The sequence below is a fragment of the Haladaptatus sp. R4 genome, assembly GCF_001625445.1.
In the GTDB taxonomy this organism is placed as follows: domain Archaea; phylum Halobacteriota; class Halobacteria; order Halobacteriales; family Haladaptataceae; genus Haladaptatus.
Window position 1 is genome coordinate 1 of record NZ_LWHG01000007.1, and the last position, 56,836, is coordinate 56,836.

Below are 56,836 nucleotides of genomic sequence, written 5' to 3' on the forward strand. Positions count from 1 at the left end.
CGTCGCGTCCCTTCAAACCCTCATGGGTTCGTCTGAAACTAGTCATTGGGATACCCTGCTTCAATGAGGTTTCCTTCAAACCCTCATGGGTTCGTCTGAAACCGCCATAGTGAGAGGGTTCGTCCAGCCAGATCGCGTTCCTTCAAACCCTCATGGGTTCGTCTGAAACCCGCCGTATTTTGGACGGGTGAGAGCGTATTGACGCTGGTTTCACAAAGAAATTTCCATCGACCTCCAATTCCTTCTCAACCCCTTGGGGTCGATGGAAATTTAGAATCACAGCGGATCAACCCCCTCTCAAGTGAACCGACTACCTGGTTCCTCACTCGAACCATACGTAGTGAAGTTGAATGCGGCGGGATTTGTGGACTCAAAGATAACAACCGAATCATTTGGCTCTAACTTGTCCTCGATTTCGTTTTTCATAGCGGTAACCTGACCGTCCGTGAGCTTTCCAAAAAACACTGACTGCTGAAGGTGCTCTAGCCGCCTGCGCAACAATTTTCGGAAGATGTGTGTTCTCTCGGCAGGGACATCGTATACGACGATCACTTGCATCTCACCACCACCGGGCCGTTGCGTGGTACGGTTCATCAGTCAAGATATGCTTTTTCAAACTGTAGACATCAGTTTGCACTAGCGTTTTGAAACTCACTTTCCGGTTCAAACGGGGATGATCGATGGTCTCGTCGAGCATTTCTTCGAACTCCTCAAGGACGATCATTCGTCCATTCTCGTTTAGCAAACAGCCGTTGAGTTCGTCTTCGAAATCATTGATCGATAACTGTTGTCGATTCACCAGCCGGAAGAGCAGCCGATCCGCCAGGATTGGTTTGAATATATCTGCGATGTCAAGCGAGAGCGTGAATCGCCGCTCACCAGGCTCATGAACGAATCCGATCGTCGGATCGAGAGCCGTTTTCCGAATTGCGGAGACACAGGTAGTATAGACCATCCCATTCAGGAATGAAATTCCAGCATTCGCTTCATTTGTTGGAGGGTTGTATTCTCGTCGAGTCAGTGTAAATGGATCACGAAGAATTTGATCAAAGCACTCATAATACTTTTTCCGTGCGTTCCCCTCGACTGATCGGAGTTCGTTAATATCTGTGGTTGTCGAGACGGATTGTTTCAATTCTTCAAGTTTAGTGACGGTGTTCGAAAATTTCCCCCGTCGGCCATCGTAATACCGGATATTTCCTCGCATATTGTGAATGCTTGCTTCGATGATACTCTGTCCGATCCGGAGCCGGCGCGCCGGGTCATCGTATGCTCGAACTTGTTCGACCACTGTATTACCGGACACCTGACCGCGCTTTGGCAAATAGGTGCCTCGATAGTAGTCTTTCCAGCCGAACACGTGCAGCGGGACGTTGTGCTCATTTAGAAGTCCTAGTGCCCGGGTGTTAAAATCGAGTTGTCCGTGAAGATACAGCGAGTCTACGGATTCGATAGGGAGGTATTCGGTCTTTCCCTCTAGCGTATCGATTCGCAATGTCCCTTCATTTCGTGAAAGTTCACCGTCGGCGAAGATATGATGGTTTGGTTTGGGCATGATTACATCCAACAGAGATCCTGATACAGGCAGGAATCGCAGTATGGTTTCTTCTCTAATTCTGGGGGTTGATCCCGGCTTACCACATCCAGGATTCCGCCAACAGTCGATTCGACCTGATCTGTAGCTGAATTGTCTAGTGTGATTGACTCTCGCTTTCGTTCCGTGGGATATGCTAGGACTCCATCTCTCTCGACCCCATGAATCTCTCTCAGGTACCATAGATAGAACAGTAACTGCATCCGCGCCGGCTTCTCCAGTGTAGAAGAGACTTTGACCTCCATCACGTCACCCGAGTCTAGAACATCGAGTTGGATTCGGTTGTCAATCATGAATGACTTACGTGCGTTCTGATAACTGGTATCGTCGATGTGAGTTCCACGTTGGATGTTGGTTGTCTCTCGGTCTATGTCGATTCCTCGAGACATGAACCAAAGTTCTCGTTTACAAACGTGGTAATACTGCACCATGAGGCCAGTAATCCTGACCTTTGGTTCATTCGCTGGACGCCGTTCGTCTCTAACGTATTCTGCAACCGGTCTGTCTGTAGTCACAAGAACCGACACCTCACTTGAGGGGTTTGTTTATTGAATGTCATTCAATATGAGTTTCTTAGAGGACGTTCATTACTCTTCTCCTCACTCAGAGAGGGGCCCCAACTCACCGTGTAAACCGAGCCGAGACAGGATCTGTTATTGGTTTTAACCCCCCCGTGGCAAGATCATATTTGAGCTCGCTACCACCAGAATATCGGAAGACCTGAACACCATCACTATCGCGCTCTTGGTTATCGATTCGGGATAACCGCGGTGCGTCTTCGATAATCGATTTTGGCAGCGACACACGGATTCCAGAGGCATTTTGGAGACGGTCATAGCCAACTGAATCCCCATTCACAAGGAGATCAGAGATTCGCTCGATTTCAACCCTGTCGGCCTCTGTCAGTGCGACTAGGACATCCAGCGTTTGGATTCCGCCGATCAGGGATTGGCGCCCAAGCCAGCGGGCCTTCGCATTATCAACCGCTTCTCGGAGGTCACCATTCCACAGTGACTTTTCATCAAGTGCCCTGAAATAGGAGGCTACGGCGTCTCGAGACAGCGCCACATCGGCTGCATCGGTATGATTCGGTATCTCTGCGAGAACGTTCGAAATGATCCTAAGGTGTCCCGGAATCCCCGCGTCAGTCGCTCCTTTCTCATAGACGTAGTAGGCCGGCGGTTCCGTAGAGGGGTTCTGTGGGGTTTCTTCATCCGGAGCAGCCAGCATCCAGACAATTACTCGACCGCCATTTTCGCCCCATTCGTATGACCGATTGCACCGACCTGCTGCCTGAACAATACTGTCCAGCGGAGCGATATCACGGAAGACAGTTTCGAAACTGAGATCAACGCCCGCCTCGATGGCTTGGGTTGAAACGAGAACGAACGACTTTTCCCCTGTTGACAGGCGGTCGGCGAGTTCAATTAGAACTCGCCGATCAAAGGGACGATACCGCGAATTCAGTGTCAGGAGGTAAATCTCAGAGTTCGCTGATGACCGTCTTGCTCGTTTCGAGCTGACCGGATTGATCTCTGATGTGGAGTTCCCAGTAGATTGGGTGCTACGTGTTAGTACCTGGTCGACGATCTCCGTAGGAGTTAGAGCTGGATTGGTTGCATCTAAATTGTATTCTTCAAGGACCGCTTCGATTTTGCTCCCGAGATGAGTTACGTTGGGACGGTCTTCGAGGACTTCTGTGAGTTTTCTTGAGCTACTGATGGTGTTGCAAATAGCTAATGTCGATGCATTACCGTTGGTTGCTTTGAGAATGCGATCGACAGCTGTATCGTATCCGACGTGTGTTTCCTGGAGGCCAACTTGGCGGCTCAGAGCTGTTGGATCAATCGTGTATTGGACGCGCTCTGCTTCCGCAAAATAGGTCTCCTGGGATATTGGCGAGAGGACTGTTTCATATGATGGGCCTTTCTGGCAGAATTGGCAGTTGGCTCCATCATGATTCTGGCCAGCAGCCAATAGCGACTCTGTTTGAAGATTTCTGACTAGATTCGGTTGGGTCGCAGTCATCGCAATGATGTGGGCGTCGTATTCATCGGTCATGATATCCAGCAACCGCTCAATCCCGTCCCACCAGTCTTTCGGTAGTGCTTGGGGTTCGTCCAGAATGATGATGCTTGATTTGAGGGCCGATAGTTTCAGTCCTTGTCTGTTGGTTGGTCCAGCGAGGCTTTCGAATAATTGGACGAACGTCGTGAGTATCGTTCCATCACGCCATGCTTCTCCGAGTAATTCGGCGGTTTCATCGTCAGTATCCGTCGTGTCGGTTTCCTCGTACTCGTCGTGGCGGACAATCGTTTCACTGAGATAGTGATGTACCGTCAGAGCCGATTGTTTTGGGTCAGCGCCCCACAGGTCTGGATCCTCGAAGAGAGCCCGAGTCTGTTCGATGATACTCGTATACGGAAGGGCGTAGATGATCGGTCTCGGTGTCTCAGCGCTGTCGCAGTCCGAGAGCAAATCTCTTGCCTCGAAGGCTGCCGACAGTCCGGTGAACGTTTTTCCCAACCCTGTCGGAAGAGTGAGTGTCGCGATTCGTGAGTCCGGACTGACCAGCCACTCGTGCACCCCCTGAATGGTTTGTCTGCGAGCCCGTTCACGCTCGTCGTTCAGGCGCGCTTCGAGGGTGGGTTCGGGCGGCTCGTTTCGTATGTCTGCAATGTAGTTCTCGATCGCTTCCCGGTCAAGGGTGTTCAGATCGAATATCCAATTTTCGGGGATATCCATCGCGTGGCTCTTATCGGCTAGCGTGATGGCCGACCAATATCGAATGGTTCGATCGTAGAGCTTCTGGGGAAGAGATGCAGAAGTTGGTGTGTGGCCCTCCAACGTTTTTCGCGCGCTCACTTCCCGGAGTTCTGACGCTACTTCTCCGGACATTACCCACGAACGGAACGCGTTCCAGTCCGGCTCTGACAGTGGTGTCTGTGCGAGCAGCTCTGTTGCTGCCGTCGGCCACATCTCGTTGAGTCCATCCATTTGAGCCTGGATTACCCCGTCTTGTTCTTCGAACGCCCGGGCAAGTGGTTCAGCAGTGTACTGCGCAGCATTAGGAAGGGCTTGGTGATGACGAGCAACTGCTAAGGTCGCTGCGAGTCGGTCTCGGTCAGGGGCATTCAGCTCGCCTAGCACGTACCATGTAGCCAATGCGCCGAGGCGTGCGTGTGTTGTCTCCTCGCGGGGACAGTCAGGAGTTTCTTCAGGCCGTACGTAGGACTGAAACTGTGGAGTTGCCTTGCCGAAATCATGGAGGACAGCCGCTGCACGAAGATACGTGGCAACCGCCCCGTTTTCACCGAGCAGGCGAATCGCTCGATCTGCAACAACCTGGTTGTGAGCAGTGAGCCGCAGATCCCCACGCTCTGTCAACTGGTCTTCAGTGTACGTGTTTGTTTTTTCGTCTCGTATTGGGTGTGAAATGAGCGGTGGATGCATGGAAAGTTGATTAGAGGATGTAGTTAGCGAAACACGACGGTTCGTGAGCCGACGGAAACCGGCGCGGGATCTGCATCAGCTTTGATCCGAACTGAGTTCTCGGCCTGTTGAGTGTAGACATAGTCGTCGAATCTCGTTGTTCGACGGCCTCCGCCATCCTGTTCCATCACTGCTGGGGATCGCTCAATGCCGTAGGTAACTCCTCCTTGTGGAATCGCATCCGAGAGCGACCCAGGGACAATCGAATCGACATCAATCGTGGTGTCATTCTCGATCCTGCCTGGGGATTGCCCCGATCGAACATCTTCGATAGTCGCTAGATATTCGGACTTTCCAAGGCTGGGTGGATACACAGAGGTGCCTGACGTGAGGTGCTCTCGAAGGTCGGTGTAGAATGCTTCATCCTCCAGTGCGACGTCGATTCGGTAGGCCGGGTCAGCCAGAACTTCGTATGCATGGAGTTGTCGGTCCTTCGTTGTATCTTGGTACGTCAGGTTGTAGGTGCTATAGTAGTTCCCGACTTTCGTCGTGACGTCTTGTCCGGGGTCAGTGCCGACTCCGACCGTCGGAATGTTGATTGTTCGTAGATCAGACAACGGTGTGATCGCGATGGCGGCATTGTCGGCTCCGAAGACGTCATAATATGAGTCCCGGTCGGCGCCTACGATGGCTGCCAACATGCCAGCGATGGTCGTCCGCGGTGGTATTCGATAGGTTTGTTTGGTAACGCTTCTGCCGACGCGCTTGAAATGACCCCAGGAGGACCGAACGGTGAATGAGAGACAGCGATCTGGAACGCTGTCGGCGTCAATCTGTGGCGACATCTGCTGGCTCACGTTTGACTTGCAGCCGCCAAGTCCCGTTCTTCGAGCACGTCGATCCGGTGCACATCGTGGCCATCTGACTCGAGATAGTCGGCGAATGCATCGCCTTGCATCGTCTCGTTCTCGATTTCGACTGTTAGGCGATCATCGCCGACGATGTGAATCGTTTTGATCCGATCACTAGCGGCGTTCAATCCATCAACTAGATCCGATGCATCGACGATCACATCATTCACCGAACGGGGCGACTCAGCGCTCTCGTTGGCGAGGTCGAGCATCTCATGGAGGCCACCAATGTGATAATTCCCGTTCTCATATTCGACGCGGAGGTACAGGCGAGGTTCTTGACCCAACTTCGAGCGTGAAGTGGTTTGATTTTTCAGAGCGCGCCAGCAGAGTGTGTCGAGGCGTTCGATATCTTCCTGGCTCAGTTGGGTCGACTCAGCTCCGTTGTTGTCGACAAGACCCCAGAACGGAAAAATTCCGTATTTAATTCGCTTGTCATCCAAGTCGAATCCTCCTTGTCGGTTTTCCTCTCCCGTGGAAATAACACTCGTAAGTGAGTCGTATTCTTCATTTTCCTCGACTTCATTCAGTGATTTTGAGGGAAGGAACTGGACCGGGCCCTGATAATGATTTGGCAAGACATCGTTCAGCCCTGTTCGGAAGGCCTCGTCTTCCTCATCATCGCTGGATTCGAAGCTGAGCGTTGCCCCGAAGTAGCGGACATCGGTCGCAGCTTGGAGAAAGTCGGAGCCGAGATCTTCGATCTCTTCGATCTCTTCAGCATCGCCAACCAAGTCTAAGACGTCCTTGATCAGGGTAGTACGGGTTTTCGACTCGCCGTTGACCTTCTTGACGTAGATGTCATAGCCGTCATCCAGAAGCTGATCCCGAAGGTAGCGTTTGAGACGAACGTCAGTGATAATCCCCTGACCAGTATCCGGATCACGTCGGGGTCGGTTATCGCCAATGGGGTTGCCATTGGGATTGCAGTCCTGCGCGTCGTACACGAACAGCAGTTCGGAGCGGTTGAGTGTTGTCATTGGTATGTCGATGGACGGTTATTACTTGGCAGTACTTTCCGCAGTAGCAGTTTTGTCATTCTTTGCCTCGTCGCCTTCGTGCATTTGGAATGCGACTGGCATTGATCGTCGACCATGAGCGTGTCCCAGGACATAACAAAACTGGAGTTCGCGTTTGTCGATTTCCCAGTCAGTGGGCATCGTCTCGGTTTCATCTAACAGTCGGTCAACTGTTTCTGGGAAGAGCAGGTCACGATCGAACGACCGGTTTGAATCCTGTGCATAGACTTTGGCCTTCTCCAGTGCTGCAGTTAGTGCGTTCTCCAAGCCGTGCTTCGTGAGTTGATCGCCCTTCGTCCCGGCGTCGAGCGGGCGGCCAACTCCTCGAACGGAATCCTGGTGCCAGCTAATCTGTCCAACCAGAACGCCCGCCAGTGCTGCTGCCTTTCGTGTCTTATCGTCGAACAGCGGACGGTCGAGAAACGCGTCGAGACGGTGTTCACGGATCGCTGCAATGTTACTCGTGTCAATCATGGGTTCTGTGTTCGTCATAGTGTCAGTGTGTTCAATTGGGACGTCGATTCCTTTGAGCAACCCCGCTCGCGAGAGTGTTTCTAGGTGGACGAGCTGCTGGGCGACGATTTGCACTGGTGGACTGTCGCTGCCTTCCGAAGCGTTGTCATATCGCTGGAGATACTCCTCAAAGAGCGTTTTCACGTCTAGTGGCGTTCCGGAGAGAAGCCGATGGTCAACAACACGTCGAAAGTCGTCGCCCTCCTCGTCACGGTAGGCGAACACCGCGTCCGTAAATTCGTGATTCGTAATTCGAGCAAACGCCAGTCGACGTGCTCGCGTCGTATCCGTATCGAGGGTGAGTAGCGGCCAATTGTTGAACTGTTCGAAGCCACCGTTGGCTGGGCTCAGCGTCGGGCCGTCGATTGTCTTTCGGAGTGCCTCTGCCAGTTCGGTCGGCCAGTAGACTGTCGCAGCCGGTTCTTCAGCGATGATATTCTTATCATCGCTAATCGGCATGCTAATCGTGTAGAAGCGGAGTTCTTGCTTGGCTAACTCTCGAATGGCCGGATTTTCGTTCTCGGTGAGGTTGAACGTAACTTGCGCCATCGGTGGATCTGCCGATTCATCGATTTGGCGACCTCTGTCGACCGAATCGATGGCTCGATAGAGAGCATCGGCTTTTAGCCCCGTCATCTCACCAGCGAAGTACGGGAGGACGTACGTTTCCATCCCACCGTTTCGGTAGACGCATCGTTCGATCAGGTCCTGGCCTTTAGCGAACAGCATAGCTACGTCGTCACTGATCGGGTAATTCCGCCAAGATTCGGTCTTTCGAAGCCCTGGCTGGGAATCGGGATGCTTCACGGAAAAAATCCCGAGCGGACTTTCAGGTGTACCGACCACACGGCCTTCTCCTCCCGAAACCACGTCTGTGCCCTGCCCTTCGGAGGCTCCCTTGTCGATATTCTTGTTTGCGGCGTTTGCGGTAGCATACCGCTTCATCGCCTCTTTGAGAACGGTGATTTCCGCTGGATAGAACCACTCCTGATCAGTCGTATCAATCGATTCTAAGTTTTCGGCATTGAGTTTCATTCGGACTGTTACGACATAGGGAATGGATTCATCGGATGGCAGAAGATCAATAATTTTGGACTGTAAGGACGTTAGAGTCTCGGAGTCCTTTTCAAAGACCTCCGCGAGCATCTCAATGAGCCATCCATCTGGATGGCCAGCTTCACCAATAAGGCTCTGAATGCTATCTTGGCCGGTCCACGATCGGATTCGACCCAGGATCGTGTTACTGACTCCCTTGGCGTCGTTTCCGTTTTTCGAACCGATCTGGGTCAAACTATACTTCGCTCCCCGACCGGACGATTTGTGCGAGTAGCCAAGTTTTGGGATATCTTCCTTACGGAGGACATCTTGACTCAAGTCGGCTATTTCTGGTGCGTCCCCCGTCAGATCCAACGAAATCGTCACTAGACGACCGTCATCAACAAACGGCTGGAGTTTGCTGGGTGTCGTATAAAGACTGCCACCGCTTTCGGCGACGGCCAGGATGCCGTACAAGGCCATGACATCCTCCAGACTTGCCGGCGGGCGGGCGTGCCAGTATTCATCCAGCGCGTTCTGGAAGTCTTCAGGAATTGGTCTCTTGTTCATGTGGTGTTGGCTCGAGGTGGATTCTGTTCACGGAGGTTGAGGAACCCGAACCCGTGTTCTCGTCGCTGACCGATTCCTGAATCCAGTGCCAAGTTCAGGTGATATCGATGGGTGTCATCCCGAACTCGGTAGCCTAGCCGCCACTTCGACAGAATGACCGTTCGGTCGACAGCCGTGGCGGGCTGGAACTGAATGGAGTAGGTGACATCGTCCTTGATCGGCTCAATTCGGTTGAACAAGGGGTCGTCAACCTCGGTGGGGCCGTCGTAATACTCATCTCCGAACTGTTCGTGAGTCTGTTGGATCGACCGGCGGATTGTGGCCTGCAAAGGTTCCATCCCATGCTCTGGCCGCCAGAACAGTTTGGTCTCTGACTCTCCGGCGTCCATCTTTGAGGTGTCGAGACCGTGTTCCTTGGCTAACCGCCGATTAAGTGCACAAAACACGCCCGTCCCTGTGTCGATGCGACCGGTTGAGCCTGCTTCCCCTACTTGCGGAGCGTGAGCGGTAATGTCTGCGATTTTGAACCGCATTTGACCGACTTCGAACTTACGGTTCCGCCCGAAATGCGCGATCAGGTCATCTAAAATATCCCGACGAGGTGAGGCAATCCGAATGTACCGTTGGTCACCCTCTTCGATCATTCCCCAGGGGAAGATGTTCGAGAACGCGAATCCAATACCGTGGCTTGTGTCGTGAAGGTCAGTATATTCTTTGTTTCCCTCGAGGCCACGCCAGATTCGGCCACGGATCTTATGGTGGGCTGCGGGGTCGTAACCCGCGTCTGAGAGGGCTTTTAGTGTTAGTTCGATTCGCAATCGTTAGATCACCATTTTAATTCTGTCATTTGATCGCATAGGTGGGTGTTCTTGGGATGTCACTTGAATGTGTTGGTTATATAATTTTTAATTTTGGCACTTTATGGATAAATGGATATTTCAGCGGTGGGCGGATAAAAATACTTTGAGAGAAATTTTGAATCATCGGACAAAACACTCTTCGCAATCGTACCGCTGTCGTCGGGTTTCCCTTATATAGACAGTGCCAAATAGAACAAGATGTGAAAAAACAATGGGAGCGTCCTGACTGCTATTTTTATTCAGTTCAAGAAGGGATGACTACGGCTCGGATTACTCGTCCTTTCGGTAGAGTTCCAAGTACCCTTGGCTGTCGCGTTGGTCGGGACGATTATAGTACGGACCCTCCAGCTTGTTCGCGTCTTCGTCGTACTCTAAGGATGTCGTCCCATAGTGCATATTGAGATCCCCATTCGTGGCAGTCCCCTCATTCAGGTAGTTGTACGTGATTGTCGGCCACGCTTTCTCATTGACCGTGATGGTCGCTCCCTCGCTATGTGACTGTGACTCGGGGCCGTCAAGCGTCACCTCTACTTTATCCCACGTCTGCTCAATCGTCACCGAGGCTTCCATCTTCGTGAGATCGTCTTTCTGCTCTCCCTCATTGAGGATCAACTCATCTTTAATCTCGTCGGAATCTGCCGATGTGTACAGGTACCCTTCCCATTCCCCGCGAAGATCCGGGACTTTGACCCGCGCTATCTTTCGCACCCACGACCATCGCCAGAGAAACCTCGTGAACAGGGTGTAGATGATTGTTGCGGCACCCCCGAACGAGACGATACCGAGAACACCCAGCACTGCTTGTCCAAGCCAGAGTGCTCCCATCGCCAATGCACCCATGAGCATGTAGTGGTAGTATCGGCGTGGTTGGTCGGTAGAGAAACTGTGCATCCGCTACCAGTCCTCCCACATCCGATGCAGACGTGCAATCATTGTCTCGGCGGAGTCGGTGTTCCACTGCGTGTTGTTGTCCCCGAATATCGGTTCCATTTCCGAAACCTGATCAAACGTCGTCAGGTCTATCTCGTCATCGTCCAAATGGTCGAGGACCTCAATGAACCGGTCACTCATGTTTGACCGCTTGAGGATGCGCTGAGGGACATTGTAGATCAGGCACTCGATGAAGTATGACGGCGCATCAATCGACCATAGCGAGTCCCAGTGGTCGTTGTAGTAGTCCCGCGCGTTTTTGAAGATCCGGACTGTCTCCTTGTAGTTCGAGTGTTTATCGCAACCGTTCTCATGGTGGAGCTTAGGGAAATTGATGATGCGGTCGGTGCCGTAGAGTGGCATAAAGTGCATCCCTTCGTCGTATTCCGCATCTTCGTTGCCACCTTCAGGATACGTATGGTAGACACGATATTCGCCGCACGCGACTACATCAACATCGACGTCGAGTTGTGAGGTCTCTTCTTCATCGATTTTAATCGCTTTATTCCCTCGGCTCACAGCAGACGGGTTGAACTTCGTTTGGAGTGCCCGCCGAACGTCGTCGTAGAAATCCTCACGGCCGTAGTCAGGATCACCATGATCGTCCTGATAACGCTCCTCTTCTTCATCGGTGAGATTGCTGCGGTCGGAATGCCACACGCTGGTGATTTTCGTAACTACGTCGATGTCACTTGATGACCGTGTATGAGTCGTATTTCTGTACGACCCTTGCAGGTATACCTCGTATTCTTCATCGCCTTGTTCGAGCGGTGACCGCTCGGTCATGAGCGCAGTCTTCACCTTCTTGCGTGCATCAGCCGATCCTTTGTCTGCTCCTGTGCTGTTCCAATCGCCGAACTTACTCTCGGGGATCGCCATCTATCGACCCACCCCCAGTGATTCGGCGGTAGTCTTCGTGTACTGTTCAAATTCGTTCGTTAGTTGCGTTCTCGACATAACTTCCGTAAATTACTGCGATTTATTTCGCCTGAACATCGAAGCAAATATATGGTGCCGACTCTATTCTCAAAGAGAGGTTTGCGGAAACCTGTACGCTCAATGTGCAGGGTTGGGCACCACCGCGCCCACGGTGTTGCCCCTAATTCACTTCCCCAACTTCTATTCATTAGTCAATCACATGTTTCTCAATATACGGGCGCGCGTATTAAATGGTAACATCTCTTACCAATTTAATTTGAATTTTTCGATTTGCTTGATTTGATTGATTTAGAGTATAAAAAAGATTGAACGGATCTTGTCGATTATACCGGTTGAATCTCAGACTAGATCGGTTCCTCTGGCTTCTTGAGCCAACTATTCACCACAATGTACTTAGTCCTTCGCAAACTGGTTAACTATATGACTGCTTCCTATTCCGAACGGATTTACATCGCCCCTCAAGGCTACGAAGATGAGCGAATCTATTGTCCAGCAATCGGTCTTAATGCAGAAAAGGTGATTCTTCTCACCCATACTGGAAACGAAGGAGATAGTAGGGCGAACCGCTGTCAAGAACGTGTTGAAGAAAAACTCGAAGAAGAAAGCATAGAAATCGAGAATTTTGACTGTGATATATTCGACCCAATAGACGCGCTTAAGGCCTTCATGACCTGTATTCGTAGGATTGAGCCGAATGCGGATGTTATCGTTAATGTTTCATCAGGTTCGAAAATAACCGCAATTGCCGGTATGATGGCCTGCATGTTTACCGAAGCTGATCCAATGTACGTGCGGCCGGAAGGATACGGAAGTAGGGAAACAGCAGAAGGGAGAATGGGGGACAGCGATGCGGTTAGTTATGGAATGAAAGAAATGGTGGACCTTCCTGCATACCCCGTCACGGAACCGGATTACGAATTCATTCAGGTTCTCGCATATATATCTGATAACCAGCCAGGTTCAGGGATTAAGGGCGTAATCATCAAAGAGATTGGGGGATTTTTACTTGAGAATGATTTTTCTGCGGTTGAAACCAGTAATGCTGAAGATCCTGAGAAAATCTATCCGCTTGTAAATAGGAAAATAATTGAGCCCTTATACAGTCAGGGCTTAATCGATAAACAGAGATTTGAGAAGAGCATTCATATTCGGACGACCCGGAACGGTGAACGAATGCTCGAATTAGGTAGGAGTCTAATCAGTGACGAGGGGGACGTAATATAACTTCTCAGGCGTAGTTTCTGTCTCAAGTAGATTCAACGGCTGATGGCGAATCTACTTGCTAGTTGATCTGTATTCTCTCCCCAAGATAACCGCCTGTTTCGCGTCGCTTTATTTATGTTCAGTCTCTATCTGTAGGTATGAGGGATTGTCGAGTACAACACGGGCGGCCCGAATCGTGAGACCATTGACCGCAATCATATTGGCGTGATTGTACGTCACCATGGTCGCTTTGACAGCAATCTGGACGACGCGATAGCCGAAGCCCTTGCTGAAGGATACATTGCAGAGCAGGCTGGTGCGTATGTTGCTACAGATCAAGTCTGGGACCTTCTGCCCGGTACCTCGCGCACGTAATCGCTCGTGATCTTATCCGGCACATTTCTCACATATTTGCCTAATAAAAAGGACTATATTCTCTGGGAATTGAAGACTCTATGTGGCAAGCAAGACGGCCACCGGCCTGCTCCAGCGACCACTGGTAAGACATTGGCCAGATTGACGGCGTTTCTCCGTCGAGAACCACGGTCACACGGAGCTTGCCCGCGCCGATGCCCGGGACAACCGGAACAAGCGGCAGTTTGCGGGCGACCACACGCCTGTCAGACTCGAAACGCGCTCTCGGCACCCAAGTGACGCACACCACTCAGTACGAGAGGCCGCGGAGATGAGTTGGTTCCCGTTGAACGATACAGGCACGTGGAACAGGCCAGACTCGTCTGCCTGAAACCCCTCGCTCGCAAGAGTGGGGGAGAGTAGGTTGCTGTTAACCATTACACTGCACCAACTGATACTCACCCAATAGCCGCTGTATCGCTCGTTTTCGGCCACTGACCTACTAGTGGAGTCCCAAGTTTTATCCTAGTTGAATCCCAATTATAGGATAGGTAAATTAACGGAGTAGTATTTACGTATAAATCGACGAAGTTATCTGAAAGCAACAGCCCCCCTCGGCCTCAGCACCAGCCTCGCAGGCTGTGGCATGTCCATGGGCGACAGCGGTGGGAGTATGTCCACATTGGGCAATAACCCCAGTAACACCTGATGTCGGCTAGGTAGATTTGTTACACCTGTACACTAACGCAGACATTATATCCTTACTATAAATAAACCAAATAACCAACGAAAAACTTATCCATATTAGTATAATAATATTATCTAGAAAAAACGCCTGCACTGAACCACGAGTGATTCACTATGACACCACCTCCAACCGATACCACAGGTAACCGCGAATTGCATAGTAGACGGGCGTTTCTCGCTGCTAGTGCATGTGTTGGAGCGACAGCACTATCGGGCTGTCTCCTCCCAACAGGCGCAAGTGGTGGAGGTGTGCCGCCTGCAGGCCCGACAAACAACAGCACGAACGCAACGAGTGGTAATTTCGGATCGATCGATCCACGACATTGGCGAGGTGAGTTCCATAATGTGGTGAACATGGCGAAGGCAGGCGCAGATCCCACTGGGGATGAGGACGTCTCGCCTGTGATCCAGCGGGAAATTGGGAGTGATACGCTCCTCTACTTCCCGCCCGGCCGCTACAAGATGAACAGCCAGGTTCGGCGCGTCGGTCTTCGGAATATCGGTATCATTGGGCAGAACGCGACGCTTGTTCACGGGCGCGTCGACGCGATCAAAGGCTTCGACGTCTCGGCGGGTGAGTTCCACGGCCCCGCTCAGCACTTCAAAATCGGCATTCCCGACAACCCACATCGGGGGAAGTTCTTGTTCGGCGGATTTACCCTCGATTGGCGCGGGGACAATCAGGGGATACAGGTGTTGAATCACCATACAGCGGGGACGTCGGAGATTCACTCCCTTCGCCAGGTCGGAATACATTCGCTCGGATGCCAGGGACCGCTTCGAGTCAACCCGGCGACTGAGAAAGCCCGAGCCCGCGTGAGTAACGTTGATTTTCGCTTTGGTGGGCTCACCTACCAGAAAACGATCAACACGCGGAACACGTATGACGGTGGTCCGTACGCTGGCCGTTCGTGGGCGACGTCGGGGATCACGATGCATCCGAGGGCGCAGGGATTCCTTCGTGTCGAGAGCTCATTATTCGGCGGGTGGCCGGACAACGGTATCTACGTGATCGGTGGCGATCCTGAAACGGGCGATGGGACGGTCGAGGTCATGAACTGTATTGCGGCGAACAGTCAGGCGTCCAATATCCGCATCGGCGGCGACAACTCACGAATCCACAACTGTGTAGTGGTAACCGATCGCTCGTTTGGAGAGGAGTTCTACTACGAGCAACGCCCGATCCGCGTCGATGATGGCACCTGTACGGTCTCAAATACGAAAATCATCCAGAAGAACCCGACCGGGTGGTCGCTTACGATTCAGCACGCCGTCCAGAAAGCGATGGTGAAAAATGTACAAGTGACGATCAAGGACGCGCCAATGAAGGCACTCGTCGTCGACGACGGCGTTGGTCAGGCAACTGTACAAGACTTTGTGATCAACACACCTGGGTGGAATGCGACAAAGGCCCGTGTCATTCGGAACGGAGGGGCGACGCTCAAGAATGTGTATCTCGACGGCGAAAAGATCGCGTGATCAGTTTGGGTTTCAGACTCGGGTAAACTGATCGGCATTTACAGGGAAGATGCTCCGTCCGTATAGCTTGATGAAATACGCCGCAAGGAACCACGAGAGAATCACCAGAAAGCCACCGTTTGCACCCTTCCAGCCGAGACCGTACATCGCGATAACGCCCGTGGTTCCGAGGACAACGATCTGGATGATGCTGCCGACGACAACGACCTTCAGAAGGCCGACGAGTATCGCCAAGTGTCGACGCACTGCTTCTCGCGCAGATTCGTTTCGCGGTTTGATCGATAGTGGCGGAATTTGCATGGTCTCTTACACTCCGTTTTCTTCTCCTTTGAGGGGGTCGTCTATTAATTCGTATAGTGCGGTCTTTGGATGAATGTTTTCCACAATCTCTGCAGCCGCCAAGATTCCCAGTCGATTATGGATATACTGTCGGGAGCGCCCTGTTTCATCTACGATATAGGACTGCGTCGCCCGTCCGTCGCGTAGTATTGCAATAATCTCCTTGTCGACCTCTGTGAGAGTAACCATATTAGTGGGTTTGTTAACAGTCCTGAAAAATATTCTCGTCTCCCCTGTTAATAGGTTTACGGACACTATGGGTGAGACCGTAAACTATAACTAACCCACTGTGTCCGTAACCTATATGTGGTAATATGATATATTCCTTATTGTATTATGTCCAAAGACACCGAAAGAATTGGGTTGGAATTCGTCAGCGAACCGCTCTTGAACGCTCTCAATCGGGCGGCTGAGACGTATCGTTCCCAGGAACGCATAGTTAACGAGAAGTGGAACACCATCCCCGATCGCTATATTCGTCAGGGTGCTGGCATCATCACGGTAACCTCGGTCTTCTCGGCGCCAGTAGCAGCCCAAGCCACCCAGGAAGCGAGCGACGTCATGTGTTCATCGGGGCTCGGTCCTGTGATCACGCTCGCGTTCGGGATGATCACGATCGGGATGATCCTCCTCTCGGCGTTCCGCGGTGCGCTCGCCGTGAACAAGATGGGAAGCGCCCGGTCGGACAAGAAGAAAGAGGGCCGTGAAGCGCTCAAGGGGGCGATTATCACGTTCTGTGGCGCGTGGTTCTTCCCGCTGTTCGCGGTCGTAATCGACAAAGCGGGTGTGAGTACGCTCTCGTGCGTGAATTTCGGGAACATCATGTGAGCCACCTGGCTCACTCTTTTGACCATGATACGGAACCGTAACACCAGCTGGCTGCCGGCGCTCTGTCTCGTCGCGATAGTCGTACTACTCGCCACACCCGTCGGTGCTCAATCAGCCGCGGCGAACAACTCAACCACCGAGCAGAACCACTGGATCGGTCTGCCAGGTCAAACGTCGCCACCGGCTAACACGACGACAACGACGGCCACAACGACAACGACGACGAGCGGGAACAACTCGACAACCGGCGGGAATGGCAACGACGACGGCGGTGGCATTGTCGACGACATCCTCGGCGGTGGAAGCGGCGGGCTGGTCCCCTCGATCAACCCGGTCGATATGGCGAAGGGGCAGCTCAAAGCGATCGCCGGGATCTTCCTCGGCATCGGGAAGGGCATCGCGAATATGGTTCGCGATAGCGTCGCTGCAGTGCCTGCGCCCGGGCAAGCAGACAAGCCGAGTACGTGGGTGAATCCACAGAATGGGCTGTGGCCGGGTGTGTACAAGGCTTCTCGATGGACGTCCGGCCTCGCTGCCGTGGCGCTCATGGGCGGGTTCGGCATGTCGTTCTACCGTTCGGACCCGTACGAGAAGCGCCAGGCCTGGAAGAGTGTCGGTATCGCGTTTCTCATGGTCGCGACGACCTGGATCATTCCCCCGCTTATCCTCCACCTCGCGAATGAGACGGCGGTGTCGGTCGCTCCTGATGGCGCCGAGTTCATTCAGACGAACTCGAAACTCGCGAAACTGGGTGTCGGGATTGGTGTCGGTGCGCTCCTCGGATTGATACAATCGGGGACGATCGCGGTCGGGATTCTCGTCCTCGGTCTTGAGCGCGCGCTCATCTATGTGTGCGTGTTCCTGTGGCCACTCGCCTGGGCGTGTCGGTCCTTCTCCGGGTTCCTGAAGAGCATCGGCGACACCTTCGTCCATCTCTTCGGCGTCGTGATCATCACGAAGCTCTTTCAAGCACTCGTCCTTCGGTTGCTCGCCGATCTGCCCTGGACATCAAGCGCACTCGGCGTGTTGGAGACGTTCACGCTCGTCGTTGGCGGGCTCGTCTTCGCCTTGCTCATTTTCCCGAAGGAGATGCTCGCGCACGCGAACGATGCGGCGTCGGTCGCCCTTGGCACCTCCGCGGCGAACCAGCGCAAGGCGGGCGAATACGTCGACAAAGCCGGCGAACGCGTCGGCCACGCGGTCCATGAAAAGTACCAGGATTACCGCGGCGACGATTCGAGTTGGGAGCAGTCGAAGAACTCGACGTTTAGCACCGGCACGTCGGCAGACGATGAGACGGTGAACTACCACTCGGTAGACAATGCGCTGAATGCCGATGGTGGGATCGACGCCCAAGCTGCCCGCGAAGAACAGGAACGCGCCGATTACGAACTCAATCGGGGGCGCAACATCCTCCAGCGATACGAGTGATCAACGATGACAGATGATACCACTGCCGACCCGTTCGAACTGGCAGAAGACGACGGCTACCACCGGATCACGCATGGTCAGACCGGGATCGGAAAGTCCCGCTTGATGGCTGCGAATGTGGCTCGGTGGTATGCAGAACAGCACGACGAATAACCCCGTTTCGGTTCACGCCGCCCTCCCAGTGCAAGGCTGGGAAACGGGCCTTACCTATGACAACCAACGAAGACGCGCCGAAAGATCCGACGCAACTCGTCCCGCCCTATGTCGATTCCGGCCTCGACTTTCACGGGTTCAAAGTGAACGACATGCTCTACGGCGCGCCGGGCGCCGGTCTGATGGGCGTTAGTGGCCTCGCCGCCCTGTTCGGCGCCCCACTTGCCCCCTCTGCAGTGGGCGCCGGAATCGGTGCTCTGGGTGGGCTTGGTGCCTTTGGGCTCGCGATCTCTTCGGACGAGTACACCTCGGGATTGGACCGGATCAAAGCCCCGCTCGCTCAGCTGAAAGCCAGCCGTCGCCTGCCAAAGACGGGTGACGAAGCGGCGACTGTCCACGGTGTGAAACGGATTCACGCTGACGGCACCGCCGAAATGGAGGATGGCCGTCTCGTCGCGATAGCCCGCATTTCGGGCCGCAACACGGCGATGCAGAAAGACAGCGAGGCACGGGAAATGATTGGCCGGGTTCGGACCGAACTCGACCAGCACGTGAGCGATTTCAGTTTCCGGCTGTTCAGCTCGGCGCTGGAACTCGACCCGCGGGACGTCACCGACAAGTACCGCGCGAAGCTCTATTCCTCGGAGTACGCCGGCGAGGAATGGAAACTGGCCCGCGAACTGTTACGGAGCGTCATTCAGTGGACCGAGAACACCGACTTCCCGCGCTTCGACGCGCGGGAATGGCAGCACTATCTCGTCGTCGAAGTCCGCCCGGACGAAGTTGCCGTGTCGGATATGACCGACGACGGTGAGATCCGCTCGTTGCTATTCGGTGGCGACGATGAACAGTGGGAGGCGAAGCGGCGACGGATGCAGCGGGAAGTGAAAACGCGCCTGTCTCGCCTCTGCCGGGCGTTCGGGAGCACCGACGGGTGTGAGACGACCCACGTCGGTCCCGCCGAGCATGCGCTCCTCTTGGGGCGCTACTGGAGCGGGACGGAGCACTCCTTCGACACCGAGCGGGTGACGAAAGATATCGATGCCGCGGTATGGCCCCACACCGCCGAGAAGGGCGACAGTCCGCGCCCGGAAGCGGTAGACGAAACCGACACGCCACGGACAGGTGTGGCGGATGTCGCGACGGTGGAAGCGACGACCGACGGCGGCACTGTCTCGCAACCAGTCGCAACGAGTACGCACGTGGATGAGGATGCCGACGAAGACACATCGTTCCTTGCGCAGGTTCGTGAAGGCTTACTCGCCCCGCTCACGAACGGCGATGACGGCGCCGGCCTGGCGCATGACCGCATTCAGGAACTCCTCGCGCCACAGACGTTTGACGCCCGCGACGGCTACGTGCGAACGGGCCAACAGTACTGTCGGACCTACTGGATTGCTGATTGGCCGGTCGAGCCCCGAGAGAAGTTCCTGGAGCAGATCTACACCATGCGAGGCGTGGATGTGGACGTCTGTTTGGACGTTCGCGAGCGGGACAAGCGCATGACCGAGCTGGAATTGAAGGACACGATCGGGGAGATTGACGCGAACATCGACGAGCGCAAAGACGTGAGCGACGTGTCGGCGATTCTCGTCGAGGACGACCTCGACCCGTACGTGAAGATGTACAAACTCCTCCACCACACCCAGGCCCAACCGTGGGACTTGAGCGGGTACGTGACGGTTCGCGCAGGAACGCGCCAAGCGCTCGACAAAGCCGAGGAACGAATCGAGGAGGGGCTGGCGACAGAAGAGGATCTTACGCTGGATATCGCGAAACACCGGGCACTCGAAGACGATTGCAACAAGGTCCGGGACACGCTCGAAAGCGCACCCGCTCACCTGACGGTGCTGGCCCCGGAACAGCGCCAGGCCGAGCTATTCGAATCCTGCTCACCGAACGGGCGGGACAAATTCGCCGACGTCTCAACGCGCGAGCGCTATTCGCTCACGTTGTCGGGAACAGTCGCGGCGGCCTTCCCACCCGTTTCGGCGTACATCGACGAGGAGGGCGGCGTCGAACAAGGTCGAAACGTCCAGAACGGCAGTGAAATCGTCAAAGATCAATTCTCGGTTGCGCCGGGCCATCGGTTGACGATCGGGAACTCTGGGAGCGGCAAATCGTACCACGTCGGTAAGCAAGCGGTTCGCTGGTATTTGGCTGACGAGAACCGCACGCTGATCCTCTGTGACACGATGGGCGAGTTCGGGAGTCTCATGGACCTACTGAACGGTGAGCACATCACTCTTGACGGCTCCCAGACGATCAATCCGCTTCACATTGAGGAAACACCGGAAAGGGCACTGGAAGCGTCAGGGAATCTTGACCCTTACGCGATGAAGTTCTCTGAAGCGCGCAACTTCATTCTCGACATGATTGGTGATGAGGAGGGCGATTTCGCCCCACTCGTCTCTGACGCACTGAACAATACCTACGAACAGGCAGGGGTGATGAAAGAGGATGTCACGACGCACAAACCCGAGAACAGTCCGACCATGGCCGACTTTCGAGAGGTCGTCAACGACATGGGCGAGAATCCGGGCGAGTACGTCGATTCAGAACTCGAGAAGGCACAGATAAAAGAGAACGCCGGCCCACTTCTCCGACGGCTCAGTGGCTTCAAAGAGGGCGGTGAACACGACGCGCTCGTCGGGGAATCCGAGGCACACATCCGCCCCGGAGAAGTGTCGTATCTCGACTTGCAGCAAATCCAGGGCATTGGTGAAGCGGCAGACAAGGCAACAACACTTCAGCTCATGCTCGGGCAGGTCTACCAAGCAGTGAAACGTGCCCCGAGTAAGACCCTCTTCGTCATTGACGAAGCGCACTACCTCTTCCAATCGAAGGAAATCCTATCGTGGCTTCAACAGTCAGCACGCCACTGGCGGCACTTCAACGCCGGACTGTGGTTCCTCTCCCACCGCCCGGCAGACTTCGCAAGTGCCGATGACACGGATATGCAAGAGGCGAAACGTGCCATCCTCGGCCAAGTTCCAACAACCGAGTTCTTCTACACAGACCGACTGGAAGAAGAGGACGCCAAGCAGCGCTTCGGGATGAACGACGAGCAACTGAACTTCATTACTTCCCAAGCCAAACGCGGAGAGGACGATGTCGGATACTCCGACTACCTCGTCGATTATGCGGACGTCGAAGGGTGGATGCACGCCCAAGAACGGGCCTCTCCATTCGAGCATATCATCTACAGCTACAAATCCAGTGAACACGGTCCCTTCGAGGAGTACGTCGCGGACGAATGGGGTGACATCTAATGGGGTTGTTCGGCAGTGACGAGGAGACGGGCGACTACACTGCAACACAACTCGGCGAGTCGTACACCCAAACCGTCGACGAGACGCCGGGCGTGTTGCTCGGCATTCGGCCCTACAAAGACAACCAGGGGATTGTCGACGGTGCCGCGATGCTCCAATCGCTTCACGACGTTCGGACGAAGGGATTTCGGGACAAGAACATCAGCCAGCACCACTCCTTCGAACTGTGGTACGACGAGGAGAAGCTGAAGTTCTACATGCACGCCGCCGACGAGGACGCCGCCGACAAGTTCCGCCGGCGCGTCGCAAACAGCTATTCGAACACCCAGGTGTTTCAGGTGGAAGGTGGCGATGCGTTCCCACAGATCCGCCCTGACGACTACGTGGCGGGCGCGGAACTCGACTTGAACCGCCACTACTACTACCCGATTCGCAACCATCAGGGCGAAGGCTTCGAGCGGGACCCATACGGCGAAGTGACGAGCGAGATGCTCACGACGCCGGAAACGCGAGTGGTTGTCCAGGTCGTCTTTCGCCCGGCAAAGAACGACTGGACGGAAGGCAACGGCGGCCTCCTGTCCCGGGACGAAGGCGTCGACGACGTCGCCGAAGGGCTTCGATCGGACCAGGTCGTCGGGTGGCTGAACCCCCGCACTCGTGACGCGAGTAAGAAAGACCGCGAAGCGGCGGATATCGTCGAAATGCAGCGGGGACAGTACGGGTTCCACACCAACATGCGGATCCTCGCCGCCTCGCCCGACAAGTACGAAGCCGAATCACGGGCCCGAGGCGTGGCGGGGATGTTCACGCGCTACTACAACACGATGACCGAACAGGGCTTCACCGACGCGCCTGTCCCGGCCAGCGATCGTCCCGCGTTCATCGAGAAACTTCACACTCGCGAGTGGGAGGACCGTGAGATGATCCTCTCGGTGAACGAACTCGCTGGGGCCGCGCATATTCCGAACAAGGAGATTGAAACGCCGAAAATCGACTGGCGTTACGCCCAACGTGGCGGCGAAGTGCCGGCCGACAGTCAACGCGAAGAGTAACAGCGACGGCGATCCCCCGTTTCCCGGATGGTTCACGCCATCACGTCGGTGCAAGTCCGACGCCGGGGCTTGGTGATTCACGATGTTCAACAACCTATTCGGCGGCGACGAGCCCGACGATGAAGACGACGACACACACGCCCAGAACACCGATCGCGAGGACGAGATCTCCGATGAGCTTCGCACACCGACGGGTGAGCCGTATCAGATTACGCCAACCGGGAACGATCGAATCGGCGGCGCCGAGGTGCTCACACACACGGAGGAAAACGACGTCGTCGCCGGCCCGAAGGTCCGCCAACTGATCGAAGGGTCACGCGACCGCCCTAAGGGGCCGCTGTGGATTGGCTACAACGACAGCGCCCAGGAAGGCTTTCGCGAGGTCCCGGTCGAGTTCGGCTCGCTCTTTCAGCACAACTGGGTGTGTGGCACGACCGGCGCCGGGAAGACGACCGAGCTCCTGAACTGGATGGTTCAGTTAGCGTACGCCGGCCACGGGTTCGTCTACTTCGACCCGAAGGCACGTGACTCAAAGGAACTCCTCCAGCTGCTCCCGGAGGACCGCCTCGATGATGTGGTCTGGATTGAACCCGGCGACGAAGACTTTGAGCGCAACATCGGCATCAACTTCCTCGAAATCCCCGAGACGGATAGCCAGGTCGAACTGGAGCGGGAGATCGAGGACCGCCTGGAAAATCTGAAAGCGATTCTCGACAACGACGACTATTGGGGCCCACGAATGCGGGCGATTACCGAGAGTATGGGCCGCGCGATGATGAAATCGGACAAAGACTACTCGGTGATCGATTTCTACTTTGTGCTGCTGAACCAGGAGCGCCGCGAACAGTTCGCCGAGGAGGTCGAGGACCCATACATCAGGGAGTTCGTGAATGAGATTGCGGAGATGGACGACGACGCCGTTCGCCCCCTCCTGTCGCGAGTGAAAAACTGGGTTGAGAACGGCGTGATCCGCCGGATTATCGCCCAGCGTGAGAGTTCGATTGACTTTCAGAACATCATCAACGAGAACAAGATCGTGATCGTCCGCACGCCCGTCTCGAATCAGGACGTCAAACAGATGATCACGCTCGGGGTCATGCGGCCGATTTGGAGTGCCGTCCAGGACCGATCTTTTGAAAACGACGACAACGAGCCGTTTTTCGCTATCTTCGACGAGTTCGACGCCATCGCCAGTAACAACCTCGACGTGAAGAACATGCTCTCACGCGCCCGGTCGATGCGCCTCTCGGTGACGATCGCCTGCCAGTATCCGGAACAACTGAACGAAGTCGGTGTGTTGAGCGCCGTGAAAGCAAACTGTAACAATCGCGTGATCTTCCGGCTGCCGAACGACGAAGACGCTCGTCCCGTCGCGAAGCTGTTCAAAGGGTACACAGAGGAAGACCTTATGGAAACCGAGAACTACCAGGTTTGGACGAAAATCCCCATCAAAGGCGGCACGCAGTACTCCGACCCACTCAAGATTCACACCTTCGCGCCGTATCCACCGCTCCGGTCGGAAGCCGATGCCGAGGACGTGATTCGCCGAAGCCTCGAACGGTATGGGAGCCCGCCAGTCACCGACGCCGAGATTCAGCGCGAGCTTCCCTACGGCGACCTCCAGGAAGGCACCACGCCGACCACCGCCGCGGAGATCGACACCGCGAACGACGAGCGAACGCGGGATTTGGCACTGAAAGCCGTCTTCGACACCTCCATTCGGGACGGCAACCCTGGGGGTTTCGTCCCGATAACCGCCTGTCTCGACCGCCTCCAGCGGTACCTTGCGGTGAGCAACGGGTTGGAAACGAGTGGAAAGGCATGGCGCCACGTCTTCAAGAGCATTCCCGAAACGCACCTCGCCCACGAAGAACGCGACGGGGACATGTTCGTCAAAGTGCTTACGAAGAGCTTCATGCAAGTCGGGGACAACGAGAACGACGGGAGCGCCGAACACTGGGCGCCGATGGAAGATGCCTACGTGCCGCTCACACAACTCGGGTTCATCGTCGACATTCCGGCACAGGACACCAGCGACATGCCCGACGCGACCGCAAGCATCGAGGACGCGCTCACCATCCCTGAGAACGCGGACAACGAGGAGATCGCTGACGCCGTCGCGCGGTACCGAGAGTATCATCCGCTCCTCAACCGCCTGGCTGGAACGAAGGACGTCTACATCGAAAGCGAGCACACAACCGGGGATAGCCAACCCTCGCAGACAGTCCGCAACGTCATGCAGGCGGTGAATGAGGGCCGGCGGTGCTTGCTCGTTTCCCGTGAAAAGACGGCCAAGCGGGTGCATACGACACTGCTCCAGGAGCCGAAAGGGAGCCACAAAAACCACCCAGTCGAAGGCGAGCGGCGCTTTTACACACTGACGAGCGGCGTCACGATCGACGGCGACGCCATGACTCGCCCCGGGAGTTCGGATAACGTCTGGGTGTACGAGGAGAGCAGCGTCGAGTACGTCCTTCGCGACGACAAGGGAACGGAACACGCCCGCTTCGAGAGCGCGGAGGCCATCTTCGAGGACGAGACAGCCTACCCGATGGGCGGCGATCGGGGAATCAAGGCGCCGATCATCCCCGAGTACGACACGGACATGCTGGACATCATCGTGGTCAAAGAGGACGCGAAGACGCCGGCGGACTTACTGGTTTATCGGGAGGACGGGGACCACATCCCGCTGGATATGCTCGTCGACCAGGAGGCAGAGCAGCAAGCGGAGAGCACCGACGAGAGCGACAAAGGCGGCGAGGATATCATCGACGCGCTTCGCTAATTCACGCCGAGCAGCTCACGCATTTCGGCGACATTCTCGTCACTCACTGCATCGCTTTGGGACGCCAACAGGACAAGCGCCTTCTTGATTTTCTCCTGGTCGTCCAGCTGATTCTCGACTGTTTCGAGCCGATTCTCGACAGCACCAACCCGCGCCGCTGTCTCGGCGGTTGGCGGTGGCGTCAGCGCCGTGTCTGTCTGCTTGATGAACTCCTCGGCGAACTCGGTCAGTCGCCAGATCCGAGCCGGACGGCCACCCCCAGCGGGGTACTCGCGCTCTCCTGTATCCTCGATTAATCCCCACTCTTCCAGCGTCACCAAATGGTGGTTAGCGCTCCCTGTCGGGACGTCGGCACGCTCGCGAAGAACGGATGTATTCAACTCGGTTTCATCGCTGCTCGCGAAGGCCGCGAGGATGCTCCGGCGGTGCTGGCTCCCCTGGTCGAGCTTCCGCTTAATGGTCTCCATTTTGGGCCCGTGATACGTATCGTCAGTGATGGAATTGTCAGCTGGCATAACCGGTCACAAGCAAGGATAACGGAGTGAGACAACAATAATATTCCGATTGTACCAAGTTGGTTTGAGATTCCCGAAGGAAAGCCATGGGAAACAACATCGGAGAAAAAATAACGAGAAGAGGGGTCAATAGCAGAAAGGTGCGGGATGTGATAGGAAGAAAAGCATAGGAAATACTGGAGTGTCGAGCAGGGCGGCACCCTCTGAACCGAAGTGAAAACAACACCCCACAGTACGAGTGAAATGGCACCCCAGATGGGCGCAAAAATGGGCACCCAACAGAAGCGCGAGAGACGGCCGTCAGGACGGAGGAGTACCGGGAGGTCCCACAGCATATAGTGGACAGTCCGCCGGGCACGAGGACACCGAGAACGGTGAGAAAATAGCCCGAGCAACAATACGCGAAATGGGACAGTCCTGGGAAAGAAAACAAACAGAAATCCCTCCGTGAAGGCGCCAGTTTCCGAGGTGAAAAACGAAACCCCATGGAAGCACCGAAATGGGACAGTCCCACAGACGAGTAAACACACAAATAAATCCCCGAAAGGGGACAGTCAGGCCCGCTACGTACCACAGACATGCGAAAGGAAGCCGACAGCTGACAGTCAGCGGAGCACCACGAGGAAAACACCTCATGGAGGAACGCGGGACAGTCGACAACGCGACAGTGGGAGACAACTGGCTCCAGGAGAAGACAGCCATGCGAAGGGCTCCGACAGTCCCGCCATGCTGCAGTACGTCCTCTGGGTGTGGGATAGATCTTCCAAGATACGAAATGCTACAGCGACGATCTGGCGGCGTCTCACAGCAACCGAATCCGAGAATGCTATAGCACAGTTAGGGTGCCAACAATCGAAGCCGTGGGGGTGCCAAGTTTTCAGAAGCAGTAACCGCCAGAATGCTGAAGCCCATCCTCATAACAGTACGAGGCGGCACGCGAGAAACGTCACGTGGGACTGTCGAATTGTGGTAGCTTTGATGAAAGGGTGTTGAGAGCCATGTCAGGCGCTAAGCACCCAGAAGCAGGCAACGAATGCCACCTAACTCCGTTTTTGCTGATCCGCGCAGGAAGACCAGCATCCTTCTATACAATGGAGAAGGGTTTAAATTTGTGAGGTCACCCAGCAATAGTGACCTAGTGGATACCGCCAGGCCAGCACTAACCCAGGAGCAGCGAGGAACTGTCGAGTAGCAGTATCAGTGAGGATAGGATGTTGGTGGCCATGCTGGTCCACCCATCACCCTAGAAGGAGGAGCGTTGTGCTCCCGCTTCAAGCTTTGCTAGTCCCCGTGGAAAGACCAGCACGTCCCCATACGAAGTCTATAATCTTAACTTTATTACATTACCTGTCAGCAGTAGTTTAGTAGACATCCAACCAGCAATATCTCGCGGGATCAGAGGGACTGTCAGCCGTGCCGAGAAGGGGAGATTGTCCAAGATTACAACGGAAGTCCGGTGTCCCCTATGGTCGACTGTCACTCGAGCTGGAGACCGTTTCACTTCTACTCCCTATGGAAGAGAATTGGATGCTCTCCATCCGTTGTTCTGGTATGCTCCGGGAGACGGTGCTCTTCGACGCCCTGCATAGTGAACTGGCCGCGATGCTTGATGACCACCGGGAGATCGATAGCGACCGTGTCGCGACGACCATCCTCGAGAATGACGGCCAAAGAATGCTCACTATTGGGATTGTCGGCGACGGCCTCGATGGGAACGGAAGCCACCACGTCGACCGTCAGCGGACAGAGGGGCAAGTACCCGAAGCCGTCCAGGGGCTTGGGCCCGAGTTCTTCACATGGATGTATCTACGCTACCGCTGGGTTTTCGAGCCGGAGTACCGTCCTGAGTGACGTCATGGTCGACTGTCGACCGAGCTGGAGAACAGATGAAAGACGGTGTGTCTCCCAGCCGACTGTCAACTGTCGGTACGTCAGCGGGATGGACTTAAATGTATAAACACGGTTGTCATACAAGTCGTATATTTGGCACCCCGTTATCTGAAGCCGACTGTCCACCATTCACCGAGGCGACATTCGGGCAATCTGCTCTTAGGGGTAATACTTTAGCCGCCGTCTCTCATCACAATCATTCATGTCGCAAATAAACTTCAGAGAAACCGCCCGGCTGAAAGTCAGCCGATTAGCGGGATATACAATCCAGATCCTTCTGATGGGAATGTTCTTTGGTTGGATCGCAGCAACTCCCATGCCAACTCTCATCAGAATGCTGGAGCAGCAAGGTTATTCGCCGATGATGGCGGAACTAAGCGCATTTTTGTTCCATCTATCGCTGTACCCCATCTTTGCGATTGCCGCCACAAGTGTGTTCAGTGACCGGAAGAACGGACAGTCACTGTGGGGCGCGTTCTGGACTCGTCCCCTTCGTTCGCTATTTGGTATTCCAATAACCTTTGCCATGCTCTGTTGCTGTGCCGCATTTGGGATCGGATTTGGTGGGGCAGCATTTCAAGCTAAGATACTCACCCCCAAGTGGTGGTACACTAGTGTGGCCATGGCTGGCGTCACGCTTTTTGCCGTCTGGATGACGGACTTCTTCTACGAGATCATCTACGGCGAACAGTCCGAGCAAGAACTTGCCAACGCCATCTAGAGACGGACAGAGCGATCCGTCTCAGCAGGTCGTAGATCAGAATTAGGCAAGAAGCAACGCTCCGAGCAGGGACAACAGCACGCCCAGCGGAATGGGTTTGGCGAGTGAAGCACCACGATCAAATGACCTACGACAAGCCTCTCAACTACGAGTCGTTTGAACCCTCATGGAGTGTTGGCCCAATCTTTCCGCCAGTCATGGGGGTGATGTGGGTGTTGTTTGTGCTTATCGACATGGGTGCGTTTTTGGTGTTTACAACTACCCACTCGCTCACAGATTCGCTCCCGATAGCGATATTACCGCTCATAACGGTCTGCACAACCTATTTACTCCATGAAGGTGTGCTTGCGCTGGTTGGCCAGTGGTATGGCTGTGAGGTATCGTTTGGGATCGATGTTGAGCGCTGGAGTGCGACGCCGTATGTCGTCACAGCTGGCCGGAAAACCCGCACCCAGCAATTCGTAATCTCGCTTGCACCGTTGATCCTCCTCGATGGTATCGCGATGATCGTGATTGCCCTGAGCAGTCTGCTCTCGGTACCATGGTTGCTTGGTGTGATCGTCTTCGCCACGAATACGTTCGGGTCGATTCAGGGCATTGACTCCGACATTGCGACCGTATATCGACTCTGGCAGCTCCCACCCACAGTACAGATTAGGGATCAAATGGGTGAACCACGCCAGTATCTTCGATTGCAGACCGATGGGTGAAATGCAATGTGCTACCCATTCGATGCAATAATCGGCATCATCCACTGCCTCATGTTGCACTAAGCGGGTGTGGAGGGACTCGCGATTAATTTCAAATTACTCTACTCGAAATCACGTGTGGTCACAATTCTGCGCCAGTAATTGAAGGTCAATCTCCCTCTCTGAAGAGACGAACGTCGCATAGCTGTTCTTTGCACAGTCCCGTCCGGTGACTTTCCACTGCACTGTTTTCTCTAAGGCAGGAGTCATATCATCAGTGGCAACTCGCAATTGATACGTTGCCTTTGGCACCTTCATACCGAGTTTCTGAACCATCCCGGGATCCAGTAGAACCGATTCTCCGGCTTGGTCATTGCCAGTATCAGTATCGGTTAGCTGTACCCATGCTTCGATATTTTCGTCAGTGGTATTCAAGATATGAATTTGAACCTGAATCTGAGAATTGAGTCCCGATAGTGACTGACACCCAGTTAGAGCGGTTAGCCCTCCAGCGGTGACAGTGAGCAGCCGACGGCGAGTGACAGAGGAAACCATATACAGATATATGTGTTATTTAGTAAATGTCTTCTGGTGATATTCACTGACAACGTGGTGAACCATATTCCCTTAACAATCAACTTACCCATCTCCACTGCCGCTTATACTGCCCACAGGAAGTCAATCACCGAAATCGGCCAAATTCGAGAAGTTGACCTCGCTGCTGTCGCACGTTCTATTTCGGTTATCAAACCAATCACGTATTTTGAAACGGGCCGAAATCACAGAACGGAGACTACTTTTTTGCCAATTGTTCGGGGCAGCCAAATTCGATTGACGAAACCAACGGCAGTTGGTTCGCTAAATATGTACACCGGTCGCCATTCAAGCCAGTGATGGAGGTGGAAACCAGAGGCGGTAGCGGTACGGCCGCTATGTATCTGTGACTAGTTTTACCCGAAAAAAGTTTACGCTGTTAACAGTGTGTATATGATTATTATAGCTCCTGATAAAGAGATAAGAAGCCCAAATACCTGGTACATTTTGACTCCTCCACCGTTCATTTTCATGCTTTTGTCTACTCCCGGCCAATTTCGAAGTCTAAAAAGAAATTGTGGGTATTTTATCCATGGTAGTCCGAGAAATATGAGAACAGCTCCAAACAATAGATTTCGAAGTATAATCCATTTCATTATAGACTCACTTCGATTTTTGCTCTTATGAATATTTTGTGCCTGTTTCAATTGTATCATTTTTATGAACGCAACACATTATATGGTGTCAAAGTAAACAGGTGTCTGCAATTAGGCGGAAGCTCGAGGAAGGGTTTGAATCTGGTGGAGACGTCCTACGGATTGCACACAGATCGGTTCGGGGGTCCCGAGGGCTGGTTACTTCCACTTATGGAATTAACCGGCAGGAAATCAGGTTCAACCTTCTTGTGTGTCCTCGCCGATGAGGACATTGTCAATCGCATCGAGCAGACTACCGGATGGCACTTCTAGCTTGGTAGCGATTACTGCCATTAATTCCCACGCTCGTTGACGACGATCTAAACCAAATTGTCTAGTGGGTCATCGCTAGCCAAACCAGAAGTGAATACACCGAAGTTAGTATATTATACTAACCACTGTTAGCACTTGTACCACCGAAAAACGAACGAATGATAGAATGGGGAGGGTAGAAACGTTCGCGGAAGTCAGTGAGAGTCAGCGAGGAAGTCCGTTACCCACACATCAGGGTGCGGTGGGTGCAAATCACCCATCACAAGCACCGCATCAGGAGCAGCGAGACGATGGCCGCACGGACTCACATGGACCCGCAACGGACCCGCCACCGTCATCGTCCCAATAACTCGCAGACAGCGCGGACAGCGGTACTTCTGCGTCATTCGGTGGCCTCCTCGACGCGGAGCGACCCGCCGCAGTCGCCACAGCTGTAACTCTCAGGCTGTTTGACGACCTTCGAGCGTCGATAGCGGGCGATCTTCCCGCTGCACTCCTCGCAAATCACCCACCAGTTCGGCGATGTGAAGCGCTCGCAGTGCTGGGTTGTGTCGAGCGCATCCGTCCACCGCTTGAACGTTCGCCCGTGGTCCGCTTCCCCGAACTCGTGATACTGCCATGCGTGGATCAACTCATGACGCACCGTCGAACTGAATTGCTCCCAACCGTGTTGCTCGAACGCGTCCCATGCGAGCGAGATCGTTATCTCGCCGGTCGCAGGGTCGTATTTCGTCGCTCCTGCCGACCGCTGTCGTCGGTGGGACACCTCCCATTCAATCGCTTCAAAAGGCAGATCAGGAAAATACTCAGTGGCGACGTCTACCGCATGCTGTTGCGCGCGGTCGAGCAGCCCGCGCTTCGTCGTTGGTGTGTCGTCGCGTTCGGTCGTCTCCGCGCACTCGCTCAGCGTTCGCTGGGCACTATCGGACAGCGTTGTTTGGCGTGACATAAATGAAAAGAGTGAGACGGGATTAGTTCGGCAGTTCTTTGCGACCCGTCCGCACGCACGGCCAACACGGGAAGCCATTCAGGCCGTCACAGTCGCACTCTGCCGATTCAGTATCGTCTTCGTCCGTCTCGTCGTCCGATGGGAACGCCGTGAGCGTCCCGTCATCAGTCGCATTCTCGACGGCAGTCATGTGCTTGCAGAACGCGCTCCGGTGGACGTGATGCGGGCAGGTACACGCCATTGCTTCGCCCGTCACGTCGTCCAGCGTCACGACGTATTGATGCTCAGCGGGATTCTCGTGGCTTTCATTGGTCACGTCGACCTGTCCAGGGGCTTCGAGGCGGAAGCCGAACTGTTCCCACTGCGCGCGTTTCTGTGCCTTCTCGTCAGATTCAAGTTCCGTAGGCGATTTCGTACTCATGGGTTTCTAGCCGTAGTTTGTGAGAAGCCCACTCCCGCGCTGTACCAGCAGCGCGGGGAATTCTGATTTCCCCCGAGGGGAGCGACCTTCTCACCTATACCTATGGTGGCATGGGGCTTAAAACTTCCCCATTCCGACTCAGGCATAGGCCTTATCATGTTAGGGCACCAATACCGGTATAGGAATGGTCCCCAAAACACGAGCCATGGCCAACGAGAAGGAACGTAACCCAAACCGCAACGAGGACACCGGTCAGTACTCCGCAGGGTACACTCCTGATGACGCCCTCGACGCCCTCCGCGAGCTTGGCGGCACAGCGGGAACTGCCGAAGTCGGTGAGCAAATGGGCTGTGCCCGCCGGACAGCGTACAACAAGCTCAAGGAACTCTATGAGACCAACCGAATCGACTCACGGGAAGTTGGGAGCAGCCGTCTGTGGATGCTTATAGACGATAAAGAATAGCAGTCGCTCTCGAGAATTAACAGCGAAGAGAATGGGCATGAAGCCCGTCCTCGCGGGGATCGGTATCCGCGACGATGTGCGAGATCTACTCGCGCGTTCGTCACGAGCGTAGGACAACAACAAGTCTCCCACTTTTGTGGGAACCACTGCCAAGTCAGAGGCACATCATCCTGCTTTCGGTTCAATTATCGCCAGAAAATCAGTCGTCAGTGTCGCCCTTATCGACGCTGAAGAGTGCGAAAGGCACCTCTCGCCTTGAATCGTATTCGACATTTTTAGGCCCTCTATCGCCCCATACCACGCCTATGTGTATCCACATATCTATACACAATGCTTAAGATAAATTTATACACAAAGCGTTAGCTATGTTTAGATGGTGATCCCAATGACGGAAGAAACAGACTCTCAACCAACACACACCGTTGCAACGTTCGTTGACAAAGGCGGCGTGGGAAAAACCACAACTACCGCCCATCTCGGCGTCGCACTCGCACAGCGAGGATATGATGTACTACTCATCGATCTTGCTGGAAAACAAGGCGATTTGAGCAAGCAGTTTGGAATCACGCCAGATCCCGATGCGTGGCCCGACATCTCCACCGTGTTCCGCGACAAGTGGAAGGAAATCACCGAAAAACTTCCCGACGTAGTTGATGAACTCGTGACCCCAACCGGCGAAGGTCCCGATCTCATCCCAGCAACAGAAGCACTTGATGGTCTTGATGCCGAACTCAACTCAGTTGACAACGCTCGCGAGCGATATTCCCGATTCGATCAGTTTCTCACCAACTCGATCGACGGCCGCTATGATTTCGTACTGATCGACCTACCGGGAGTGACGAATAATGTCACACTCAATGGGTTATGGGCTGCCGAGAATGTGATGGTTCCTGTCCGTCCAGGTCCCTTCGAAGCTGAACAAGCCGCCGCACTCCAAGATGATGTTGCGGAGATTAACGACCAATTCGACCTCGCTATTGAACTCACGCTCGTCATTCCAAACGAGGTTGATCTCCGAACGAAGCTTGGCAAACACTATGTCGAGGCATTTGCCGACGAGTACCCAAATGCAATCGGCGAGCATATTCCATCAAGTCAGGACATTCAGAATCAACAGAAACGTGGTGAGACAGTCTTTGCACTCGAAGAACCATCTAAGACAGCCCATCGTGCGTTAGAGGCGTATGAAGCGAATGCAGAACTCCTCGAGACACGTGTCGGTAAGTCCACTGCCAACACTCCATCAGTGCAGTAAAAATGACGCTCCATGATCATCAGCGCCACATAGAAACCCACAGTTGAATCCACATATGGATACACATAGGAAAGCACTTAGAGATACACATGGGAAACCACATGAGAATACACATAGGAGATCATAAATGGTAGACGAAAGCGATCTTGATAGCGATCTCAAGGCTCTGAAAGAAGAAACACAGGGAGGGAATCGAATCCAAGACGTAGCGAAAGAAGACGCGTATCGGGAGTTTCAGGAGGCGGTCGTGGAGAGCTTGCACAACCGATCGGCGAGCGGAACGAATCAAACCGTCTCAATATGGGACAAGGAACTTGCCGCACTCACTGACGTACTGAAAGCGAATCCTGAGTTGTTGGACCGAGTTGGAACAGAGCTCGAAAATGAGCTTGGACGACCCACATCCGAAGATGAACAGATGACACGGGGAGAGCTGTTAGGAATGTTTGTTCGAGTTGGGATGCAAGAGGCTGACCCAGAGTTATTTGAGATGTGGCGAGATGCTGTTGCTGACTGGGTTCGAGCACCCTAAGCAGGAAAAACGTTCAAAGATTAGGATTCGTCAGCACTATTTTCGGCTTTCTCCGGGTCGAGCGCTTCGAGTTCGTCCCGCGAGAGATTACCAGCGAGAAATTCTCGTCCAAGGTCAGATAGTTCGAAGGTTCCGCTGTCGTGTTGTACCAGTAATCCGGCATCTCGAAGCGTTCGAGCCGTCTCCCAGTATACGTTCGGTTGTAGTCAATGTTACAAGCGAGGACTTTAGCCGTCACTTGGATGTCATGGTCCGATAGAAAATCAAAGAGTGGGTAGTCTATTTTTGCAAACCACGAAACTCGCTTGACCATCTGTTTGAGACAGTCGGTTCCGACACAAAAGTCGGTAACATCCATATCCATCCTATCGTCGTTCAGTGAGAAGGGTATCACCATACGGTGATTAGATTTAAGTCGTACAATTAAATATATTGTACCAACGGCTTAGCGCGGGCGCTCTGCGTCCAAAAGTACGAGCGGACGTGTGTCTACAGCACACGCCCGCGTTAAGTCCTGAACCGCATATGTCACAACGCACGATACCCCCAAGGAACTTTCCCTCCGGTCGAACCGAGACGACTCAAACACGACTTACTCACCAGTGGGACCAGTCCACGCCGAAACCCAGCACGCTCGACGGACTACCCGAAGACATCCAGACAGTCCTGTATTCCGTTACAGGCGATTCATCTGTGAGCGTCTGTCACCTGATGAACATCGACGGACAGCCGCTCTGTGGCTGTCGTGGATCGTTCTCCCAGCTCGCAGTTGAAGAAGCACGTTCGCAGATTGACCGTCTCTGTGAGAATTGCCGCATCCAGTACGATGGCGCGCAGCGGACTAGACCTTGCCCGAACTGCCACATACCTGTCTGCATGAGTGCTTGGCCACAGCACGTTCGGGGGTGCGACGGCGATGAGTAGTCTTGGTTCCGCCGACATCGGACACTTTGGTCACTCCCTGGATTGTGGGAACGGTTTCGGAGGAGAGAACTGATGTCTATCGGACTCTCACCCGAGGAAGTCGATGAAAACACGGTATCGGATGAAGACTTTGCCGCTGCGATGGGAATAGACGGAGTAGAGTCGAATACGTCGAACCCGGTCGTGTCCAAGTCGGATCACGAGCAGAAGCTCCCAAGCCGGGAAACGATGTGGACGGTGATTCAACAGCAGGCCGAGCAGATCGATGCGCTTGAAGAGCGCGTTGGTGAACTCGAAGTGGACGCTGAGAAAGCCAGTACAGCCCGAGAGGATCTGGCTGCAAACGCACACGAAGCGAAAGAAAACGCGGAGAACGCGCGAGAGGTCTCGAAAGCTGCCACGGCAAAGGTGAACCAGCTCGAATCTGAAATCGAAGACGACAGTAATTCGTCGAACACCACTGGACTGCCAGGTGACGTAGATCCAGCCACATCCCCGCTGGATCTGTACACGAACTGTTCGCCGTACCAAGTGAAAAAGCGGCTCGTGGACAAGAAGAACAAAAAGAACTCGTGGCGTGCGGTAACAGCCGCTCGACGATGGAACGAATTCGCCACGCGGCGGAAAAACGGCTCAGGTATCTTCTGGACGCGTGCAGATCTGAAAGAAGCGATCACCGCTATCGATGGCGAGAAACCACACGGGACAACCATTACCCGTGTCTGGAACGCGCTCGTTGAACTCGGAGGGTCGGACGTGACGGTCAAAGAGCGCCGTGTGAGTCAGAAACAAGAGAAAATCGAAATCGTGGCGATGGACATGGACACGGCGGAAGGGCTGAATGAAATGCGGTATCACGAGTTCGATCTCCTTGAGGATGGCACGGTCACGGGTGGAGTCACACCCGTTGTGACCGGACGTGATGGTAGCGGGGTGTGAGAACGGCGAGAAAATAGAACCACATTGAAAGGTTGGACGGGACGTGACATGTAGACCGCCTCTGGTTTCAGCTTGGGGCGGTTCCTCACGTCTCCGACGCCTTTTACTCTAGTCACAACTACGGAAGAAGGCCCTTTTTGTTCAGTAGTAGTGTAGTGGTATGTTACGGCTACCTCGTGGTTTCGCTCTCGTGTCCGGTCACAACAGGTGTGACTCGTCAAATCCGTAATGTTTCGTCGGATCGGCAACGCGTTCGCGGTCAATCCGATAATGGAATCAGTTGACGCGAAGATGCGAAAATTGAGAAAAGACCATATCTGTCCAAGCATCCAACTCGTGCTGGAGCCACTGTTTGGTTTCCGGAAGCGACTGGGCCTCGTAGAGGTACTTGATACCGCCATTGTCCACCGTTCGCGGATATCGCTCAACAAGATCCTGTTCGAGCAGCGGTTTCAACTGCTTGCCAACCGTACTCGAGTCGCGGTCGAGAATGTCAACAATTTCAGCAATTGAGCAGTGTGGATGGTCGAGAACGGTCAGATACACCCGAAACTCGGCTTCGTTGATGCCACAAATGGTAGCCATCGCACCTATCAGCTCTAGCTTGGGGTTCTCTACCAGTAGTTGCTGAAATGCTTGGGATCGTTCGGATGCGTCCTCATCTCGGTCATCAGCGAGTCCATCCTTTCGTATTATGTCGCAGCCAGACTGATCCATGCATAAATTATCTAGTGACAATTAATAGGCTTTTCCGACACACCGACGTAAGCGCGCAATGAGATCTTGTCAGTTCGAGTGTGACAGCGTGCGTTTCGTGCTGTTTATACTGACGGCAAAGAAAGCCCCCAGCGTGTCGCATGCAGAGCGGGTCAGTGGACTCATCGAACTTACTCGGCCAGGGAATGCGATTGCCTCCGGCGTGCTGACGTTCACGGGCGCGTTCGTTGCGGAAGGCAGTGGAATACTTTCACACCTCGGCGCAACCAGTGCCGCCACCATCACAACGATTCTCGCAACCGGAGCAGGAATGGCCATCAACGACTACTTTGACCGAGATATTGATCGGATCAACAACCCTGAGCGACCAATCCCTCGTGGTGCGGTTGCTCCGAGAACGGTACTTGGCTTCAGCCTCGTCATGTTTGCCGTCGCTGCTGGCTTTGCTCTCATACTTCCACCGCTAGCGATGGGAATTGCAATAGTAAATCTCGTCGCGCTCGTCACTTATACAGAATTCTTCAAAGGGCTGCCGGGTGTCGGGAACCTACTTGTGTCGTATCTTGGTGGGAGTACATTCCTCTTCGGTGCCGCTGCTGTCGGCCAGTTGAGCCCTGCCGTGGGTGTTCTCTTTCTCTTAGCAGCACTATCGACATTCGCCCGTGAAGTGATTAAGGACGTTGAAGATCTCGCGGGAGACCGGGAAGAAGGGCTGAATACACTCCCGATTTCCATTGGACGACGTCCTGCACTATTGATCGCGATGGCGGTGCTGCTGATCGCGATGGTTGCAAGTCCAGTGCCGTATTTTATTGGGACGTTCGGAATAGCGTATCTTGTATTGGTTACACCGGCAGTGTTCGTGATGCTCTACTCTGGCTATCAGAGTTTCGACGACCCAACGGGTGGTCAGTCTCTATTAAAATATGGTATGTACTTCTCGGCAGTAGCATTCATTGGTGGCCGACTGACTCTCCTTTTGTGAAAATACCGCTGGCTCTGTTGAAACTAATATATAGTGACTATTTGAGTAAGTCGTGCTGAATAGAGAGGATGTATGGAACACTGCAACTGTGTTCAATTCACCGTTGAACGGCTGTATTGAACGTTCGAATACTCGAGCGTAGTTAACGTGAAGTGACCAATAACTGCGCATGCAAAACGCGTTCTGATGACCATCTACTCCTATTGATTGCCCGAACAAATTTGTTCAGTAACCACTTGAGATACCCATGGTTAACCCACCACGCGTCACACTGACTGTAGAAGAAAGCTATCCGACTGATTCCAAGTGTGGGTATGTTCGAATTCATCTGGATGATATCACTACACTTGAACTCCGTGCTGGGGACGCCATTACCATCAAACCCGAAGGTCAGCGACCTCTCTCTGGATTCGCGATTCGTCGGCTCGATATAGTTGACGAGGGAATGATCCGAATCCCAGAGGTGCTTCGGGATCGTCTTGATGTCTCTGTTGGTGACACGGTTACTATCGCTCATGAAAAGTACAGTCTCACTCCAGAGAGCCTGGATAACGATATTCTGTAACGCTAGTTAACCACCCAATGGCAGGCGACCGATTCACAACCAAACTACACCATTTTTGATTATGTCGTTTCGTTGCGTACACGCTCTGTCTCTACCGATTCGGGCAGCCACCATATGAGGCAGCTCCCGTGGTGGATACGCGCTCTGTATTCAGCACGCTACTCTCATCACGCTCTGAGGAGTTCAACAGAGTCATACCGTCGTCAAAGACCGAACGAAAACCAACTACCACCGATTATCGCCGTTTCAGCCACATCGGCAAACCAGCTTGAGTCTGGAGGGTGAGTCCAGGTTCAACCGCTAGCTCATCTTCCCCCTTCCATTCAAATTCCCAGTCTTGTCCGATTGTCGCGAGCACGAGTGTTGCTTCAAGCAGAGCAAATTCACGGCCAACACACGCTCGGCGTCCCCCACCAAACGGCATATAGGCATGCTCTGGAAGCTCATCTTCTAGATTTGATTCCCATCGATCCGGCTGGAACGAGAGCGGATCATCGTAGAATCGTTCGTCACGGTGGACAGCGAGAATACCCAGATGGACTTCTTCATTAGCGGGCAGCTGATAGCCGTTCACATCAACCGTTCGAGTTGTTTTGCGAGGAATAGTGTGTATCGGCGGATAGAGTCGCATTGTTTCTTTTAGAATCCGACGAGTGAGCTCCAACTCATCAATATCTGCTTGAGTAGGCGAATCGCCATCCAGAACAGTATCAACTTCGTCGTGAAACGCCTCTTGGAGATCGGGATGTGTCGCAAGTGCGTACCACGCAAACGCGAGTGCCGAGGCAGTCGTTTCATACCCCGCGAAAATCATCGTAATCATCATCCCCTCAACTTCTTCCTGACTTAACTGGTTTTGACCAGTCCCATTGCGCGCGTTGTGGAGTTTCGAGAGGAGCGTTTCTGAGTGAGATCCCCTGTTCGCATCAGACGTGCGCTGTTCTGTCAGTAGTTGCTGAATTTCGGTGCGAAGTCGTTCCTTTGAGTTTTTGAAGCTGTGTCGTGATAGAGTTGGTACCCAGTTCGGTAATAACCACGATGTCGGAGCGAACCATCCGTGAAGGCCATCGGCTGCGGTTCGGAGGTCGTCACCTTCACCCGGTTGGAGTTCTCGTCCAAATAAGGTAGCGAACAGCACTTCTAATGTGAGATTCTTCATTTCGGTTTCCATGTCCAGAATCTCTCGATCCAACCATGTATCGACACGTTGCTGTGTCGCCTTGACCATCTGATTACTGTATTTTCCGACCTGCTTTCGGGTAAAGAACGGTTGAAGCACGCCTCGCTGCCGACGCCACTGGTCACCTTCTGTCGCAATCACGCCGTTCCCGAATGCAGTCTGAAAATCGTCGCTCTTCCCGAAGGCATCGATTTCGGTCACGAGAGCCTGTGTAAAGTAGTCCGGATGAGCCAGGACAAATACCTGCGTACTCGGGAGTTTCATTTGGTAGATATCGCCACACTCTTCGATCGCCCTATCAACAAAATCGAATGGACTCTGGGCAAAGTCGATGGTGTGGCCAATAAATGGGTGACCATCGGGAGTTGGCGGTTGGCGAAGATCTGATTTCATAGTATCGTATCCTGCGAGCCTACAAATAAATCCAGTGAGGTTCTACCGCGATCATGCTTCTGTATTCACAATTTACACCCTGCATGGATTAAATCACAATTCTATAAATGATATGGATGAAAGCTACTGTCGGAGATGCTACTATGACTACTATGGACTACCGAGCGACAAATCCACTCTCTGGAGAAGAACTTGTCATTCGGGAAGTTATTAATGAGACTGTCGATACAACTCGTCATATTGTACTTCGTAGCGTCCAGACGCTTTCGGAGCCGATCGTCCAAGACATTCATGACGAAACAGATATTGTTCGGCAGTCGATCTCAAATCATCTTGCAGCTCTTAGCGATCGTGGATTTGTGAATCGGCATGACGAGGGAATTGAGATGACTGGTGGTGGTATTCTGTTTCTTGATATCATCGACTCGTGCCTTACCACAATTCCGCGGCAGGAATTGGCATATTGCACTCGATCAGACCATCCAGTACCAGTTTTGGCAGCGGTTTCGAGCAAGCAAGTCCATGTAACCGAACTTCGCACAGAACTTGAGGATCCACCCTCAGATTCGACACTCAGGCGTGTTTTGCAGCATTTCGCTGAGAACGGTTGGGTAGAGAAAATCAGTGGTGAGTATCAAATCACAGCCACCGGAGAGCAAGTACTGGCTGCATATGATGAGTTGGCAGCATCACTCACGCAACTCATCGAAAAGGCCCCATGGTTTCAGCGGCTGCCACCGGAAGATGCGACCGTACCAATCCAAGCACTCACTGATGCTAATTTAGTTGTCTCAAACCCGAGTAGTCCATCATCGGTGCTTGCAACTGCACTCTCCCTCTATGACCGGAATATTGATCGGTTTCGTGGTCTCTGCTCTATTTACAACTCTGTCTTATTCAAAACCTACTCGACTATGCATAAGCTAAATATCGGGCCAGAATTTGAAGCCATCCTTGACCGGCCAACCTTCATGAAGGCCGTTGAATCAACTGACTCTCGATATGTGGTTGATGAATCAGATGATCCAAACTATGATCCGCTTGTTCTTGATCGGTCTCATACGCTTGGCATCGGTATTTATGATTCTCGAAAGGTAGCGATTGGCGCATACAATAAATCCGGCAAAGGGCAACACATTGCAATGATCGTCAGTACAAACGAACAAGTTGTCGATTGGGCAACTGATCTCTATGAATCGTATCGTGCAGAGGCAAAACGACCTTCTGAAATTGAACCAATCCTGCCGTAGCACCGGTTATATCCTCTATTACGGTGCTTTTCTAGTGTCCCTCAATTTCTCCAAGATATCAGCGTCTTTTTCTTAATCTCACACAGATTAACATTGGTAACGGCGGTGCAAATAATACATCCCCGTGAGAAGCGATAGCCACGCTGGAGATCGTTTCGTAATCCGAGATCCTGGATACATCGTCGTGTAACGCCATGCAGAGGGCACATGATGGTCACATCGCTCTCGGATCAATGTCGGCGGTGCGCAAATCAGCGAACACGTGGCCCTAATCACTCGTTCGCGGGCGCACCAGCCATCTCTGGCGTATCATGACCAAGCAACAGGCCAATGAGTATGTCCCAGAGTAAGCGAAGCATAGAGACCAGTTCTTGTAAAGCTTCCCCGCTGTCCGACGCGCAATGCCAACTAAACCAGTGGGCAAACAGTCCAGATGAGAACCCTTCGAGTTCGTCCACGAATTCCTCCACACAGTCAACAAGCACTTCACAGAAACAGTCCTCGATGGCGTCAATCGACGAACTCGAACTGTATCCGTACCGTGATCCAGAGCAGTTGCAGACAGTCTATGACGAAGTTGGAACAATCGCCGGTACTGCTGCCCACTTCGACGTGTCAGATACCACCGCCCGTATATGGTTGATTCACCATGGGATCTATGATCCCGAAATACAAGGAGTGGACTCTGTTGCTAATCAGCTGGAAGAGCTGTCACCCGAGGATCTTGGGCTCCCCCCGTTGGGGGAATAACGATGAGAGCGATGGATTCAACGCCGTACGTCAATACGAGAGACGGAATCCGATGCTCGCAGCGACTCGCTTCAATTGATTTTCGATTGAGAAATGACCGTATAGGTCATAGGTTTGTGCCACTGGTCGAGAGATGTACAGCTAAGCTAGGTGAACATCAGCGCCAAGAAATGTCAGCCTCGTCGGAAGCCAATGGGTGTCCTACCACCCGCTCCCTCCGACGTTTCCACAACTGTCGTTTCTTGCTCAGTCGGCAAAATATTTCGGGTTACGCTCATAGTCGTAACTCCGTGTATGCTAGTCTGAGTGGTTCTGAGATGAATCAGCGTGTCACCCGACACGTCCAATGAGTAATTCAGCAACACACGGAACGACCCAACAGCATCGGAATGCAAACAGCCAGCAGCGCGATACGGAAAGAACACACCAAGAAGTTGAGGAACGACTCGCATCGTTTGAGGCACGGCTAGATCAGAAAGACGAACAAATAGAATCGCTCCAGCAGCGCGTGGAGATGCTGGAGCAAGAACTAGCCGACGCACGAAATCGTGTTGACCACGCCAAGGCCGTGGCCGACGCTGCGATTGGTCATGTTCAGAACCTCCACAAGGAACTCAATTCACTTCGGAAGGGTCAGCAGGGTATCAACAAGACACTCTGGGAAGACCGTGATAGCCACGATGGAACGGGGAAAATCAAGTCGTTTAACTCTCGAATCTCCGATTTAGAACACGATCGAGTTGACGTAAGCGACCTCATCAATTCAGATGCAACCCACGACCTCGAAATTCAACGGAAGACGGCCGCACGACTGACCGCTGAACGGGAAGACACCGACTCACCTCTGTCGGGGAACAAGCATCGGATGACGTTCCTCTGGCGCGAGTTCATCGAATCAGCGCAGAAGACGAAAGGCGGGAAGCTGGAACTTGATTCGTCGGCGTGCCGTCGTCGGTTGGAACACCGCGCCGGGATTCACGATCCGAACACGAACACGGTGCAGCGGTCGATGAAAATGCTGGCGCGCCACACGCGGCGAGACGGTGGCGTGAGTGGGTCAGGCGAGTGGGACGACGAAGACAACCTCGTTCGCTTCGAACCCGGCGAGCGGGGTGGACAGATTGCCCGGTTGGTTGCTAACGCAAACGAGTTCCGTGAGTTTGCTGCCGAACAGTCACGGACCGCACTCGAACAGGGAGGTGACGAGTAGCGATAATTACACTGTCGTAATTATCCCTCGAACGCGGGGCGTAATCTTGCCCCGAAGCGGTTCCGGAGTATCCCTCCACAGATGACAAGGGGGGCGCAAATTGCGCCCCCCTTCGATGCGGAACGAACGGTCGACTACTGTGGAGTGTAATTACTCTCACTTTTCTCACCGCACTTGTGAGGTGGAAAAAGTAGGGAGAACAGCTATGACGTGATTACGGTTCACTTTCGGGTGTTAATTACGACAGTGTAATCTTGATGGGCACGGTACCGTCGCATCATCACCATCCGTCGTTGCTTTGACGATCAAGAGACACCCTTCTATCAGTGAGACGAAAGCCGCCCTCGATCTCATAGAGACAGCCCCTCATATGCAGTCGTTCGATAATATCCGCGGCTGCAGACTGATTCAGACGAGCTTCTCGGCGAGAATGGTAGACGTCTGCTGCTTGAGGAGAAAAAGTACGTTAGTATATTATACTAACTGACGAAGTCTATGAGATGACCTCGCTAGACACCACCCGTTCCAGTGTCCGTAGAGATAGCCGAGTCTTTATAACTACCCCCACCCCTCGGTTCCAGTGTTTTCTGCGAATTAAGACGGTTGCCTTCTAAAAGAGTGCTAGTGACTAAACCTAAACCGGTTTTCTAAATATACTACGGGTATGGTTTAACATGCTTTGGCATAAAACTATCGTCATCTAGAGTGCTGATCGAGTCTCAGGTGTTCAACTGAGTGACGAAGACACTGGAACCGAGGGGTGCCTGTGTTTTTAAAAGCCATCGGCAAATCGAGAACATTGGAAACACTGGAACGGGTGGTCGCAGGTTTTATTACTGATTCGTGAATGCAGCTAACTAACGCATGCCCCTTCGCTTCGCCCCCGACGACCATCCGTTCAACAATCGAGACGCGCTGAAAAGCGACTATACACCAAACGAACTCGTCGGCCGAGATGACGAGATGGAAAACTACCACGCTGCCCTCCAACCCGTCATTAACCGCGAAGACCCTGACAACATCTTCTTGTACGGCAAAACCGGCGTCGGCAAAACGGCAGCAACAAAATATATCCTCGAAATCCTCGAAAGTGACGCTAGCAAATACGATATTCCTGTCCGCTCGGAATACATCGACTGTGACAACGCCGATACCAGCTATCGAACCGCCGTCAAACTCCTCAACCGGCTCCGCACTTCAGGTGAAGAAATCAGCGAAACAGGCCATTCCAAATCCTACGTCTACGATCAACTCTGGGTCGAAATCGACAACCTCGAGGGCACCTTTCTCGTCATACTCGACGAAGTTGATCACTTGAAAGACGACAGTATTCTCTATCAGCTTTCTCGTACTGGCGAGAAGGAGACACTCCAAAGCACGAACATCGCCGTCATTGGTATCTCGAACGATATGACATACCGTGATTCCCTCTCACCAAAGGTTCGTTCGTCGCTCTGTGAGCGATCAATCCAATTTCCACCCTATGACGCCGAAGAACTCCAAGCGGTACTCCAGCAGCGAGCAGACGTCGCCTTTCTCGATGATATATTGTCTGACGACGTGATTCCTCTCTGCTCTGCGTATGGAGCACAAGAGTCGGGAGACGCTCGGAAATCCCTTGACCTACTCATGAAAGCTGGCGATATTGAACGCCGGGAGAACGACGGGAAAGTGACTGCAGAGCACGTTCGACGCGGTCGAGAGGAACTACAGCGTGAGGAACTTGCTAACGGTATCGCGAATCTTAATGAACACGAACGACTCGTTATCTATGCTCTAGCGACTTTTGAAGCTGAAGGGAATACTCCAGTTCGCTCGAAGAATCTCTATGATCGATATCAGAAACTTGCCGAGCGGACGACAGATGCTCTTACAAGTCGATGGATGCGTGACCATCTCGATGAAATGGATATGCTCGGGATCGTCAATACGTCAAAACAGAATTTAGGTATGAGTGGTGGTCAGTATTGGCAAATCTCTCTTGCAGCTGATCTACAGCTCACAGTCGATGCAATAGAAGATATAATCGAGTTCACAGGTACTCACGAATCAATTCGAGAGTACGTTGATGATTCCTGAGTCCCAGACGTGCGTCAATAGTTCGCGCGTCGAATGAAACTGTTAGATGATCACCGACCGAGAAGACGGCCCAGTAAGCCACTAAATTCTTCATCCGTTTGTTGAACAGGTTGGAGTTCTGTTTGTTTTCGCGTACTGTTTGCGTGTCTCTGTGCCTTCTGCGCTTCGGAGAGACGCACGTTCAGAGTTTGTTTATCGGCTTGGAGTTCTTCAATCCGCTCGTCTTTCTCATCGAGGAGATCTTGCGTTCGATTCAATTCACCTCTCAAACGTTCTGCTTGTTTGAGAAATTCTTCCCGTTCTTCTCGCAATTTCCTATCTTCATTCGTATTACCTTCATTTTCTCTGTGTATCGTTTCGTAATGGTTTAGCTTTTCTCGTAGGAGGCTACTAACCGACATATCCCGATTTTCGGCTTCTTGACGGTATTTATCCGCCGTATCGTCAGCCACACGTACCGAGAGTGGTTCCATACAATCGTATACAAACCATTACGCTTCGCATTTTCTAAGTAAATCTGATATTTATAGACAATTCTATATTTATGATCATTCAATTGTCGAGTACCTCCCATCGAGCCTTGATTGCAAGTTGCGACTGGCTGGCACAATGCATGGTGGGAAATCTAGCTAAGTCGAAAATTTGTCAAGACCTACGTCGTGCCGACTCGGCGAACGTCCTCAACACATCCTGTAGCAGTAATCACTGCAGAGACGGTTTCTTCGCCCATTGAAAAATGAACCTCTACCTCCAGTGGGTTCTCAGAGACAGTCTGAACAGCCGATGAATCGAGAGCACGCCATACCTGCGTCGGGTGTTGACGGTTGGTCTCGAGTCCGTGTTGACGAAAGAACCCCTCAACGACCGGATGAAACGTCACTAGTGTCGCTCCAGACATCGATGCACTGGCACCGCAACAGCGACAGTCAAACCGAACAACAGACGGCGTCGGCGTGTCAGCATCGGGGTCTACGCCCTCAACGAGTCGACGGTCTGTTTGGCTCGAACAGCGGTGACAAAACCCAGCACGGAGGTGTTGCATCTGCGTCCGATACCATTGAATAAGGGTTGTGGGGAGATCTTCTTTTGAGATTGATTCCACCGCATTGGGTGGAACCGAAAAGATACTTCCAGATCCACAGGTATCACACCGGAGTTGAGCGCGCTTATCGACACACCTCACAGTGAAGTGCCCATCACATTGGAGACACTCCCAATCGGTTGGGATGGGATTTATCGAGAGGTCAGCGTCGAAAGTTCCCGCCACCAATGCGCCGACGATTTCCGTGCCACCTGGCGTGAGCTTGTATATCCCGTCCTGCTTTCGTACGAACGAACCGGTCAGTTGGGTGAGATGGTAGTTGAAGTTGCCTGTATCGTCGATAGGAACGGCGTCGTACAGTTGCGAAAACGACAGTCCAGAGGACGCATCTGCGAGTACATCAAGGATGGTGAGTCGGGTCTCGTTGGCAAGCGAACTGAACATTGAGACAGCCGGTTGCCGATCAACTGTCGGCATGTCACAACCCGTCGAATTTGTGCCGTTCATCTGTTGCCTCACGATCTGATTGGTACCGCTCGAAGAAAACTCACAGCATCTCACACGCACCCACCAAGAGACATTAAATCGACTACTGTAATCGATTGCTGAAAGCACATATCTGTCGACGGGTCCACCGTGTTGCTATGTCGGACAATAGTAGTGATGAGGTGCAAGCACGAAACTGGTGGAACGCGTGGTCCGAGGAGTTTCAGGAAGCAGGCGGTCATTCGATAGCAGTCGCATTTGGACCTGGGGCTCCGGAAGGAGACGATCTAGGATTGCTCGGTGACGTATCGGGACAAAACGCGATCGAACTCGGCTGTGGCGGTGGACAGTTCGGTATCGCTCTCGCACAGCAGGGTGCAACTATCACGGGAGTCGACATCTCAGAGGAGCAACTCAACTACGCCCGAACCCTTGCTGAGGAACACGATGTTGATATCGAGTTCCTCCACCGGAGCGTAACGGACTTATCTGATATTCAAGACAACACCCTCGACCTCGCATTCTCTGCGTTTGCATTCCAGTGGGTCGAAGACTTGGGGGCATGCTTCAGCGAGACGTCACGAGTTCTACGAGATGGTGGTCGACTAGTGTTCAGCGTTGACCATCCGTACTACAAAACCGTCGATACCGATAGCCACGAGGTCACGCGGAGCTACTTCAGCGACGAACCACGCCGAGTGTACAGCGAGTCGCTCGACGCCGAGATGGTAATATACTCCCGAGGAATCGGAGAAACGGTTCAATTGTTGACCGAAGCAGGATTTACCGTCGAAGCGATTCAAGAGCCGGGATACGAACACCCTGAGAGCTACGAGTCGGAGTTCGGGAGTTTCGATGCAGATCTCATGGCGAAGGTCCCTCCGACCGTCGTGTACGCTGCTCAACTCTGAGAAGATGTGCATTCTATAGTGGGTTCGGGAGTTAGATTGCTAACGAGAGTGAACATTGAAACCGGAGTTTGAAGCACTTACAGCAGGTGAATTGGCTAAAATCGTGTGTTTTGGGCTCTCTATATTGGGTGTAGTCTCATCTTCCAGGGAGATGAATTTGATGTAGCGATATACAATTTATAAACATGAGGATAGCTGCTATCGGGAAATAGGGGCCTTGTGTCGGGAGATTACACGGGAAGTGGTGGTGTGTTGGGTACTGCCGGTTACTTTCATAAGCGGAAGTAACCAACCCCCGGGACCCCCGAATCGATCTGTGTGCAGTTCGTAGTGCTAACTTAGGGGAGGAGGAAAACACAACGAGAAACCTAGGCAATATCTCAGATGACGATGATGGTCGCAGTGAGGCTCCAGAGGACAATGCCGAGGAGGTAGAATGTGAGGATCGCTCGATTGTTCGTAGGAAGTGATGATCCGATGTGCAGCTGTGATGGTGCGGCGTCCATTTCTAGGTAGTCGCCTTGTTCACCACCTCCCCCACCTTCCATCGCCATGGTTGGGCCGCTTCCAGTCTGTGCATGAAGAAGGGCAAACACAAACAGGGACACGATTAGTAGGAGGAAGACGGCTTCACCATAGAAATACGCGAGTGGGACGACCGTTACACCTGCTGCAATGACGGTATATGCGAGGAGAGCTGAGGCGAGCGTATTTCGTTCCATAGTTCAATGCAGTGAGTTGTGGAGTTATGAGTTTGGGGAGTCATTAACTCTACTGCTATTGGCTAGGTCCCTGAGCAGTCATCCGTTCAGGAAACTCACGTTAGCTATTAGTGGTCTGCTGGGTCGTATTTGTAACTGCGGCAGTATACCATGCTGGTTTTGAGATTTGTGTCTCACCGATCGCCGAGTAATTCGCCGACTCTTGGATATGAACAGTTGACTGATTGTATTTCCCTGTTCCACTGAATGAATAGCGGTGGATGATGCCCCATGCGTCGATGATAGCAGTGAACGAGCCATTTGTGACTTTTACTGGCCGAAAGGAGCTTTCTAAAGACGTTGAATCGCTCAAATTGCTCGAATGCAAGCGATATAGAGGGGGACCTGAACCGGAATCGTTGACCTTTTTAATCGAATGGATTGTAGACGTAGTAATGAAAAGATAGAGTCGATCGGTATTTATCAGTGGTCGTACTATACTAGGCCTATCTGTGGTTAGGTAAAAACGCCGATTTCCATTGAGAACTATTTTACTATGTGTTTGGTTACCGTTTGACCAGTAACTAGTCTTTCCTTGTGTTGCATCAAATAGAACCTGAATTTGGCCTGCATACGTTGTGTTAGCGAGAAAATGAGTGTTGTTGTGCGTCGCTTGGATTGTAGTGGACTTGTGGCGTAAGAGTGTTCCATTCGTATAGCGTAGATTAAGAGTTTGATGATACGTGAATGTTTCCTCAGTGAGGATTCGAGCGTGTGCGCTCGTGAGTTCCTCGGCGCTCGTAATCCCTTCAGCTGTCACCCCTGGAGCGAGTGTTCCAGAAAGGGTAGTGGTTGATTCGGACTGGGTTGGGGAGGTAGCAGGTGAAAAGAAGCTGTTACAGCCAGCGGTGAGGATGATGAGCAAGCAACCAAGATAGACGATTCGGCGCATTGTTATTTGTTTTTAATACACCAAAATAAAGGTATTGGTGCATTAATATATGTAGATACAAATATGTGGTGAAAAAACTCGCTCTAATTCTTTTAAACTAAAAAACTTTGACTAAAAAGACTGGTGACTGTGGGACATCTATCTCCATGATTTATTGATCTTGGCATTGGATCGGTGCATAGAAAAAATGAATTTAGAAATATTCAATATTCACGCTATTCTAAGCATTAGTTAGTACATGATACAAAGTGAAAAAATTAGATTCGTAGCAAGGAAATTTATATAGGACGTTGGATCATGGATACTATGATGATCTCTAAACAGTTGATTTTATTATTTTTTGCCATATCCATATCTTTCATATATTCGACACGTAATGATAAAACGTGGCGAATACTTGGGTTACTTTGTACCATGTCTGGATTTACTATCGTCTATGTGGATTATTTAGCCGGTCAAATTTTACCCACATATCTTTTAGTGATAATTGTTGGGTCTTTCAACATTTCATTAGCCAGTGGGTTATTTATATCTTATTTAAATAGGAAGAAAAATCTCCGAAGACAACAAATGTTTGACAAATCTGATTAGTAATATTCAGATCTGTGTTTGATACCTTCCCAGACATATTAAAGCATATTGACTTGTTATGAATTAAAATATGATTTAATACACTGTTTAGTAAAACTCCTCTTTACTGCCCACGATATCTACTATATTATAAAAATTTGTTTAGGTATTATTTGGTAGATTATATGTATATAATGGAAATCATATGTGATTAACATATGATGGCCCAACTTTAGAGTGAATCCTCATAGAATATATAGTGTATCAATTGGTTGTTCGAAGAACAGATTATACAATGCGATAGAAATTGGATACTATGACGAAAGTGGGGCTGTGGTAATATATGCTAGTGTCTATCAATAAAATCTTATAGTATAAGATAGATTTGACGAGTTCAACTAACAAGTAGGTGAATAACAGCAATTACTACAACCAGTGCCAGAACTACAACTAAACGAGTCAGGTCTGCAACCTGGGGGGTGTGTACATTGATAATCTCCACAGACCTCACAGCACCGATCTTGCGAACCACAACAACAACAACCACCACAGCAGATGCTACCGGTACAATCGTATAGGGTACATGATTCACCAAGACATTCTCCTTCCCAAGAATAGCACCTGTATGCACCACAACCGGAATCTCCACGGTTTCTACACAAGTATATTATCATTCCTTGGGGTGATATATATCCCTGTGATGTTGACAATTTTTCTGCCTCATTTAAATCCAACTCTTTTGGACGTTGAGGAACTATTGTTTTTGTATCTTTCTTCAAATCACCTTTTTCTACAATATATCGGGACGACTGAATAGATGAACCGCCTGTTTCTGGGACTTTTTTCCGAAGAAGTGCTCGTGGTTTTGTATCAGAACGATCTGGATTAAAAGCGATTACTAATTTACCAGCAGGAATTTTCCGACGGATTGTAACGTGAGCAGTTGGTTTGTCATCTGCGGGGTGGCTTACGCCCCAGACACGTGCACCATTATCACTTGCTAAATACTCATCAGTACATAGTAAATTATTTACTTCCAAATCATCTTTCTGGAGAATATTATCTTGTTCAAGTGTTTGGAACAGTTGTGGGCTATCCTTTATCAATGTCTGTACTGTAGAAACTGATTCATATTTATCACGTATCTCATTTAGTTGTTCAAACCCGTCCTTTTCCGATTCAGCGCTAACTGGCTGGATTATTGAACCAGCTGATGCTGAAGCTGCGATACCGGCCATCAAACTTCTTCTATTGACTCCACCATTACTGTTTCTCTTCATGGGCAATTATATATTAACTACATCTAATAATAAATTTACTATTTCATAGGATTTATATGGTAATAATTCTCTATTGGAAACAACAGATGGTAGGTACTGTCTAGTCAATGGTTTCACACCTCCATAACCAGCTTTCATCCGTCGAACACTTGATCTGGTCGCTAGGAATTATACTAGTAGGTGAATACGCTGATACAGTGCTCGTTGACTGACGCGACTAGCTCAATGTCAGCTCTGACGTGGATTGCTTGCGGATAAGCTTTCTGGTCTGTCCAAATGTGTTAAGTCGAGTACGCTTGCTCCACCGAATGCCCACTTATCCCGTGCGTTTGAAACAGGTACTTAGCGGTCTAGCAACCATTGAATCTTTTTTGTATAGATCAACGGGTTCAACTATCCGAATTAAACAAACACTTTTTGCGATCGATGCACTATATCTAATTATGTCCTCAGCTAACATGTCCCGCTTGGTGCTCGGCCACTACTCTGATCAGCAAAAAATCCTTCGCGCTATTGCCTTCGTTATTGTAATTCTACTTGGGAGCTATGCTATTGTTAAAGGTGCTCAATCAATGAAAGTGTTTTACAAGATGACTGTTGATCTCGGTACTGGTGCAGTAGGACTAAACACGTGGTTTGAATTTTTCACCAAGGATGCGCCTCTCCTAACAATTGCTTTAATCTGTCTTGCTGCTGGTAACGCATATAGGGGCGGTGGCATCCTTATGAGTTGTGTACTAACAAGCGCCCTCATTATTGGAATGGTATTCGCTATTTTTGGCAATCCACCAGTTATTATGAATGTTGCGGATATAGCGTATTTTGCTGCCCCTATCTATGGCATTCTTGGCTGGTTTCTTGGATATAGCATGCGAATTTTGCAATCGCAATATACTAAAAATTGATTTTCCTTGTAGGAAATTATATAAAATAGTTTAAGATAAATTTATTAATTTATACTACCATCAATTTCTTGGAGGAAAACATGATGGAAAAAAATCGAAGAACGTTCCTAAAGTCAGCCGTCGGGTCATCAATTGGATTGGGTACCATTTCCGCGTTCAGCGGTCAAGTAGAAGCAGCCAGAACAACATTAGAAGTTGGCCTTCATAAACCGGATATGTCTAACCCAACTACAGTAGATTATACTATAAAAGTAAATACTACAGATTGTCGGAAGGAGGGGAAGGCAGATAGTAACGACCATCTATCTAAAGATTATAATCAAGGAGAGACTACGATTCATGGCACGTTACAGCCTGGCTATTGGGACAGTTTCAGTCATAATGGTTTAATAAACAAAGCTAGTTTTATTCCTCGCTCGAATACGTTAGAAGTACTAAAAATTAAACAAAGTGGGTACATAAGCCAAAATCCTGAGGGGGCAATGGATGTGACTAGTTATTCATCAGATTTCATCTCTACTTGTGAATTTTGGACATCTCTATGGGTGGCTGCAGGTGGCGATGGTACCATTGAAGATGGCGTTGAACATGGAAATACACGAGACGCGGCACATGACAACTACGGACGTTCCAGAACTGTTGATGGCGGACATGACCATTTTGACATAACTGGTCAGTTCACAAAAATAAATATGACGTCTCCCTTGGGTAACAGTCCTCTTACTTTTACTGTTGATTGGGGAGAGCGATGGTGATAAAGTACGTCAGTATCTCGCATCGTTGATGCTCGAAGCGAGTATTTGTAAATCACTTTTCTCTGTAGAATTAGTCTATTCCAGTCGGTTTTATAGACATATCACGCTCCAGTACCAATTGTAGCTCATCGGACTCATCCGTGCGTTGTGCGCGGATTGGGAATTCAATGCAGGTCTACTCGATATGCATAACAACTCGTGGGAGCCCATCATCACAATCAGAACCTTAATTCGATCTCTGCGCACAACTGCTTAGTGCAATAGGTGGTAGTGAGACAAACGGGTCCCAATCAATCAAGCGGAGGTAGACCACCTCCGTGACCCTGCTGGATTCTGGGACCACAAAGGACGGTAAGTGGAGCAAAAACCCAAAGTAGGCTGACCGCCCTTCTACTGCCTGATTTGATAAGCGAAAGTAGACCATCCCGGGACCCCCCTATCAATCTATGCACAGTTCGTGATGCGTATTTATTAGTGACCAGCTTCCGGGTTCTACCGTGACTGGGCCAAGAATTCTTCTGGTCAGGCATCTTCCCGGCTACATTGGGGGTCGGTGTGTCGGCTTCGTCGTACCCACGTCGAACCAACTTCGGGACGTGAGGCCAAAACACTGGGTCGCCATACTTCCACCGCTTTCAGTACGTTGTGTAGATTATTCAGTCATCGAAGACCACCTGTCTATTCTTCATCCGCTCGGCCTGCACCAATTGCGTTGATCTCTGCATTCAATTCAGCCACGATCTGGCCAGTCTTACTCTCAAGGTTGTAATGGTATCTGCGACCGTTAGCTGTCTCCTCAACAATACCTAGCTCAACAAGCTTTCCTATGTGCCGTCGGACACTCTGCGTACTGACACCCGCGAATTCTGCTAACTCAGTCTTGTTAAACTCCTTTCTGGGATCAACCTGGAGGAGTGCATCAAGCATCAAGTGAACACTCTCATGCTGACAGAGATACAACCAGCCGGACGGATAGGCTAGGCGTTGCTCTTTCGTGGTCATGTCGTTCGGCGTTTTAGCATCCATACCTGGTTTGCTCATGACTACACCAAAGTAAGGCTAGAACATAAGTATTGGCATGCTAGCCACCACTCGAAGTATGCCTAACCTTACTTTGAAGTAGGAACCTTTATTAACCCTTACACCCATGTAGCATACATGCAAGACACAGAACTAGTTTGTTCTATTATTCGTGTCCTCGTTACTAACCACGGATATGGGAAACCACTTCCCGCTGACGTGGTTCTCAATAAAGCGTCTTATCCCCCACACAAAGGTGGTGACGCGAAGAAATCTCTCGAAATCGTCCGACGACAATCATTCATTATCGACCACGGGAACCGGGGAATCATGCTTGATAACGGCGAATTCGGTTCTCTGGTCCAATTCCTCTATGACAACTGTGGATGGGACGAATTTGAATTGAAACTCCGAATCAAGCACTTCGAAGGGTGGGAAGAAATCGATTGGGATTGACGCAGCGCCCGTTTGGATGTCCAGATTGCACGGTCGCGCCAATCAGTGCTGGTTTCTATTGGCATGTGGTGGGTTAGTATACAATACTAACTCTGACTTCTGAACGAGATCAGATCATGTGAATAGTTCAATTTCGTGCTTATCCATAAACGTGCAATCAAAAACACCGACAACCCACGAGACTACCGAAATCACCCGACTCAACATCTCGATAGCACCGTCCCCAACCGCTATATTGCACGAAAATCATGACTAACACGCAATGAGGACGGAACGGAACAAAGACGGGACGTTCAATATGTGGCTCAGTCGTGAGGAATACCGTGCGATTCCGCGCGCCGCTGATTCGTTCGAACATGAGATCGCCATTCGCCTGATGGGCGACTGTGGTCTGCGAGTGACGGAAGTTCTCGGCGTCACACCAGCAGACATCGCGCGCATGGACGACGGCCGCCACTACGAGCTAGAGGTCACGAATGGGAAGGACACGACTGGAAGCTACCAAGGCGGGAAACAACGCAAGACATGGTTACCGGTTGAGATCGAGGCAACGATCAATCGCTATGTTCGGGAGACCGGTCTTCGGGACGACGACCCCCTGATTCAGCGGTCGAAACGCACCGTTCAGTACTGGGTTGAGCACGCTGCCGACCGCGTTGCCGACGAGACAGACAACGAGGACTATCAACGTGTCTCTACCCATGATTTGCGCCGCTGCTGGGCGAACCACCTACTTGTTGAGGAAAATGTGTCTCCGCGAATTGTGATGGCGCTCGGTGGATGGTCAAGCTATGACGCGATTGAGCCGTATTTGGCTGCACCCACGGAAGCGAATATCATTGAGTCGATGAGCACTGTTGAGTTGTAACCGGCTAATCGAGGGAACGAGAAGCACTACTCCTGAATTCCATCAGCGAAAGTGGAAACGGTCGGGTCGCCGCCCTCCGGGAAGCACAAAACCTCGCTCGCCACGACGAGCGGCCTTTGCAAGCTGGTTTCGCCTCTTCGAAGGTGGGGGTTCGGTGGAGGTGACGCTGGTCGCAATCGGCTGTCTCGTCATGTGGCGCCACAATAATTGGATATCTAACATTAATTGGCGGGCCAAGATTGCGGGCTCGCGGGAATTTTGCATAATGGATTAGGTTGCGAGTGGGAAGATCGGGGTTCGTGTTCTCAATTCGATTCTCTCCCAAACACTTAAGAAGATCAGAGTTGTAAGGATTAACAACGATGTCCGCAGATAAGCGCATCCCTGTCACGGAAGAACGGTTCCGCGAACTCGGAGACCTGAAAGGTGCTGGCGAAACCTATGACGAATTACTGGCAGAACTCATCGAAGAACACAAGAAACGCCGTCTCCTCCGAGATATGAAGCAGATTGAAGACGAAAGCGAGTTCGTCCCACTTGACGAGGCATAACCGATGGCTGACGACTACGTCGTGTTGGTCTCCGAGGAAGTGCGTAGCTTTCTCGCAGAAGCCGATAAGAAGACCGAGCGCATCGTCCGAGATAACCTCACGAAGCTCTCACAACCGTACCCCGGCCGTGGTTCGGGGGATAAAGAGAAACTGACGATAGAGGGTGAAGACCGATATCGGTTGCACATTGGTCGAACATGGACGGCCTTCTACGACATTGATGAGGACGAGAATGCCGTCGAGGTCTCCTTGGTATTGCCAATTGACGAAGCGCACAAGCGCTACGGTCACTGATCTCTCAAACCAATTGCCAACTGATGTCTCAAAAGAAAACGCTCGATGGTTTCGAAGTCGAGCAGATCACGACATCCACCCAGGAAGGAATCGAATTGCTTCAAACCCCCATGGGTTCGTCTGAAACAACGGAGTTTCTTCAACTGGCCAACCGAGCCAGTCTTCAAACCCTCATGGGTTCGTCTGAAACTTCGATGGTGTTGACCTGGCCTCTGATCGCCGCTTTGCTTCAAACCCTCATGGGTTCGTCTGAAACCGATGAAATGCCAGTAATCTCACCCAACGAACCGTCTTCAAACCCTCATGGGTTCGTCTGAAACGCCGTTGAAGGTGAAGTCAGCACCCCACCGTCTTCAAACCCTCATGGGTTCGTCTGAAACACTCATCTTGGTTGATGAGTTGGGGCAACGAGCGTTCCTTCAAACCCTCATGGGTTCGTCTGAAACCCGGGGCCTTGCACCCGGTAGACGGCGATAATCCCCTTCAAACCCTCATGGGTTCGTCCTGAAACGAGGTGAGTTCGATGAGTTGGACGCGGAGTGCTTCGAAGGTCCTTCAAACCCTCATGGGTTCGTCTGAAACGATGGCAATGTCGCTCATGGTTTTGATTTGAAACGTCCCTTCAAACCCTCATGGGTTCGTCTGAAACGACCGGACTCGTTGCATTGCG

General features: G+C 52.1%; 52 protein-coding genes and 1 CRISPR repeat array. Of the genes, 28 read left to right on the forward strand and 24 right to left on the reverse strand.

The features are described 5' to 3' along the window. Window positions 1-297: 297 nt before the first annotated feature. From cas2 to A4G99_RS03075, 10 genes are all read right to left on the reverse strand, one after another. Window positions 298-594 carry a CRISPR-associated endonuclease Cas2 gene (gene cas2, locus A4G99_RS03030; RefSeq protein ID WP_342764443.1) on the reverse strand — a complete coding sequence of 99 codons (297 nt, stop codon included), beginning with the start codon at window positions 592-594 and terminating at the stop codon, window positions 298-300. Beyond that, window positions 560-1,555 carry a type I-B CRISPR-associated endonuclease Cas1b gene (gene cas1b, locus A4G99_RS03035; protein WP_066139292.1) on the reverse strand — a complete coding sequence of 332 codons (996 nt, stop codon included), beginning with the start codon at window positions 1,553-1,555 and terminating at the stop codon, window positions 560-562. Before cas1b ends, cas2 begins: the two co-directional genes overlap by 35 nt. Before the next feature lie 2 nt (window positions 1,556-1,557). Next, a complete protein-coding gene (gene cas4 / locus A4G99_RS03040; protein WP_066139295.1) occupies window positions 1,558-2,025 on the reverse strand; it encodes a CRISPR-associated protein Cas4 in 468 nt (155 codons plus the stop codon). 190 nt (window positions 2,026-2,215) lie between these two features. Continuing rightward, window positions 2,216-5,047, reverse strand: a complete 2,832-nt coding sequence (locus tag A4G99_RS03045; RefSeq protein ID WP_082837692.1) for a CRISPR-associated endonuclease Cas3'' — start codon at window positions 5,045-5,047, stop codon at window positions 2,216-2,218. A 23-nt stretch (window positions 5,048-5,070) separates the two neighbouring features. Beyond that, entirely contained in the window at window positions 5,071-5,871 is an 801-nt protein-coding gene (gene cas5b, locus A4G99_RS03050; protein ID WP_066139421.1) for a type I-B CRISPR-associated protein Cas5b, read from the reverse strand. Window positions 5,872-5,879: 8 nt separating this feature from the next. Then, window positions 5,880-6,917: a type I-B CRISPR-associated protein Cas7/Csh2 gene (gene cas7b / locus A4G99_RS03055; protein WP_066139299.1), complete on the reverse strand. Its 1,038-nt coding sequence runs from the start codon at window positions 6,915-6,917 to the stop codon at window positions 5,880-5,882. 21 nt (window positions 6,918-6,938) lie between these two features. After that, the gene (gene cas8b / locus A4G99_RS03060; RefSeq protein ID WP_223301669.1) at window positions 6,939-9,074 is read right to left on the reverse strand and encodes a type I-B CRISPR-associated protein Cas8b/Csh1; all 2,136 of its coding nucleotides are present in this window, start codon (window positions 9,072-9,074) and stop codon (window positions 6,939-6,941) included. After that, on the reverse strand, window positions 9,071-9,892 hold the full coding sequence (locus A4G99_RS03065; protein ID WP_066139302.1) for a CRISPR-associated endoribonuclease Cas6: 822 nt from the start codon (window positions 9,890-9,892) through the stop codon (window positions 9,071-9,073). The genes cas8b and A4G99_RS03065 overlap by 4 nt, the downstream gene beginning before the upstream one ends. A 312-nt stretch (window positions 9,893-10,204) precedes the next feature. After that, window positions 10,205-10,759, reverse strand: coding sequence for a hypothetical protein (locus A4G99_RS03070; protein WP_223301670.1), 555 nt, complete (start codon window positions 10,757-10,759; stop codon window positions 10,205-10,207). Window positions 10,760-10,828: 69 nt separating this feature from the next. Continuing rightward, window positions 10,829-11,743: a nucleotidyltransferase domain-containing protein gene (locus A4G99_RS03075; RefSeq protein ID WP_066139306.1), complete on the reverse strand. Its 915-nt coding sequence runs from the start codon at window positions 11,741-11,743 to the stop codon at window positions 10,829-10,831. A 480-nt stretch (window positions 11,744-12,223) separates the two neighbouring features. Here A4G99_RS03075 and A4G99_RS03080 point away from each other — a divergent pair, with 480 nt between their 5' ends. Further along, the gene (locus A4G99_RS03080) at window positions 12,224-13,027 is read left to right on the forward strand and encodes a DUF6293 family protein (RefSeq protein ID WP_150123017.1); all 804 of its coding nucleotides are present in this window, start codon (window positions 12,224-12,226) and stop codon (window positions 13,025-13,027) included. Between the two features lie 1,434 nt (window positions 13,028-14,461). Beyond that, on the forward strand, window positions 14,462-15,586 hold the full coding sequence (locus tag A4G99_RS03085; RefSeq protein ID WP_223301675.1) for a hypothetical protein: 1,125 nt from the start codon (window positions 14,462-14,464) through the stop codon (window positions 15,584-15,586). 12 nt (window positions 15,587-15,598) lie between these two features. On the opposite strand, the gene A4G99_RS03090 is transcribed toward A4G99_RS03085, so the two are convergent. Beyond that, entirely contained in the window at window positions 15,599-15,820 is a 222-nt protein-coding gene (locus A4G99_RS03090; RefSeq protein WP_150123019.1) for a hypothetical protein, read from the reverse strand. Window positions 15,821-15,892: 72 nt separating this feature from the next. After that, window positions 15,893-16,114 carry a hypothetical protein gene (locus A4G99_RS03095; RefSeq protein WP_066139318.1) on the reverse strand — a complete coding sequence of 74 codons (222 nt, stop codon included), beginning with the start codon at window positions 16,112-16,114 and terminating at the stop codon, window positions 15,893-15,895. A 372-nt stretch (window positions 16,115-16,486) separates the two neighbouring features. Between A4G99_RS03095 and A4G99_RS25015 the strand changes: the two genes are divergently transcribed. From A4G99_RS25015 to A4G99_RS03120, 6 genes are all read left to right on the forward strand, one after another. After that, window positions 16,487-16,753 (forward strand): hypothetical protein, encoded by a 267-nt coding sequence (locus tag A4G99_RS25015; protein ID WP_150123020.1) that lies wholly within the window; start codon window positions 16,487-16,489, stop codon window positions 16,751-16,753. A 24-nt stretch (window positions 16,754-16,777) separates the two neighbouring features. After that, a complete protein-coding gene (locus A4G99_RS03105) occupies window positions 16,778-18,184 on the forward strand; it encodes a hypothetical protein (protein WP_066139323.1) in 1,407 nt (468 codons plus the stop codon). A 6-nt stretch (window positions 18,185-18,190) separates the two neighbouring features. Continuing rightward, window positions 18,191-18,337, forward strand: a complete 147-nt coding sequence (locus A4G99_RS25650) for a hypothetical protein (protein ID WP_190303672.1) — start codon at window positions 18,191-18,193, stop codon at window positions 18,335-18,337. A gap of 56 nt (window positions 18,338-18,393) precedes the next feature. Beyond that, window positions 18,394-21,609, forward strand: a complete 3,216-nt coding sequence (locus A4G99_RS03110) for a VirB4 family type IV secretion system protein (protein WP_066139327.1) — start codon at window positions 18,394-18,396, stop codon at window positions 21,607-21,609. Then, the gene (locus A4G99_RS03115; RefSeq protein ID WP_066139331.1) at window positions 21,609-22,661 is read left to right on the forward strand and encodes a hypothetical protein; all 1,053 of its coding nucleotides are present in this window, start codon (window positions 21,609-21,611) and stop codon (window positions 22,659-22,661) included. Before A4G99_RS03110 ends, A4G99_RS03115 begins: the two co-directional genes overlap by 1 nt. An 82-nt stretch (window positions 22,662-22,743) precedes the next feature. Then, entirely contained in the window at window positions 22,744-25,446 is a 2,703-nt protein-coding gene (locus A4G99_RS03120; RefSeq protein ID WP_066139334.1) for a type IV secretory system conjugative DNA transfer family protein, read from the forward strand. Here the strand turns inward: A4G99_RS03120 and A4G99_RS03125 are convergent. Continuing rightward, complete coding sequence (locus tag A4G99_RS03125) at window positions 25,443-25,961, reverse strand: helix-turn-helix domain-containing protein (protein WP_066139338.1); 519 nt, start codon at window positions 25,959-25,961, stop codon at window positions 25,443-25,445. The genes A4G99_RS03120 and A4G99_RS03125 overlap by 4 nt on opposite strands. Window positions 25,962-27,512: 1,551 nt before the next feature. Here A4G99_RS03125 and A4G99_RS03130 point away from each other — a divergent pair. The 3 genes from A4G99_RS03130 (at window position 27,513) to A4G99_RS03140 (ending at window position 29,282) form a co-directional block, all read left to right on the forward strand. Next, window positions 27,513-27,812, forward strand: coding sequence for a hypothetical protein (locus A4G99_RS03130; RefSeq protein ID WP_150123021.1), 300 nt, complete (start codon window positions 27,513-27,515; stop codon window positions 27,810-27,812). A 241-nt stretch (window positions 27,813-28,053) separates the two neighbouring features. Further along, complete coding sequence (locus A4G99_RS03135; RefSeq protein WP_066139342.1) at window positions 28,054-28,572, forward strand: hypothetical protein; 519 nt, start codon at window positions 28,054-28,056, stop codon at window positions 28,570-28,572. A gap of 122 nt (window positions 28,573-28,694) precedes the next feature. Continuing rightward, window positions 28,695-29,282, forward strand: coding sequence for a DUF3267 domain-containing protein (locus A4G99_RS03140; RefSeq protein WP_066139350.1), 588 nt, complete (start codon window positions 28,695-28,697; stop codon window positions 29,280-29,282). A gap of 111 nt (window positions 29,283-29,393) precedes the next feature. Here the strand turns inward: A4G99_RS03140 and A4G99_RS25020 are convergent, their stop codons facing one another. From A4G99_RS25020 to A4G99_RS03160, 3 genes are all read right to left on the reverse strand, one after another. Beyond that, the gene (locus tag A4G99_RS25020) at window positions 29,394-29,816 is read right to left on the reverse strand and encodes a hypothetical protein (RefSeq protein WP_150123022.1); all 423 of its coding nucleotides are present in this window, start codon (window positions 29,814-29,816) and stop codon (window positions 29,394-29,396) included. A gap of 1,329 nt (window positions 29,817-31,145) precedes the next feature. Then, window positions 31,146-31,712 (reverse strand): SprT-like domain-containing protein, encoded by a 567-nt coding sequence (locus A4G99_RS03155; RefSeq protein ID WP_066139358.1) that lies wholly within the window; start codon window positions 31,710-31,712, stop codon window positions 31,146-31,148. A 22-nt stretch (window positions 31,713-31,734) separates the two neighbouring features. Next, complete coding sequence (locus tag A4G99_RS03160) at window positions 31,735-32,133, reverse strand: SWIM zinc finger family protein (RefSeq protein WP_190303673.1); 399 nt, start codon at window positions 32,131-32,133, stop codon at window positions 31,735-31,737. A gap of 205 nt (window positions 32,134-32,338) precedes the next feature. On the opposite strand from A4G99_RS03160, the gene A4G99_RS03165 reads away from it, so the two are divergent. From A4G99_RS03165 to A4G99_RS03175, 3 genes are all read left to right on the forward strand, one after another. Next, on the forward strand, window positions 32,339-32,596 hold the full coding sequence (locus tag A4G99_RS03165; protein WP_066139360.1) for a transcriptional regulator: 258 nt from the start codon (window positions 32,339-32,341) through the stop codon (window positions 32,594-32,596). A 385-nt stretch (window positions 32,597-32,981) separates the two neighbouring features. Continuing rightward, window positions 32,982-33,851, forward strand: coding sequence for a ParA family protein (locus A4G99_RS03170; protein ID WP_066139431.1), 870 nt, complete (start codon window positions 32,982-32,984; stop codon window positions 33,849-33,851). Window positions 33,852-33,978: 127 nt separating this feature from the next. Beyond that, window positions 33,979-34,383, forward strand: a complete 405-nt coding sequence (locus A4G99_RS03175; RefSeq protein WP_007979299.1) for a hypothetical protein — start codon at window positions 33,979-33,981, stop codon at window positions 34,381-34,383. Between the two features lie 13 nt (window positions 34,384-34,396). Here A4G99_RS03175 and A4G99_RS03180 read toward each other — a convergent pair whose 3' ends face one another. Next, window positions 34,397-34,780, reverse strand: a complete 384-nt coding sequence (locus A4G99_RS03180; protein WP_223301671.1) for a hypothetical protein — start codon at window positions 34,778-34,780, stop codon at window positions 34,397-34,399. A gap of 599 nt (window positions 34,781-35,379) precedes the next feature. Between A4G99_RS03180 and A4G99_RS03185 the strand changes: the two genes are divergently transcribed. Beyond that, window positions 35,380-36,246 carry a hypothetical protein gene (locus A4G99_RS03185; protein WP_066139363.1) on the forward strand — a complete coding sequence of 289 codons (867 nt, stop codon included), beginning with the start codon at window positions 35,380-35,382 and terminating at the stop codon, window positions 36,244-36,246. A 276-nt stretch (window positions 36,247-36,522) separates the two neighbouring features. Here the strand turns inward: A4G99_RS03185 and A4G99_RS03190 are convergent, their stop codons facing one another. Then, a complete protein-coding gene (locus A4G99_RS03190; protein WP_066139368.1) occupies window positions 36,523-36,963 on the reverse strand; it encodes a helix-turn-helix domain-containing protein in 441 nt (146 codons plus the stop codon). Between the two features lie 133 nt (window positions 36,964-37,096). On the opposite strand from A4G99_RS03190, the gene A4G99_RS03195 reads away from it, so the two are divergent. Next, entirely contained in the window at window positions 37,097-37,948 is an 852-nt protein-coding gene (locus A4G99_RS03195; RefSeq protein ID WP_190303675.1) for a geranylgeranylglycerol-phosphate geranylgeranyltransferase, read from the forward strand. Window positions 37,949-38,195: 247 nt separating this feature from the next. Beyond that, the gene (locus A4G99_RS24255; RefSeq protein ID WP_082837693.1) at window positions 38,196-38,513 is read left to right on the forward strand and encodes a hypothetical protein; all 318 of its coding nucleotides are present in this window, start codon (window positions 38,196-38,198) and stop codon (window positions 38,511-38,513) included. A 235-nt stretch (window positions 38,514-38,748) separates the two neighbouring features. Here the strand turns inward: A4G99_RS24255 and A4G99_RS03205 are convergent, their stop codons facing one another. Beyond that, entirely contained in the window at window positions 38,749-40,086 is a 1,338-nt protein-coding gene (locus A4G99_RS03205) for a cytochrome P450 (RefSeq protein WP_066139377.1), read from the reverse strand. A 116-nt stretch (window positions 40,087-40,202) separates the two neighbouring features. On the opposite strand from A4G99_RS03205, the gene A4G99_RS26820 reads away from it, so the two are divergent. The 4 genes from A4G99_RS26820 to A4G99_RS03225 all read left to right on the forward strand — a co-directional run bounded on the left by A4G99_RS26820 (window position 40,203) and on the right by A4G99_RS03225 (window position 45,375). Beyond that, on the forward strand, window positions 40,203-41,336 hold the full coding sequence (locus A4G99_RS26820; RefSeq protein ID WP_223301672.1) for a transcriptional regulator FilR1 domain-containing protein: 1,134 nt from the start codon (window positions 40,203-40,205) through the stop codon (window positions 41,334-41,336). A 504-nt stretch (window positions 41,337-41,840) separates the two neighbouring features. Continuing rightward, complete coding sequence (locus A4G99_RS03215; RefSeq protein ID WP_066139383.1) at window positions 41,841-42,086, forward strand: hypothetical protein; 246 nt, start codon at window positions 41,841-41,843, stop codon at window positions 42,084-42,086. Between the two features lie 346 nt (window positions 42,087-42,432). After that, window positions 42,433-43,296, forward strand: coding sequence for a hypothetical protein (locus A4G99_RS03220; RefSeq protein WP_223301673.1), 864 nt, complete (start codon window positions 42,433-42,435; stop codon window positions 43,294-43,296). A gap of 864 nt (window positions 43,297-44,160) precedes the next feature. Continuing rightward, entirely contained in the window at window positions 44,161-45,375 is a 1,215-nt protein-coding gene (locus A4G99_RS03225) for an orc1/cdc6 family replication initiation protein (protein WP_066139389.1), read from the forward strand. Window positions 45,376-45,425: 50 nt separating this feature from the next. Here the strand turns inward: A4G99_RS03225 and A4G99_RS25030 are convergent, their stop codons facing one another. Both A4G99_RS25030 and A4G99_RS25035 read right to left on the reverse strand, forming a co-directional pair. Continuing rightward, a complete protein-coding gene (locus A4G99_RS25030) occupies window positions 45,426-45,827 on the reverse strand; it encodes a hypothetical protein (protein WP_150123023.1) in 402 nt (133 codons plus the stop codon). A gap of 200 nt (window positions 45,828-46,027) precedes the next feature. Beyond that, on the reverse strand, window positions 46,028-46,894 hold the full coding sequence (locus A4G99_RS25035; RefSeq protein ID WP_150123024.1) for a helix-turn-helix domain-containing protein: 867 nt from the start codon (window positions 46,892-46,894) through the stop codon (window positions 46,028-46,030). Between the two features lie 167 nt (window positions 46,895-47,061). Here A4G99_RS25035 and A4G99_RS03240 point away from each other — a divergent pair, with 167 nt between their 5' ends. Further along, entirely contained in the window at window positions 47,062-47,814 is a 753-nt protein-coding gene (locus tag A4G99_RS03240) for a class I SAM-dependent methyltransferase (protein WP_066139399.1), read from the forward strand. A 380-nt stretch (window positions 47,815-48,194) separates the two neighbouring features. Here the strand turns inward: A4G99_RS03240 and A4G99_RS03245 are convergent, their stop codons facing one another. Both A4G99_RS03245 and A4G99_RS25040 read right to left on the reverse strand, forming a co-directional pair. Continuing rightward, the gene (locus tag A4G99_RS03245) at window positions 48,195-48,536 is read right to left on the reverse strand and encodes a hypothetical protein (RefSeq protein WP_066139401.1); all 342 of its coding nucleotides are present in this window, start codon (window positions 48,534-48,536) and stop codon (window positions 48,195-48,197) included. Between the two features lie 1,899 nt (window positions 48,537-50,435). After that, the gene (locus tag A4G99_RS25040) at window positions 50,436-51,317 is read right to left on the reverse strand and encodes a hypothetical protein (RefSeq protein ID WP_150123025.1); all 882 of its coding nucleotides are present in this window, start codon (window positions 51,315-51,317) and stop codon (window positions 50,436-50,438) included. Window positions 51,318-51,760: 443 nt separating this feature from the next. On the opposite strand from A4G99_RS25040, the gene A4G99_RS03250 reads away from it, so the two are divergent. Together A4G99_RS03250 and A4G99_RS25045 are read left to right on the forward strand one after the other, a co-directional pair. After that, a complete protein-coding gene (locus A4G99_RS03250; protein WP_066139404.1) occupies window positions 51,761-52,222 on the forward strand; it encodes a hypothetical protein in 462 nt (153 codons plus the stop codon). A gap of 80 nt (window positions 52,223-52,302) precedes the next feature. Continuing rightward, window positions 52,303-52,977, forward strand: a complete 675-nt coding sequence (locus A4G99_RS25045; RefSeq protein ID WP_150123026.1) for a hypothetical protein — start codon at window positions 52,303-52,305, stop codon at window positions 52,975-52,977. A gap of 678 nt (window positions 52,978-53,655) precedes the next feature. On the opposite strand, the gene A4G99_RS03255 is transcribed toward A4G99_RS25045, so the two are convergent. Then, window positions 53,656-54,018, reverse strand: a complete 363-nt coding sequence (locus A4G99_RS03255) for a winged helix-turn-helix domain-containing protein (protein ID WP_223301674.1) — start codon at window positions 54,016-54,018, stop codon at window positions 53,656-53,658. Between the two features lie 117 nt (window positions 54,019-54,135). Between A4G99_RS03255 and A4G99_RS25050 the strand changes: the two genes are divergently transcribed. The 4 genes from A4G99_RS25050 to A4G99_RS03270 all read left to right on the forward strand — a co-directional run bounded on the left by A4G99_RS25050 (window position 54,136) and on the right by A4G99_RS03270 (window position 56,166). Beyond that, complete coding sequence (locus A4G99_RS25050; RefSeq protein ID WP_150123027.1) at window positions 54,136-54,453, forward strand: hypothetical protein; 318 nt, start codon at window positions 54,136-54,138, stop codon at window positions 54,451-54,453. Window positions 54,454-54,715: 262 nt separating this feature from the next. Next, window positions 54,716-55,321, forward strand: a complete 606-nt coding sequence (locus A4G99_RS03260) for a site-specific integrase (RefSeq protein ID WP_066139410.1) — start codon at window positions 54,716-54,718, stop codon at window positions 55,319-55,321. 362 nt (window positions 55,322-55,683) lie between these two features. Beyond that, window positions 55,684-55,872, forward strand: a complete 189-nt coding sequence (locus A4G99_RS03265; protein ID WP_066139413.1) for a hypothetical protein — start codon at window positions 55,684-55,686, stop codon at window positions 55,870-55,872. A gap of 3 nt (window positions 55,873-55,875) precedes the next feature. Continuing rightward, window positions 55,876-56,166: a type II toxin-antitoxin system RelE/ParE family toxin gene (locus A4G99_RS03270; protein WP_066139416.1), complete on the forward strand. Its 291-nt coding sequence runs from the start codon at window positions 55,876-55,878 to the stop codon at window positions 56,164-56,166. Between the two features lie 98 nt (window positions 56,167-56,264). Next, window positions 56,265-56,815: a CRISPR direct-repeat array (repeat unit 29 nt; unit sequence CTTCAAACCCTCATGGGTTCGTCTGAAAC). Window positions 56,816-56,836: the final 21 nt, after the last annotated feature.

Coding starts and splice junctions, on each gene's coding strand:
- A4G99_RS03125 (WP_066139338.1), bottom strand. CDS start 25,961: ATGCCAGCTGACAATTCCATCACTGACGATACGTATCACGGGCCCAAA.
- cas7b (WP_066139299.1), bottom strand. CDS start 6,917: ATGACAACACTCAACCGCTCCGAACTGCTGTTCGTGTACGACGCGCAG.
- A4G99_RS25045 (WP_150123026.1), top strand. CDS start 52,303: ATGATGGAAAAAAATCGAAGAACGTTCCTAAAGTCAGCCGTCGGGTCA.
- cas1b (WP_066139292.1), bottom strand. CDS start 1,555: ATGCCCAAACCAAACCATCATATCTTCGCCGACGGTGAACTTTCACGA.
- A4G99_RS24255 (WP_082837693.1), top strand. CDS start 38,196: ATGGTTAACCCACCACGCGTCACACTGACTGTAGAAGAAAGCTATCCG.
- A4G99_RS03140 (WP_066139350.1), top strand. CDS start 28,695: ATGACCTACGACAAGCCTCTCAACTACGAGTCGTTTGAACCCTCATGG.
- A4G99_RS03250 (WP_066139404.1), top strand. CDS start 51,761: ATGTCCTCAGCTAACATGTCCCGCTTGGTGCTCGGCCACTACTCTGAT.
- A4G99_RS03070 (WP_223301670.1), bottom strand. CDS start 10,759: ATGGGAGCACTCTGGCTTGGACAAGCAGTGCTGGGTGTTCTCGGTATC.
- A4G99_RS03240 (WP_066139399.1), top strand. CDS start 47,062: ATGTCGGACAATAGTAGTGATGAGGTGCAAGCACGAAACTGGTGGAAC.
- A4G99_RS03155 (WP_066139358.1), bottom strand. CDS start 31,712: ATGTCACGCCAAACAACGCTGTCCGATAGTGCCCAGCGAACGCTGAGC.
- A4G99_RS03120 (WP_066139334.1), top strand. CDS start 22,744: ATGTTCAACAACCTATTCGGCGGCGACGAGCCCGACGATGAAGACGAC.
- A4G99_RS03170 (WP_066139431.1), top strand. CDS start 32,982: ATGACGGAAGAAACAGACTCTCAACCAACACACACCGTTGCAACGTTC.
- A4G99_RS25050 (WP_150123027.1), top strand. CDS start 54,136: ATGCAAGACACAGAACTAGTTTGTTCTATTATTCGTGTCCTCGTTACT.
- A4G99_RS25040 (WP_150123025.1), bottom strand. CDS start 51,317: ATGAAGAGAAACAGTAATGGTGGAGTCAATAGAAGAAGTTTGATGGCC.
- A4G99_RS03080 (WP_150123017.1), top strand. CDS start 12,224: ATGACTGCTTCCTATTCCGAACGGATTTACATCGCCCCTCAAGGCTAC.
- A4G99_RS03110 (WP_066139327.1), top strand. CDS start 18,394: ATGACAACCAACGAAGACGCGCCGAAAGATCCGACGCAACTCGTCCCG.
- cas5b (WP_066139421.1), bottom strand. CDS start 5,871: ATGTCGCCACAGATTGACGCCGACAGCGTTCCAGATCGCTGTCTCTCA.
- A4G99_RS03225 (WP_066139389.1), top strand. CDS start 44,161: ATGCCCCTTCGCTTCGCCCCCGACGACCATCCGTTCAACAATCGAGAC.
- A4G99_RS25020 (WP_150123022.1), bottom strand. CDS start 29,816: ATGGTTTCCTCTGTCACTCGCCGTCGGCTGCTCACTGTCACCGCTGGA.
- A4G99_RS03160 (WP_190303673.1), bottom strand. CDS start 32,133: ATGAGTACGAAATCGCCTACGGAACTTGAATCTGACGAGAAGGCACAG.
- cas4 (WP_066139295.1), bottom strand. CDS start 2,025: ATGGTGCAGTATTACCACGTTTGTAAACGAGAACTTTGGTTCATGTCT.
- A4G99_RS03105 (WP_066139323.1), top strand. CDS start 16,778: ATGATACGGAACCGTAACACCAGCTGGCTGCCGGCGCTCTGTCTCGTC.
- A4G99_RS03135 (WP_066139342.1), top strand. CDS start 28,054: ATGTCGCAAATAAACTTCAGAGAAACCGCCCGGCTGAAAGTCAGCCGA.
- A4G99_RS03130 (WP_150123021.1), top strand. CDS start 27,513: ATGCTCCGGGAGACGGTGCTCTTCGACGCCCTGCATAGTGAACTGGCC.
- A4G99_RS03190 (WP_066139368.1), bottom strand. CDS start 36,963: ATGGATCAGTCTGGCTGCGACATAATACGAAAGGATGGACTCGCTGAT.
- A4G99_RS03245 (WP_066139401.1), bottom strand. CDS start 48,536: ATGGAACGAAATACGCTCGCCTCAGCTCTCCTCGCATATACCGTCATT.
- A4G99_RS03185 (WP_066139363.1), top strand. CDS start 35,380: ATGTCTATCGGACTCTCACCCGAGGAAGTCGATGAAAACACGGTATCG.
- A4G99_RS03045 (WP_082837692.1), bottom strand. CDS start 5,047: ATGCATCCACCGCTCATTTCACACCCAATACGAGACGAAAAAACAAAC.
- cas2 (WP_342764443.1), bottom strand. CDS start 594: ATGAACCGTACCACGCAACGGCCCGGTGGTGGTGAGATGCAAGTGATC.
- A4G99_RS03220 (WP_223301673.1), top strand. CDS start 42,433: ATGAGTAATTCAGCAACACACGGAACGACCCAACAGCATCGGAATGCA.
- A4G99_RS03085 (WP_223301675.1), top strand. CDS start 14,462: ATGGCGAAGGCAGGCGCAGATCCCACTGGGGATGAGGACGTCTCGCCT.
- cas8b (WP_223301669.1), bottom strand. CDS start 9,074: ATGAACAAGAGACCAATTCCTGAAGACTTCCAGAACGCGCTGGATGAA.
- A4G99_RS03180 (WP_223301671.1), bottom strand. CDS start 34,780: ATGGTGATACCCTTCTCACTGAACGACGATAGGATGGATATGGATGTT.
- A4G99_RS03260 (WP_066139410.1), top strand. CDS start 54,716: ATGAGGACGGAACGGAACAAAGACGGGACGTTCAATATGTGGCTCAGT.
- A4G99_RS03075 (WP_066139306.1), bottom strand. CDS start 11,743: ATGGCGATCCCCGAGAGTAAGTTCGGCGATTGGAACAGCACAGGAGCA.
- A4G99_RS25650 (WP_190303672.1), top strand. CDS start 18,191: ATGACAGATGATACCACTGCCGACCCGTTCGAACTGGCAGAAGACGAC.
- A4G99_RS03115 (WP_066139331.1), top strand. CDS start 21,609: ATGGGGTTGTTCGGCAGTGACGAGGAGACGGGCGACTACACTGCAACA.
- A4G99_RS03205 (WP_066139377.1), bottom strand. CDS start 40,086: ATGAAATCAGATCTTCGCCAACCGCCAACTCCCGATGGTCACCCATTT.
- A4G99_RS03255 (WP_223301674.1), bottom strand. CDS start 54,018: ATGAGCAAACCAGGTATGGATGCTAAAACGCCGAACGACATGACCACG.
- A4G99_RS03270 (WP_066139416.1), top strand. CDS start 55,876: ATGGCTGACGACTACGTCGTGTTGGTCTCCGAGGAAGTGCGTAGCTTT.
- A4G99_RS03215 (WP_066139383.1), top strand. CDS start 41,841: ATGGCGTCAATCGACGAACTCGAACTGTATCCGTACCGTGATCCAGAG.
- A4G99_RS03095 (WP_066139318.1), bottom strand. CDS start 16,114: ATGGTTACTCTCACAGAGGTCGACAAGGAGATTATTGCAATACTACGC.
- A4G99_RS26820 (WP_223301672.1), top strand. CDS start 40,203: ATGAAAGCTACTGTCGGAGATGCTACTATGACTACTATGGACTACCGA.
- A4G99_RS03175 (WP_007979299.1), top strand. CDS start 33,979: ATGGTAGACGAAAGCGATCTTGATAGCGATCTCAAGGCTCTGAAAGAA.
- A4G99_RS25035 (WP_150123024.1), bottom strand. CDS start 46,894: ATGCCGACAGTTGATCGGCAACCGGCTGTCTCAATGTTCAGTTCGCTT.
- A4G99_RS03265 (WP_066139413.1), top strand. CDS start 55,684: ATGTCCGCAGATAAGCGCATCCCTGTCACGGAAGAACGGTTCCGCGAA.
- A4G99_RS25015 (WP_150123020.1), top strand. CDS start 16,487: ATGTGTTCATCGGGGCTCGGTCCTGTGATCACGCTCGCGTTCGGGATG.
- A4G99_RS03165 (WP_066139360.1), top strand. CDS start 32,339: ATGGCCAACGAGAAGGAACGTAACCCAAACCGCAACGAGGACACCGGT.